This is a genomic window from Pseudoalteromonas sp. T1lg75 (genome assembly GCF_002964705.1).
In the GTDB taxonomy this organism is placed as follows: domain Bacteria; phylum Pseudomonadota; class Gammaproteobacteria; order Enterobacterales; family Alteromonadaceae; genus Pseudoalteromonas.
Genome location: NZ_PQCD01000006.1, coordinates 1 through 56335, shown reverse-complemented (window position 1 = coordinate 56335; position 56335 = coordinate 1). Strand labels below are relative to the sequence as shown.

General features: G+C 50.6%; 58 protein-coding genes (1 of these 58 cut by a window edge). 39 read left to right on the top strand and 19 right to left on the bottom strand.

What is annotated here, in order from left to right; genetic code table 11:
- From tatB to ubiE, 5 genes are all read right to left on the bottom strand, one after another.
- Positions 1-176: the beginning of a Sec-independent protein translocase protein TatB gene (gene tatB / locus C2M36_RS02215; protein ID WP_105189480.1), read on the bottom strand. It extends 220 nt beyond the left edge of the window; 176 of the gene's 396 nt are visible here — the first part of the coding sequence; its start codon is at positions 174-176; the stop codon falls past the left edge of the window.
- A 6-nt stretch (positions 177-182) separates the two neighbouring features.
- Complete coding sequence (tatA, locus tag C2M36_RS02210; protein WP_105253513.1) at positions 183-428, bottom strand: Sec-independent protein translocase subunit TatA; 246 nt, start codon at positions 426-428, stop codon at positions 183-185.
- Between the two features lie 124 nt (positions 429-552).
- Positions 553-2151 carry a ubiquinone biosynthesis regulatory protein kinase UbiB gene (gene ubiB / locus C2M36_RS02205; protein WP_105253512.1) on the bottom strand — a complete coding sequence of 533 codons (1599 nt, stop codon included), beginning with the start codon at positions 2149-2151 and terminating at the stop codon, positions 553-555.
- Positions 2152-2153: 2 nt separating this feature from the next.
- On the bottom strand, positions 2154-2786 hold the full coding sequence (locus C2M36_RS02200) for a ubiquinone biosynthesis accessory factor UbiJ (protein WP_105253511.1): 633 nt from the start codon (positions 2784-2786) through the stop codon (positions 2154-2156).
- Positions 2787-2795: 9 nt separating this feature from the next.
- The gene (gene ubiE / locus C2M36_RS02195) at positions 2796-3551 is read right to left on the bottom strand and encodes a bifunctional demethylmenaquinone methyltransferase/2-methoxy-6-polyprenyl-1,4-benzoquinol methylase UbiE (protein ID WP_105189476.1); all 756 of its coding nucleotides are present in this window, start codon (positions 3549-3551) and stop codon (positions 2796-2798) included.
- 232 nt (positions 3552-3783) lie between these two features.
- Here ubiE and C2M36_RS02190 point away from each other — a divergent pair, with 232 nt between their 5' ends.
- Both C2M36_RS02190 and C2M36_RS02185 read left to right on the top strand, forming a co-directional pair.
- Complete coding sequence (locus C2M36_RS02190) at positions 3784-5562, top strand: DUF885 domain-containing protein (RefSeq protein ID WP_105253510.1); 1779 nt, start codon at positions 3784-3786, stop codon at positions 5560-5562.
- Positions 5563-5627: 65 nt separating this feature from the next.
- Positions 5628-6683: a potassium channel family protein gene (locus C2M36_RS02185; RefSeq protein ID WP_105253509.1), complete on the top strand. Its 1056-nt coding sequence runs from the start codon at positions 5628-5630 to the stop codon at positions 6681-6683.
- Positions 6684-6689: 6 nt separating this feature from the next.
- Here C2M36_RS02185 and C2M36_RS02180 read toward each other — a convergent pair whose 3' ends face one another.
- Complete coding sequence (locus C2M36_RS02180; RefSeq protein ID WP_105253508.1) at positions 6690-7517, bottom strand: alpha/beta hydrolase; 828 nt, start codon at positions 7515-7517, stop codon at positions 6690-6692.
- 153 nt (positions 7518-7670) lie between these two features.
- Here C2M36_RS02180 and C2M36_RS02175 point away from each other — a divergent pair, with 153 nt between their 5' ends.
- Both C2M36_RS02175 and C2M36_RS02170 read left to right on the top strand, forming a co-directional pair.
- Complete coding sequence (locus tag C2M36_RS02175) at positions 7671-8222, top strand: RNA polymerase sigma factor (RefSeq protein WP_105253507.1); 552 nt, start codon at positions 7671-7673, stop codon at positions 8220-8222.
- Entirely contained in the window at positions 8200-8604 is a 405-nt protein-coding gene (locus tag C2M36_RS02170; protein ID WP_199883002.1) for a DUF6768 family protein, read from the top strand. Before C2M36_RS02175 ends, C2M36_RS02170 begins: the two co-directional genes overlap by 23 nt.
- Positions 8605-8729: 125 nt before the next feature.
- On the opposite strand, the gene C2M36_RS02165 is transcribed toward C2M36_RS02170, so the two are convergent.
- The 4 genes from C2M36_RS02165 to speE form a co-directional block, all read right to left on the bottom strand.
- A complete protein-coding gene (locus C2M36_RS02165; RefSeq protein WP_158678840.1) occupies positions 8730-9638 on the bottom strand; it encodes a hypothetical protein in 909 nt (302 codons plus the stop codon).
- A 33-nt stretch (positions 9639-9671) separates the two neighbouring features.
- Positions 9672-10259 (bottom strand): hypothetical protein, encoded by a 588-nt coding sequence (locus C2M36_RS02160; protein ID WP_105253505.1) that lies wholly within the window; start codon positions 10257-10259, stop codon positions 9672-9674.
- A 282-nt stretch (positions 10260-10541) separates the two neighbouring features.
- Complete coding sequence (locus tag C2M36_RS02155; RefSeq protein ID WP_105253523.1) at positions 10542-12575, bottom strand: glycoside hydrolase family 97 protein; 2034 nt, start codon at positions 12573-12575, stop codon at positions 10542-10544.
- 145 nt (positions 12576-12720) lie between these two features.
- Positions 12721-13584, bottom strand: a complete 864-nt coding sequence (speE, locus tag C2M36_RS02150; protein WP_105253504.1) for a polyamine aminopropyltransferase — start codon at positions 13582-13584, stop codon at positions 12721-12723.
- 160 nt (positions 13585-13744) lie between these two features.
- Between speE and speA the strand changes: the two genes are divergently transcribed.
- The 4 genes from speA to C2M36_RS02130 all read left to right on the top strand — a co-directional run bounded on the left by speA (position 13745) and on the right by C2M36_RS02130 (position 18780).
- Positions 13745-15649: a biosynthetic arginine decarboxylase gene (gene speA / locus C2M36_RS02145; RefSeq protein ID WP_105253503.1), complete on the top strand. Its 1905-nt coding sequence runs from the start codon at positions 13745-13747 to the stop codon at positions 15647-15649.
- Positions 15650-15747: 98 nt separating this feature from the next.
- Positions 15748-16641, top strand: a complete 894-nt coding sequence (locus C2M36_RS02140; protein WP_234399075.1) for an acyltransferase — start codon at positions 15748-15750, stop codon at positions 16639-16641.
- Between the two features lie 2 nt (positions 16642-16643).
- Entirely contained in the window at positions 16644-17567 is a 924-nt protein-coding gene (locus C2M36_RS02135; protein ID WP_105253502.1) for an acyltransferase, read from the top strand.
- 19 nt (positions 17568-17586) lie between these two features.
- Entirely contained in the window at positions 17587-18780 is a 1194-nt protein-coding gene (locus C2M36_RS02130; RefSeq protein ID WP_105253501.1) for a mechanosensitive ion channel family protein, read from the top strand.
- 77 nt (positions 18781-18857) lie between these two features.
- On the opposite strand, the gene chrA is transcribed toward C2M36_RS02130, so the two are convergent.
- A complete protein-coding gene (gene chrA, locus C2M36_RS02125; protein ID WP_105253500.1) occupies positions 18858-20012 on the bottom strand; it encodes a chromate efflux transporter in 1155 nt (384 codons plus the stop codon).
- Positions 20013-20094: 82 nt separating this feature from the next.
- Here chrA and C2M36_RS02120 point away from each other — a divergent pair, with 82 nt between their 5' ends.
- On the top strand, positions 20095-20871 hold the full coding sequence (locus C2M36_RS02120; protein WP_234399074.1) for a substrate-binding periplasmic protein: 777 nt from the start codon (positions 20095-20097) through the stop codon (positions 20869-20871).
- Positions 20872-20979: 108 nt separating this feature from the next.
- Positions 20980-21624: an OmpA family protein gene (locus tag C2M36_RS02115; protein WP_105253499.1), complete on the top strand. Its 645-nt coding sequence runs from the start codon at positions 20980-20982 to the stop codon at positions 21622-21624.
- On the opposite strand, the gene C2M36_RS02110 is transcribed toward C2M36_RS02115, so the two are convergent.
- Positions 21621-23399: an ABC transporter transmembrane domain-containing protein gene (locus C2M36_RS02110; RefSeq protein WP_105253498.1), complete on the bottom strand. Its 1779-nt coding sequence runs from the start codon at positions 23397-23399 to the stop codon at positions 21621-21623. The genes C2M36_RS02115 and C2M36_RS02110 overlap by 4 nt on opposite strands.
- A 180-nt stretch (positions 23400-23579) precedes the next feature.
- Here C2M36_RS02110 and C2M36_RS02105 point away from each other — a divergent pair, with 180 nt between their 5' ends.
- From C2M36_RS02105 to C2M36_RS02095, 3 genes are all read left to right on the top strand, one after another.
- Positions 23580-25262, top strand: coding sequence for a hypothetical protein (locus tag C2M36_RS02105; protein ID WP_105253497.1), 1683 nt, complete (start codon positions 23580-23582; stop codon positions 25260-25262).
- Between the two features lie 78 nt (positions 25263-25340).
- Positions 25341-25745 (top strand): DUF3224 domain-containing protein, encoded by a 405-nt coding sequence (locus C2M36_RS02100; protein WP_105253496.1) that lies wholly within the window; start codon positions 25341-25343, stop codon positions 25743-25745.
- Positions 25738-26352, top strand: a complete 615-nt coding sequence (locus tag C2M36_RS02095) for a PH domain-containing protein (protein ID WP_105253495.1) — start codon at positions 25738-25740, stop codon at positions 26350-26352. Before C2M36_RS02100 ends, C2M36_RS02095 begins: the two co-directional genes overlap by 8 nt.
- Here the strand turns inward: C2M36_RS02095 and C2M36_RS02090 are convergent.
- The 3 genes from C2M36_RS02090 to C2M36_RS02080 form a co-directional block, all read right to left on the bottom strand.
- The gene (locus C2M36_RS02090; RefSeq protein ID WP_105253494.1) at positions 26349-28139 is read right to left on the bottom strand and encodes an alkaline phosphatase D family protein; all 1791 of its coding nucleotides are present in this window, start codon (positions 28137-28139) and stop codon (positions 26349-26351) included. The genes C2M36_RS02095 and C2M36_RS02090 overlap by 4 nt on opposite strands.
- 75 nt (positions 28140-28214) lie before the next feature.
- Positions 28215-28559: a rhodanese-like domain-containing protein gene (locus C2M36_RS02085; RefSeq protein ID WP_105253493.1), complete on the bottom strand. Its 345-nt coding sequence runs from the start codon at positions 28557-28559 to the stop codon at positions 28215-28217.
- Position 28560: 1 nt separating this feature from the next.
- Positions 28561-28749, bottom strand: coding sequence for a YgaP family membrane protein (locus tag C2M36_RS02080; protein ID WP_105189454.1), 189 nt, complete (start codon positions 28747-28749; stop codon positions 28561-28563).
- Between the two features lie 148 nt (positions 28750-28897).
- Here C2M36_RS02080 and C2M36_RS02075 point away from each other — a divergent pair, with 148 nt between their 5' ends.
- Genes C2M36_RS02075 through C2M36_RS02065 form a run of 3 tightly spaced genes read left to right on the top strand, consistent with a single transcriptional unit; the run spans position 28898 to position 33503 of the window.
- Positions 28898-29185, top strand: coding sequence for an ArsR/SmtB family transcription factor (locus tag C2M36_RS02075; protein WP_233998397.1), 288 nt, complete (start codon positions 28898-28900; stop codon positions 29183-29185).
- Between the two features lie 3 nt (positions 29186-29188).
- A complete protein-coding gene (locus C2M36_RS02070) occupies positions 29189-32458 on the top strand; it encodes an efflux RND transporter permease subunit (protein ID WP_105253492.1) in 3270 nt (1089 codons plus the stop codon).
- The gene (locus C2M36_RS02065) at positions 32448-33503 is read left to right on the top strand and encodes an efflux RND transporter periplasmic adaptor subunit (protein ID WP_158678839.1); all 1056 of its coding nucleotides are present in this window, start codon (positions 32448-32450) and stop codon (positions 33501-33503) included. The genes C2M36_RS02070 and C2M36_RS02065 overlap by 11 nt, the downstream gene beginning before the upstream one ends.
- On the opposite strand, the gene C2M36_RS02060 is transcribed toward C2M36_RS02065, so the two are convergent.
- Complete coding sequence (locus C2M36_RS02060; RefSeq protein ID WP_105253490.1) at positions 33498-34175, bottom strand: nitroreductase family protein; 678 nt, start codon at positions 34173-34175, stop codon at positions 33498-33500. The two genes, C2M36_RS02065 and C2M36_RS02060, sit on opposite strands and share 6 nt — an antisense overlap.
- A 170-nt stretch (positions 34176-34345) precedes the next feature.
- Here C2M36_RS02060 and C2M36_RS02055 point away from each other — a divergent pair, with 170 nt between their 5' ends.
- Together C2M36_RS02055 and C2M36_RS02050 are read left to right on the top strand one after the other, a co-directional pair.
- Positions 34346-35230 (top strand): ABC transporter ATP-binding protein, encoded by an 885-nt coding sequence (locus C2M36_RS02055; RefSeq protein WP_105253489.1) that lies wholly within the window; start codon positions 34346-34348, stop codon positions 35228-35230.
- A 9-nt stretch (positions 35231-35239) separates the two neighbouring features.
- Positions 35240-38824, top strand: coding sequence for an ABC transporter permease/M1 family aminopeptidase (locus tag C2M36_RS02050; RefSeq protein ID WP_105253488.1), 3585 nt, complete (start codon positions 35240-35242; stop codon positions 38822-38824).
- On the opposite strand, the gene C2M36_RS02045 is transcribed toward C2M36_RS02050, so the two are convergent.
- Positions 38821-39711, bottom strand: a complete 891-nt coding sequence (locus tag C2M36_RS02045) for an endonuclease/exonuclease/phosphatase family protein (protein WP_105253487.1) — start codon at positions 39709-39711, stop codon at positions 38821-38823. The genes C2M36_RS02050 and C2M36_RS02045 overlap by 4 nt on opposite strands.
- Before the next feature lie 34 nt (positions 39712-39745).
- Here C2M36_RS02045 and C2M36_RS02040 point away from each other — a divergent pair, with 34 nt between their 5' ends.
- The gene (locus C2M36_RS02040) at positions 39746-40633 is read left to right on the top strand and encodes an aldo/keto reductase (protein WP_105253486.1); all 888 of its coding nucleotides are present in this window, start codon (positions 39746-39748) and stop codon (positions 40631-40633) included.
- Between the two features lie 76 nt (positions 40634-40709).
- Here C2M36_RS02040 and C2M36_RS02035 read toward each other — a convergent pair whose 3' ends face one another.
- Positions 40710-41390: a TorF family putative porin gene (locus C2M36_RS02035; protein WP_105253485.1), complete on the bottom strand. Its 681-nt coding sequence runs from the start codon at positions 41388-41390 to the stop codon at positions 40710-40712.
- Between the two features lie 940 nt (positions 41391-42330).
- On the opposite strand from C2M36_RS02035, the gene C2M36_RS02030 reads away from it, so the two are divergent.
- Positions 42331-42765 (top strand): hypothetical protein, encoded by a 435-nt coding sequence (locus C2M36_RS02030; protein ID WP_105253484.1) that lies wholly within the window; start codon positions 42331-42333, stop codon positions 42763-42765.
- A 391-nt stretch (positions 42766-43156) separates the two neighbouring features.
- Here C2M36_RS02030 and C2M36_RS02025 read toward each other — a convergent pair whose 3' ends face one another.
- Positions 43157-44323: a hypothetical protein gene (locus C2M36_RS02025; protein ID WP_105253483.1), complete on the bottom strand. Its 1167-nt coding sequence runs from the start codon at positions 44321-44323 to the stop codon at positions 43157-43159.
- Between the two features lie 282 nt (positions 44324-44605).
- Here C2M36_RS02025 and C2M36_RS02020 point away from each other — a divergent pair, with 282 nt between their 5' ends.
- The 19 genes from C2M36_RS02020 to rplQ all read left to right on the top strand — a co-directional run bounded on the left by C2M36_RS02020 (position 44606) and on the right by rplQ (position 56053).
- Positions 44606-45166, top strand: coding sequence for an acyloxyacyl hydrolase (locus tag C2M36_RS02020; protein ID WP_158678838.1), 561 nt, complete (start codon positions 44606-44608; stop codon positions 45164-45166).
- A gap of 125 nt (positions 45167-45291) precedes the next feature.
- Complete coding sequence (locus C2M36_RS02015; RefSeq protein ID WP_105253481.1) at positions 45292-47238, top strand: AsmA family protein; 1947 nt, start codon at positions 45292-45294, stop codon at positions 47236-47238.
- Between the two features lie 330 nt (positions 47239-47568).
- Entirely contained in the window at positions 47569-47937 is a 369-nt protein-coding gene (rplN, locus tag C2M36_RS02010) for a 50S ribosomal protein L14 (protein ID WP_105253480.1), read from the top strand.
- 10 nt (positions 47938-47947) lie between these two features.
- Positions 47948-48262 carry a 50S ribosomal protein L24 gene (gene rplX / locus C2M36_RS02005; RefSeq protein WP_105189440.1) on the top strand — a complete coding sequence of 105 codons (315 nt, stop codon included), beginning with the start codon at positions 47948-47950 and terminating at the stop codon, positions 48260-48262.
- Positions 48263-48277: 15 nt separating this feature from the next.
- Positions 48278-48817 (top strand): 50S ribosomal protein L5, encoded by a 540-nt coding sequence (rplE, locus tag C2M36_RS02000; RefSeq protein ID WP_105189439.1) that lies wholly within the window; start codon positions 48278-48280, stop codon positions 48815-48817.
- A 10-nt stretch (positions 48818-48827) separates the two neighbouring features.
- Positions 48828-49133 (top strand): 30S ribosomal protein S14, encoded by a 306-nt coding sequence (rpsN, locus tag C2M36_RS01995; RefSeq protein ID WP_105189438.1) that lies wholly within the window; start codon positions 48828-48830, stop codon positions 49131-49133.
- A gap of 21 nt (positions 49134-49154) precedes the next feature.
- On the top strand, positions 49155-49547 hold the full coding sequence (rpsH, locus tag C2M36_RS01990) for a 30S ribosomal protein S8 (RefSeq protein ID WP_105189437.1): 393 nt from the start codon (positions 49155-49157) through the stop codon (positions 49545-49547).
- Between the two features lie 12 nt (positions 49548-49559).
- Complete coding sequence (gene rplF, locus C2M36_RS01985; protein ID WP_105253479.1) at positions 49560-50093, top strand: 50S ribosomal protein L6; 534 nt, start codon at positions 49560-49562, stop codon at positions 50091-50093.
- Between the two features lie 9 nt (positions 50094-50102).
- On the top strand, positions 50103-50456 hold the full coding sequence (gene rplR, locus C2M36_RS01980; RefSeq protein ID WP_105189435.1) for a 50S ribosomal protein L18: 354 nt from the start codon (positions 50103-50105) through the stop codon (positions 50454-50456).
- 9 nt (positions 50457-50465) lie between these two features.
- On the top strand, positions 50466-50972 hold the full coding sequence (gene rpsE / locus C2M36_RS01975; RefSeq protein WP_105189434.1) for a 30S ribosomal protein S5: 507 nt from the start codon (positions 50466-50468) through the stop codon (positions 50970-50972).
- Between the two features lie 6 nt (positions 50973-50978).
- Complete coding sequence (rpmD, locus tag C2M36_RS01970; protein ID WP_105189433.1) at positions 50979-51158, top strand: 50S ribosomal protein L30; 180 nt, start codon at positions 50979-50981, stop codon at positions 51156-51158.
- 4 nt (positions 51159-51162) lie between these two features.
- The gene (gene rplO, locus C2M36_RS01965) at positions 51163-51597 is read left to right on the top strand and encodes a 50S ribosomal protein L15 (protein WP_105200319.1); all 435 of its coding nucleotides are present in this window, start codon (positions 51163-51165) and stop codon (positions 51595-51597) included.
- Between the two features lie 11 nt (positions 51598-51608).
- The gene (gene secY / locus C2M36_RS01960) at positions 51609-52937 is read left to right on the top strand and encodes a preprotein translocase subunit SecY (protein ID WP_105189431.1); all 1329 of its coding nucleotides are present in this window, start codon (positions 51609-51611) and stop codon (positions 52935-52937) included.
- Positions 52938-52959: 22 nt separating this feature from the next.
- A complete protein-coding gene (rpmJ, locus tag C2M36_RS01955; RefSeq protein ID WP_002959476.1) occupies positions 52960-53073 on the top strand; it encodes a 50S ribosomal protein L36 in 114 nt (37 codons plus the stop codon).
- Positions 53074-53201: 128 nt separating this feature from the next.
- Positions 53202-53558 carry a 30S ribosomal protein S13 gene (rpsM, locus tag C2M36_RS01950; RefSeq protein WP_105189430.1) on the top strand — a complete coding sequence of 119 codons (357 nt, stop codon included), beginning with the start codon at positions 53202-53204 and terminating at the stop codon, positions 53556-53558.
- A gap of 13 nt (positions 53559-53571) precedes the next feature.
- Positions 53572-53958 (top strand): 30S ribosomal protein S11, encoded by a 387-nt coding sequence (gene rpsK, locus C2M36_RS01945; RefSeq protein WP_022943956.1) that lies wholly within the window; start codon positions 53572-53574, stop codon positions 53956-53958.
- Between the two features lie 21 nt (positions 53959-53979).
- On the top strand, positions 53980-54600 hold the full coding sequence (rpsD, locus tag C2M36_RS01940; RefSeq protein WP_105253478.1) for a 30S ribosomal protein S4: 621 nt from the start codon (positions 53980-53982) through the stop codon (positions 54598-54600).
- 24 nt (positions 54601-54624) lie between these two features.
- Positions 54625-55611: a DNA-directed RNA polymerase subunit alpha gene (locus C2M36_RS01935; protein ID WP_105189428.1), complete on the top strand. Its 987-nt coding sequence runs from the start codon at positions 54625-54627 to the stop codon at positions 55609-55611.
- 40 nt (positions 55612-55651) lie between these two features.
- Entirely contained in the window at positions 55652-56053 is a 402-nt protein-coding gene (gene rplQ / locus C2M36_RS01930) for a 50S ribosomal protein L17 (RefSeq protein WP_105200316.1), read from the top strand.
- The last annotated feature ends 282 nt before the right edge of the window (positions 56054-56335 follow it).

The following is a 56335-nucleotide window of genomic DNA, read 5'->3' as shown; positions in this document are numbered from 1 at the left end:
TTTTGGTGTAGCTCATGAACGCGCAGCTCTTCACTGACTTCGGCGGAAATATGGTTAGCCATGGTCTTAATTTTGCGCACCCAGGTGCTGACGGTACGGATGGCCACCGGCAAACGCTCGGGGCCCAATACGATCAGGCCAACGATGGCCACGACCAACAATTCCCACATGCCCATCGGCGTTTATACCTTGTCTTTATCTTGCGAGGCAGTTTTATCGGCGGCCGAATTAGTCGCCTTGTCTTGCTCGCTGATCTTTTCTTGCGTGGTCGTTTCGTTTTTATCTTCGTCTTTTACGGCTTTCTTGAAGCCCTTCACGGCGCTGCCTAAATCGCTGCCAATGTTACGTAGTTTTTTAGTGCCGAATAACAATACGATAATTGCTAAAACAATCAGTAGCTGTACCCAGCCGACGTTACCGATGCCCATATATGTACTCCAGATATGCGGATAATTGTTCGACGAGTATACCTTGTACTACGTCGAGCTAATAGTATAAATCGTTAAGCGAGGGGTCTGGCGAGCTGAGCTGCTTTGCACAGCTAACCAGCTCCTAACCCTTTCGCCAGCCCAGCCAACAAAGGCCTGCTCCCAAGGTGGCGCCGATCGCGGCGGCAGTATACCAGTGGTTGATGACTAAAATACTACTCACAATCAAGCCACTGCAACCTATTACGGTGAGCAGCAGGGGCTTGAGGTTATTGGCCGGCGGTGGCGCTTGTAGATGTTGACGCTTTAGCGCGTGATAGAGCAAATCTGGGATTTCGGGCATTTTTTCCGCCCAAAACGGCAAATTAGCATACATTTGCTTGGCCACGGCCCAAGGGCCTACTTGTTGTTTGACCCAATCTTCCAAGAAAGGTTTCGCCGTTTGCCACAGGTCCAGCTGCGGGTAGAGCTGGCGACCCAGGCCTTCAACATACAACAGGGTTTTTTGCAGCAACACCAGTTGCGGCTGCACTTCCATATTAAAACGTCGTGCCGTATTGAACAGGTTAACGAGCACATGGCCGAAGGAGATCTCCGCCAGCGGCTTATTAAAAATCGGCTCACACACGGTGCGAATGGCAAACTCAAATTCTTCTATGCTGGTATCGGCAGGCACCCAGCCCGAGTCCACATGCAGCTCCGCTACCTTGCGGTAATCGCGGTTAAAAAAGGCGATAAAGTTCTCAGCCAGGTAGCGTTTATCGTCCTTGTTCAAGGTGCCGACAATGCCGCAGTCTATGCCTATATACTGCGGGTTGTGCGGGTTCTCGTGAGAGACAAAGATATTTCCCGGGTGCATATCGGCATGGAAGAAGCTGTCGCGGAACACCTGGGTAAAGAACACCTCAACGCCACGCTCGGCCAGCAACTTCATATTGGTACCTTGCTTAAGCAGGGCATCGGTGTCGGAGACAGGAATACCGTAAATGCGCTCCATCACCAGCACATTGCTGCGGCTGTAATCGCTGTACACATAGGGAATGTAGAGGGATTCAGAACCTTCAAAGTTGCGTCTGAGAACAATGGCATTGGCGCCCTCACGCATTAAATCCAGCTCATCGAGCAGGGTTTTCTTATACTCTTTGACCACCTCAACGGGGCGTAAACGACGGCCCTCGCGCAGTAATTTGGCCACCACCTTGGCGCATTGTTGCATCAGGGTGAGGTCGGCATCGATCTGCTTTTTGATATCGGGGCGAATGACCTTCACCACCACTTCCTGGTGCTCGCCGCTGCCATCGGCCAGCTTGGCTGTGTGCACCTGGGCAATGGAAGCTGAGGCCAAAGGGGTGGTGTCGAATTCGCTGAATACGACGCTAATATCGTCGATTTCTAACGCCTGTTCGATAATTTTCTGTGCCAGGTCGCCGCTAAACGGCGGCACCTGGTCTTGCAGCAGCGCCAGTTCGTTGGCTATCTCAGGAGGCAAGAGGTCGCGGCGGGTAGACAGCATTTGTCCAAATTTAATCCACACCGGCCCTAGGGTTTGCAGGGCCAGGCGCAGGCGCATGCCTGCGGGTTTGTCGCGATGGCGGTTGCGCAACCAAAAGGCGCTGCTTCTGGCCAGTTTGGCAAACCAGGGCAGTTTATGCTGAGGCAGTAGCTCATCAATGCCGTATTGCAATAAGGTTTTGGTGATGAAATACAGTCGCGCTACGGCCACAATTAACCTCTTGTTTGCTGCATTGGCATGTGCGCCAATAGTTTATCTAGGCGCTGTTCCAGCTGTTGGACATCGCTTTTTAGTTGGCGATTTTGACGGGTGAATTGCGTCAGTTCCAGCGGGTGAATGCTCACTTTGAGTTCGTCTTGTAACAGCGTCAGCAGGATATGGTCAAGCTTGCCTTGGGCCTCTAAAGCCTGAGCCTTGCCCTTGCTGACAGCTTGCCACAGCAGCTGAGCCGGGGCATCGCCGATATATTGCGACCAATGCTCCGGCCAGTCTATGTCCAGCTCGCTAAAGGCCTGACTAAAGGCCTGGGCAAGATGAATATCGCCGTCGATATCGAGTTTATGCTGGCGGATCAGCTGGGTCAGGCGCGACGGGTCTTTGAGCTTCATCAGGGTGTCGGTATCGGCACTGATAAAGCAGTCGCTGTGCTCAGGTTGCGTGTCATGCACTTGCAGCATCAGGCCTTCGCTGGCGTAGACGACGCTGATAAATTGCTGCCAGTCGCGCACATGTACCACCAGGCTTTGCCCCTGGACCTTGGCAAGACGGGCCTGCACCTGTGGGTCGAGGGAGAGTAGCCTGTTGGCGAGTGTTTCTATGGCGGCGATAGCAAAATGCCCGAGCATGGCCGCTCCTTAAAACTTAAAGCCGCGATGCAGGGCAACGATACCGCCGCTCATATTCTGATAGCTGGTCTGCTCAAAGCCGACTTCTTTCATCATGCCTTCCAGGGTCTCTTGATCCGGGTGCATGCGAATAGACTCGGCAAGGTATTTGTAAGACTCGCTGTCGTTTAGCACTACTTGGCCTACCTTGGGCAGGATATTGAAGGAATAGAGATCATACAGCTTGGTCAGCACTTCATGCTCAGGCTTGGAGAACTCCAATACCAGCAGACGGCCGCCGGGCTTAAGCACGCGGTACATAGATGCCAGGGCTTTGCTTTGGTCGGTGACATTACGCAGACCAAAGGCGATGGTGATCACGTCTATGCTGTTATCCGGGAACGGCAGCTCTTCGGCGTTCATCTGCACGTATTCGATGTTGCTGACCAGGCCACGGTCACGCAGCTTGTCACGACCCACCTTGAGCATGGAGTCGTTGATATCACCCAAGATCACTCGGCCGGTATCGCCAACCAGCTGGCTGAATTTAGCGGTCAGGTCGCCGGTACCGCCGGCTAAATCGAGAATAGTCTGGCCCTTGCGTGCGCCCGAGCTGGCGATGGTCACGCGTTTCCATAGACGATGAATGCCAAAAGAGAGCAAATCATTCATTAAATCGTACTTCGCTGCCACCGAGTGGAATACATCGGCAACATGGGCCGCTTTTTCGTTTGCAGCGACCGTTTTATAACCAAAATGCGTGGTTTTTTGCTCAGCTTCTTTCATGGTAATTCAAGCCTAGAGGGGACGTTGGCCATAGTGTACTTGAGGGCCCGTAACAGCTCAAGGATTAAGCCATTTTTACGCCCGCCATGATTTTCGCCAATGTGACCTAATAGCCGTGCAATCGCAGTGGGGTGAATAATAGAAGGGGGATTTGGTCGCATCGACTTTGACACAAATAGCCGCTGGGCTAGAGTAGGGCACTAAAGTGCCTTGCAATAACGAGAATAGAAATATGCAGCCAACCATAAAATTGAAAACCCTGGCCTTGGCCACCGTGCTGGCATTGGGCGTAAGCGCCTGTGCAGCCCCAAGCAAGACATCGGCGCTTAGCGCCGATGAAACCTTCACCCAGGTTGCCGAGCAAATCGTCAAGTACCGCGAAAGCGTGAACCCATACAAGCAAGCAGTCGATGGCTACCTGCTTGCGAACCTGAGCCCCGAGTACCTCAAGGCGCAATACGAGCAGCGCCAAGCATTACTGGCTCAGCTGGATGCCATCGATGCTGAAGCGCTCAGTGATGAAAACAAGATCAATTTACAGATCATCCGCGCCCAGGTGCAAAACAAGCTGGATGAGTATCGCTTCAATACCCACTATATGCCGCTGACCTCGGAATATGGTTTTCACTCCTCGCTGTCGTTTATGGTTGCCCGTGGCGATTACAGCTCAAAAGCAGGCTTTGAAACCTACCTTAAGCGTTTAAGTCAGGTACCGCGCTTCTTTGAACAGAATATCTATTGGATGAACAAGGGTCTGGAAACCGGCTTAACTCAGCCTAAGGCCGTGCTTGCCGGGTATGAAGAGTCCATCAGCGCCTTTTTGGTGGATGATGTCACCGAGTCCGAGTTTTACGCGCCGTTTAAGCGCAATACCGCAGGTATCAGTGACGAAGAGTTTGCCCAGCTACAAAGTCAGGCCAAGGAAGTGATCGGTACCCAAGTGCTACCGGCGTATCAGGGGTATTACGACTTTTTCGTTAACACCTACCGCCCCGGCGCCCGCGATACCATAGGCATCTCTAACGTGCCTAATGGCGAGGCCTTTTATGCCAACCGTGCCAAGCATTACACCACTACGCAGATGACACCAAAAGAAATCCATGAGCTGGGTTTGCAGGAAGTGAAGCGTATTCGCGGCGAGATGCAGGCGATCATTGATGAGCTTGGCTTTGAAGGCAGCTTTGCCGACTTTGTTGAGTTTTTGCGAACCGATCCACAGTTCTACGCCACCACCCCGGAAGAACTGCTGAAGGAAGCGTCTTTTATTGCCAAAAAGATGGACGCTCAGTTGCCCAAACTCTTTAAGGAGTTGCCGCGTAAGCCTTATGGCGTTGCGCCGGTTCCCGCTAACATTGCCCCTAAATACACCACGGGTCGTTATTCCGGCGCCAGTCGCGACGACGAAGCAGGCTTCTACTGGGTCAACACCTATGCCCTGGATAAGCGTCCCTTGTATGTGTTGGAAGCGCTGACCCTGCACGAAGCGGTACCGGGTCATCACCTGCAGATCTCCCTTAATGCCGAGTTGGATTACCTGCCAAGCTACCGTCGCAATGCGTATTTGTCGGCCTTTGGCGAAGGCTGGGGGTTGTACAGTGAATACCTGGGCATTGAAGCAGGCTTCTATCAAGACCCCTACAGCGATTTTGGTCGTCTCACCTATGAAATGTGGCGTGCGGCCCGTTTAGTGGTGGATACCGGTATGCATATGTTCGGTTGGTCACGCCAGCAGGCGCTTGATTTTATGAGCGAAAACACAGCGTTATCACTGCATAATGTGAAAACAGAAACGGATCGTTATATCTCCTGGCCGGCTCAGGCACTGTCGTACAAAATCGGCGAGCTCACCATTAAGCGTTTGCGCGCCAAGGCGGAAAAAGCCCTGGGTCATGATTTTGATGTGCGTGAGTTCCACTATCAGGTCTTGCGTCATGGTTCTATTCCACTTAATGTACTAGAACAGCAAATCGACCAATATATTGCTGAGGCATTAGCGACCAAGAAGAGTTAGAATGCTGAAATAATTATAAAAATTGGGCGCCTACGGCGCCCAAATAGTTAGGGATAAGGCGAATTATGCCGATATTGATTAAGCGCATCTTGCTCACCATTCGCAATCATATCGACCAACTCAGTTGGCAGGCGGTGGTGATCGCAATTTTAGTGCACATGGGGTTAACCTGGTTGCTACTGGCCGTCGCCGGTGAACAAGCCTTGCTGGCGCCGAACACGTTTTTTTACTATTACGTGGTCACCACCTCAACCGTGGGGTATGGCGATTTAAGTCCCACCTCCGATCTGGGCCGTCTGCTGGTGGCCCTGGTTCAAATTCCTTTCGGTTTGGCGTTATTTGGCATGTTGCTGGGTAAGGCCGGGCAAACCATTACACATATAATAAGGCGTGCTATGACAGGTGAAAAAGACGTAACGCATTTTGCCAATCACATTATTATCTTTGGTTGGCACCCAGTGCGCACCCGCAAAATGGTGCGCTACATTCTTGCCGATGACAAACGGGTTCGCAGAGAGATAGTGCTGGCGGTGACCGACGACATTGAGCACCCTTTCTTTTCCGAGCCTCATGTCAGCTTTGTAAAACTGAGCAGCTATACCGATGAAGAGCAGCTTAATCGTGTCGGTATCAGTACCGCCGATCGCATCATCGTAGAAGGGGCAGACGATAACCAAAGCTTTACCACGGCACTGAAGATCAGCAAGTTGGTGAAGGAAAACGCCCATATCTGCGCCTACTTCGATGATGAAAGTAAGGCACAAATGCTCAGTGAACACTGCGCCAACGTTGAATGCAGCTCTAACCGCACCGCCGAGGTGCTGGTGCGCTCCATGGAAGATCCGGGTGCCAGCCGAGTGCAGCAGGAAATTATGTCGAGCCTGCACGGCGACACTCATTTCTCCATGGTGATCCCTAAAGAAGTCAGCCGCTTCACCTATGGCGATATTTTTGAGCTCTTTAAGCGCCAGTACGACGCTACCATCTTAGGCATTGCCCATAACCGCAGCGCCCTGGATATGGATCTTAATCCACCGCTTGATTACGCCATCCAAGGTGGTGATATTATTCACTATATTGCCCCGGAGCGCGTTCTTGCCGCCGAGGTAAAGTGGCCGTAATTGGTATTACCCACCTTCCCTGAGCAGCCAATCCAAGCCTTGGATTGAGGTGCTTGGGAAGGCGGTGGTATGACGAGCCTCCTCTATGATCCTAAGCTTGATTTGGCTGTGACTCGCCGGCAGGCTGTGCAGCTTATCAAACAGGGCCTGTGCGCCTGCCACCATATCTTGCCCCTCGCCATGCGCTGGGGTTTCTAAGCTACCGACACCTATATAGATCTTGGGCGCTGCCTTACTGGGCTTTAGCTCAAAAGCCAGAATAGACTGGTTATCAAACCACACCGATGGACTGCCCAGAATATAGTTGCTGAACATATCCGGTTCTTGCAGCAGTAAAAAGGCGCCGAACAGTCCACCTAAAGAATTCCCCATATAGGTGCGCTGCGTTGCCAGAGCGCGGTAATTTTTTTGTATATGGGTAAATACCTGTTCGCGAATAAAGCGCGCATGTTTCGCTGCTTCGCCGGTGGTCAGCTTCCAGCTCGATTCTTTGGTTGGGGTGTAATCACGAACGCGGCTGCTCTGGCCCTTGTCGCCTTGAGCGTAACCAATGGCAACTAAAATGGCCTCGGGCATGGCCCCTGAATTCATCGGGAAGCGAGTGGCCCCGGAGACCAGTTGAAAACTGTAATGGCCGTCGGTGAGGTAAATAACCGGGTAGTGTTTACTAGGGTGTTTAGCATAGGAAGCTGGCAGCTTAATATACAGGGGGTAGGTGTGCCCGTTATGGCGATCCACTAATTCGATGACCTGGCTGCGGGGGATGGAATACGCATCTTGTTGGCCATAGGCAAGTTCGCAAAAGAGTAATAACAGCAGCGAGAATAACCGCATAAACACACCTAAAATCAATTAATTTGCTTCAATTTTGCACCATACTAGCAGCTATCTAGCAGCTATACTTTGACGGCAGCCATAAATTAATTACCTTGGTAGCCAACCTTTTCCTCTGCTGCTGCGTCTTGTAATAAAGAGTTGATTTTCACTATGACACAAACTACCACGGCTTTGCTGGTGCTGGCCGCGCAAAAAGGAGATACAAGCGCCTTTTCGGCCCTGTGTGAGCGCCACTATCAGGGCAGTTATCGCTTTGCCTTTAAGCTCTGCCAATGTGAGCAGGATGCGGCGGATCTCACTCAGGAGGTATGGAGCAAGGTGGCAAAAGATATTCGCGTTTTGCTTGAACCCAGTGCCTTTAAAGCCTGGTTGTTTCGCGCCGTGTATCGACGTTTTATCGACCTAACGCGACGTCGGCAAAAAGAGCTGCTGATGGCCGAGCCACCGCCGCAACAATGCGGGGATACGGCCAAGGTAGAGAGGCATTTAGACTTACTCGCCCTGATAGCCCAACTGCCAGACGTGGAGCGCCATAGTGTGTATTTGTTTTATTTAGAAGAGTTGCCCATAGCGGATATCGCCACGGTACTTGATACGCCTATAGGCACAATTAAATCGCGCTTACACAGTGCCAGACAGAAATTAAGCCAGTGGGCCCGAGATGAAAGAGGAAACGAGCATGAATCTAGAGCAGCAAATTAAATCGGAGCTGGCGCAGGAGCGCCAGCAATTAGATGGTATTTTAAGTCGGGATGAGGGCTTATTTGCCCGCCTGGGGCAAACCTACCAGGGTTCCATGCGCCGCTGGGTGTGGCTTTCAACCCTGTTGGCCTTGATTGCCACGGCGGCCTTTATTTATTGTGGCTATCGCTTTTACATCGCCACCGAGGTCGGTGACCAGATTTTTTGGGCGGTGTGGTTTATTGTTGGCCTCATGGTGCAAATCGCGGTGAAGTTGTGGATTTTTATGGAAATGAACCGTAATTCCATTATTCGCGAGATTAAACGCACCGAGTACTTACTGCTTGCGGAAACATACAAGGGGCCGACCGCAAATCTCTTTGATGGTGAAGCGAATAAATGATTTTTCTGGTCGAACGGTGCAAATGTAGGAGTTGCATACCTCGGCTTTGACAAGGTGTTGTTAAAGAGGGTGCAACTTAATGAATGTGTAGAGTGTATTTTAGTAGAGTTCTTTCATTGGATTGGTTAGTGAAGTCGAACTCCATACTTTACTAATATAGCCTGGACTGATTTTCTTTCTGAATATAAAGATGTCTTTGAAGATAAATCAAGGTTGCAGTTAGTTGAAATCGGCTTGTTATTTTTTTTTAATAATAACGCCCATGAGTCAAATATAACTTTCGCGAAATTTGAGTAATAATCATGATTTTTTTGTGATTGTCTTTTATATAGATTCTCTACTTGTAAGAGGTATCCCGCATAGTCTTCTTCAGTATAAATACCTTGGCTTATAGTCTCATTGTAAAAATAGGGAGGGTGTTCGGTAAAGCACCTCTGCATTTTTACGGCAATAAACTCATTGGTTAAACGGTCGAGGCCGTCTCTTCTAAAGAGGTTGGGGTGGATACTGTTTACCTCAATATGCGTTGCTTCGTGGGTTATGTGTTGAATTTTCTCAATCACACCTTGAAACAGGTTTGCGTTGCAGTCTAGATAATGCAAGGATTTTATGGGCTGGCCATGGATTACTGGGTTGACAGAGAAATGATTTTTCTCATCAGTTAGGTAGGCAGCGTGATGCTGATTGGTAACAAATCCAGAGTTTCGGCCGGACTGTTTTAGCACCTTAAATATACTTTCCAGTAACTCCTTGGTCTCGGCCAAGCAAGTTAGCTTATTATTAGCAAATAACTCTAGTTTAATGCCTTTGAGCTGCAGTGCAGCCAATTGCTGATAGTCGCTTTCTTCAATAGGTTTTAGCTTGGGTCGTGGTATTTCCTGGGGGGCTTGAATGGAAAAGCTCACCAAGTGCATGGTATTGTCTTTTTGCGTAACAACCGCCAGCGACGAAGCGTTTTCATTGTGGTATTCAGCTTGCAGGTATTCGGCAAGGTTAGCGGGTGTTGAGCACCCGCTAATCAAGAATAACGTCATTATCCCCCAGGCTTTGATGGAAATCATCCGCATCTAGTGGGGCACGATACTGCAATCTGAGATAGGCTCACCAACCTGTCCACAATCGACATTGACATAGATACCTGAGTTGAAAAGCTGCTCATATCCTTTGTAACCTTGAACATTTACCGAGCCTGAGCTACCGCCAGTTATATATGCAAATACAACGAGCTCATAGCCGTCCCAGTCGGGAGAGTTAGCCATAAATTCTGCGACTTTAGCAGGCGAAGTTAATTTGTAACCGGATGTTGCAGGACTTAATTCTACCGAATAAGTGCTTACTTTAGCACCTTGGTTAAATAAGAATAGTGATGCCTCTTTTGATGGGGCAAGTGTGGGACCAGAGGCTTGATATAATAATCTCATTTTTTCTAATTCGGGTCTAATTTCCTTCTCTGAACAAAACTCTCGCGTTCCCCTACATAGGGTTCCTCCCCCTCGAATAACGGTTTCAGTCTTTTGATAAACACCGCCATTTTCAATCGAGGGTGGGCGTATTTCAATGTGCGAACTATCAACATCAAGGTCCAATCTAGCTTGGCAGGCGGAAATTAAAATTGTTAGTGTGATTATTGGTATTAGTTTACTCGCCGTATTCATTTTTTCATTCCTTTGATTATGTTTTAAGTTTACTTTGCATTAAGTTAAATTTTTTTACCATTAATTTTTAATATTATTATTGTTTATTTTGCAATTTTTTAATTTTTATTTTGAATATGCGGAGAGTGCGGTGTTTAGACTGATTTTTAACTCGCACGCTTGGGAACGGAGCTGGTATTTAACTTAAGCTGCTTTATTGGTATTATGATAAGGGTGGTAGTAGGTACATAGCACCCTTTTCTTCGTTTATAATCGCGAATAGCTAAAAAGGCCGAAAAATAATTAGTCCAGGGCCTTAAAGCGAATGGCGGTACCGCCGCTGGGCGCCAGCTTAAGCGTAAGCTGGTCCTTGCGGGTGACCACCTGCTTGCTGATAGCCATGCTGTAGGGGTTATTCACCCATTCGGCATCCTCACCATCGGCATAGATCTGTGCCTCAAAGCGTTTACCCGGCTCTAAGAAGTCAAGCTTAATATCGACTTTGCGGGCCTCGCCATCGGTTATGGCCCCCAGGTACCAGTCGTTACCACTGTAGTGATCGCGTTTGCGCTCCTTACGGGCAAAGACCACGTATTCGCCCATTTCACCGGCAATGGCCTGGCTTTGCTCCCAATCGGTGGGCACATCCTGAATAAACTGGAAGGCATCCGGCTTAGCCAGATAGTTACGGGGTAAATCCGCTGCCATTTGCACCGGGCTGTAGAGCACCACATACAGGGCCAGTTGTTTCGCCAGGGTGGTTTGCGGGCGGTTGGTATCGGCACCTAAGCCGTTAAAGCCCATATCGAAGATCCCCGGCGTGAAGTCCATTGGCCCCGCCAGCATGCGGGTATAGGCCAGCATGGGCGTATGCGCCGGTGGATTGGGTGGCGTGCCCCAGGCGTTGAATTCCTGACCGCGCGACCCTTCACGGGTGATCCAGTTCGGGTAGGTGCGACGCAGGCCGGTGTCTTTAATCGGCTCATGGGTATTGATGCTGAGCTGATACTTGGCCGCCAGCTCGATGTTATAGAGGTACTCGTTGGCCATAAACTGGCCGTCGTGCCACTCGTAGCGGGCGATACCCTGCTCATCGATGCGTTTGATATTGCCGCCGTCGGCAACATAACCGGTTTTGATCTGGCTTACGCCATGTTTCTGATAGAGCTTAAAGGCGTCTTCCATCTGGTTACGATAGTTGCTGACATTGCCCGAGGTTTCGTGATGACCGATCAGTTTCGCACCGACCTTTTTACCGTGCTTGGCGATGGCGGCCAGGTCGAAATCATCATAGCTTTTGGTGAAGCTAAAGACATCGCCATTAAAGAACCAGTCGCCATCCCAGCCTTCGTTCCAGCCTTCAACGAGCACGCCATCGAAGCCATATTTGGCAGCAAAGTCCAGGTATTCAATGGTGTTTTCTGTGGTGGCGCCGTGCTTTTCACCGCTGCCCCAGGTGTTTTCATTGATATGCATGCCCCACCAGATACCCACGTATTTACCCGGCTTCACCCAGGAGACATCGCCGAGTTTATTCGGTTCATTGAGGTTGAGGATCAGGTGCGAGTTGAGTAGCCCGGTGGCCTGCTCGGCAATTTGAATGGTACGCCAGGGGGTGGTGAAACCGTTTTCGGTTTTCACCGCAATGCCGTCTGACCAGGGCGTTAAGTCGGCTTTAAAAATACCCGGACGACGCTGATTTAGGGTCATGCCGGCATAATCGACCAGGGCAGCCTCATGAATACTGATATGGACGCCATTGCCCATTTTCAGGGTAAAGGGCGTATGCACATGGGCCGCCTCGCTGGCGTCGGTGCGTTTATAGACGTACTCGTAACGGTTCCAGCCACGGGCCGGGATCCACAGCGCTTCGTTATTTTGTCCGGCCAGGGCAAATTCGGTAAGTTCATCGGTGATCTGGTAGTCGGGGCGCTCTTTGCCCTCTAATTCATAACGAAAGCCCAGGCCGGTGTTAAAGGCACGTACACGCACCGTATAGCTGCGGCTGGCATCGTTTTCATCGCTAAAGGTGACCGCCAGTTCATTGTGATTATCGCGAATAAGGCGTTGCTCGCCCCAGGGCTGTTGCCAGCTTTGGTCGACGCTTTGGGTTTGCGTGTCGCTGATCACTAGGTCGTCGCGCAGCGGCGCTGCGTCCTTAAAGTAAAAACCCAGCTTGGATGAGTTAATCACCGGCTTACCGGCAAAGGTGACCTGGTAACTTGGGGCACCTTCATCGCTTAAAGAAATTTGGATCTGGCCGTCGGGAGAGCTGACGCTCACGGTTTTTGCCAGCGCTAATGGCGATGCCAAAAGCAAAGGGAGAATTACTCGCATTGACTTGTCCTGGTAATACATAACGCCTAAAGAGAAATCTTAGAGTAAGGTGAACGGGGGGCGATCACATAGAAGTTGCATACGTATTCAAAGGCGGGCGCCTAGGATGACATTAAAAAAGGCGAGTCGAGCTCGCCTTTTTCTTTTATTTCGCTTCGCCTGCGAAGGCTTTGGCCATAAATGGCGGCTCGCTTAGGGCGCCCTGATGGATACCCGGGGTGTAGTATTCGGTTTGTAGTGCTTGTGGATCACAGGCGCGGAAGCCGTCGAAACCCATGCCTTTGCGAGCAAGGGTTACCGACCACAAACCCGACGGGTAAATAGGCTGCGGGAATGGCAAGGTCTGCAAGGCACCAAAGCCGACTTCCTTCATCGCACCGCGCATTTCTAACAGCAATGGCATATGCATCAGCGGGCTCTCGCTTTGCTGTACCAGCACACCGCCGGGGCGCAAGGCTTTCAAACAGCTTTGGTAGAAGGCGTGGTTGAACAGGCCTTCACCCGGGCCGACCGGATCCGTGCCGTCAACAATGACCACATCGATAGACTCGGGCGCGGCTTCGCGCATGTACTTGATGCCGTCATCAAATAACAGGGTGGCGCGTGGGTCCTGGTTCGAGCTGCACAGTTCAGGGAAATACTTCAGCGACATCTCGGTGACCACTTCATCGATATCGATTTGCGTGACCGACTCTACACTGTTGTGCTTAAGTACTTCGCGCAGGGTACCGCAGTCGCCGCCGCCGATGATCACCACGTTTTTCGGATTCGGGTGGCTGAACAGCGCTGGGTGGGCGATCATTTCATGGTAAAAGAAATTCTCGCGAGTACTCACCATGGTGCAGCCGTCAATGATCATCAGGTTGCCAAAGTCGGTGGTTTCATACATGGCAACATGCTGAAAGGGAGACTGTTTTTCTTCAAGTAATTTGTTGATGCGCAGTGAAAAAGCACTGCCATCACGGTCACTGATTTCGGTAAACCAGTGGTTTTTATCTAAACTTGTCATGTGTTAAATAATCACCAATAAATGAGAAGCGCAATTTTGCCAGTGCGCAGGGCAATGCTCAATCAAATTTTAGCTGCATTTATGTGATTTTCTATTCGCTAGTGGCAATAAGAGATATTAAACTAGCGGCAAATTGTTGGTTCAATATTGAGAGTACAGTATGGAAAGGGGTCCCCTGGCAGATCAACCCGAGGGTTATCAGGTCGCTCAGTCCGTTTATAACGTCAGTCATTGGAGCGATGGCTACTTTGATATTAACGCGCAAGGCGAGCTGGTTGCTTATCCCGATGGTGATAAAAGCAAACCCGGTTTGGCGTTAAATGCCTTAGTCGAACGTTTTAAAGAGCAAGGCCTGACCTTGCCCGTATTGGTGCGTTTTACCGATATCTTGCAGCATCGTGCATCGCGTTTGATTTCTGCCTTTAGTCAGGCCAAGACCGCCAAGGACTATCAGGGTGACTATACCTGTGTGTACCCCATCAAAGTAAACCAGCAGCGTTCGGTTGTCTCCAAGTTGTTGGCGCACAACAGTGGCCAGGTCGGCTTAGAGGCCGGCTCCAAGCCCGAGTTGATGGCCATTCTCGGTTTGGCCGAAAAGGACATCACCATAGTCTGTAATGGCTATAAAGACAGCGAATTTATGCGTCTGGCCTTGATCGGCCAGGCTACCGGTCACAAGGTCAATATTGTCATCGAGAAGCTGTCCGAACTTGATGCACTGATCAGAGAAATGGACGCCATGGCCCTGGAAGCGCCAATCGGCATTCGTATTCGCCTTAATTCCGTGGGTAAGGGCAAGTGGCAAAACACCGGTGGCGAACGTGGTAAATTTGGTTTGACCGCCTCTCAGGTGTTGCAGGCCGTAGACACCTTAAAGCAACACAATAAGCTGCATTTAATGGAGCTGGTGCATTTTCATATCGGTTCGCAAATCGCCAATATTCGCGATATCCAACGGGCGCTAACCGAATGTGCCCGCCACTATGCGCAGCTGTGCCAAATGGGTGTGCCATTGAAAACCGTAGATGTGGGCGGCGGCTTAGGCGTCGACTATGAAGGTTCGGGCTCGCGCAGCAGTTGTTCGATGAACTACACGGTTGAAGAGTATGCCAAAAACGTGGTGGCCGCCTTTGCCGAAGTGAGTGATGCCAATGGGCTGGCCCATCCGGCCATTATTACCGAATCGGGCCGGGCTTTAACGGCGCACCATGCGGTATTGATCACCGATGTGGTGGACGTGGAAAAAGCGCCCAATAACGAGGTGACGATCGCCGCCGATGCAGAGCTGCCCAAGGTGGTATTGGAAATGCAGCAAACCTGCGCCGGGGTCAATGCCAGAATGGCCATTGAGAGCTACCACGATGCCATGCATCTGTTCAGCGAGGCTCATGCCCAATATGTTCACGGCATGCTGGGCATAGAGCAGTGGGCACTGGTAGAGCAGTTGTATTTCCGTACCCTGCATAAGGTGCGTGCTTGTTTGAGCGAGTCGGCCCGTGCCCATCGTGAGGTGATCGACGAGCTGAACGAAAAGCTGGCAGACAAGCTGTTTGTAAACTTCTCATTGTTCCAGTCGCTACCGGATGTGTGGGGTATCGGTCAGTTGTTCCCCGTGCTGCCTATCGAACATTTAGACCAGCCGCTGGAGCAGCGCGTGATTATTCAGGATATTACCTGTGATTCGGACGGACAAATTCGTGAGTATGTCGACGGTGCCGGCATTGAGGCCAGCCTGCCCATTCCGCGCTACGAGTTTGGACAGCAATACCATATTGCCATGTTTATGGTTGGCGCTTATCAGGAGATCCTCGGTGACCTGCATAACCTCTTTGGTGACACCGACTCTGTGCATGTGGAATTGCACGGTGATGAGTACCGCCTGACCAATGAAATCAAGGGTGACAGCGTTCAGGACGTATTAAAATTCGTCCATTACGATAGTAAGGCCTTGGCGGCGCGTTATCAGCAGCGAGTGAGCGCATTGGCTATCGATGCAGAGCTCAAGCAAAGCTATCTGGATGAGCTTAATCATGGATTAAGCGGCTATACCTACTTTGAAGACTAGCCCGGGTTTGTTGCCAAGAGGCAACAGAACCCTTTTCCGTTAAAGACAAAAAGCGCTATCATTAGCGCTTGTTTTTTATACCCAATAGGAAAGTTGTTTTGCGTGCAGTGGTTGCTTTAGTTCGGCAAATTTTGAGTATTGGCTTATATACCCTGAACACCTTATTTTGGTTTCTCCCCATAGTTCTGTGTGGTGTGCTAAAACTGATCCCCATTAAGCCCTGGCAAAAGGCCATGAGTGCCTTAGCGAAAACCCTGGCCAGCTTCTGGGTTGCCTGTAATTCCATAAACCAAAAACTGATCACTCCCTATAAACTGACGGTGACCGGCCTAGAACAGTTACGCAAAAAAGACTGGTACCTGTTGGTTGCCAATCACCAAAGCTGGGTCGATATCCTGGTCATGCAGCGCATTTTTCGGGGCCGAATCCCATTTTTGAACTTCTTTTTGAAAAAAGAACTGCTGTATGTGCCATTTTTGGGCCTGGCTTGGTGGGCGCTGGATTTTCCCTTTATGAAACGAACCAGCAAGTCGCAGTTGAAGAAAAACCCTAAATTGCGTGGCAAAGACATAGAAACCACACGCAAGGCCTGTGAAAAGTTTAAGGAAATGCCGGTGTCCATCGTCAACTTTGTTGAGGGGACTCGCTACACAGACGCCAAGCATCAGCGCCAAAACAGCCCATTCAATCATTTGCTTAAGCCCAAGGCTGGTGGTATCGCTTTTGTGTTGCAGGCCATGGGTGAGCAGATCAGTAAAATAGTGAATGTCACCATTCATTACCCGGGCGGTATCCCTACCTTTATGGATTTTGCCGGGGGTAAGGTGAAAGAGGTGGTGGTGCATGTTGAGGTGCGCCCGCTGGACACGCAACTGATCGGTGACTATAGCAACGACAGTGCATTTCGCGTAGAGTTTCAGCAACATCTTAACGCCATCTGGCAAGAAAAAGACTCGACCCTGAAGCAGTTAGTGCAGCAGAATAGGAACTAATTATGCTGAAACGATTATTACCCAAATGGTTAGTAGGGAGTCTGGCCACCTGTTTATTGTTGCTCAATACCTTGGTTTGGGGAGTGATCGTCTCAGTCCTGGGGCTGATTAAATTTATCCTGCCGTTTTATGCCACCACTGTGGTGTTGCATTGGGCTTACACAGGTTGGCGCCTAGGCAATCGTCTGGCGTTGCAACTGGGCTGCGAGCGCTTTAGTGTGCGCTTCGATGGTGAGGTCGACCCCAAGGCCTGGTATCTGCTTATTGCCAATCATCTGAGCTGGCTCGATATTGTTGTGCTCAGCGCCGTGACCGAGCTGCCGGCGCCGAAGTTTTTCCTTAAGGACGAACTAAAATACGTGCCTTTTATCGGCAGCGGTGCCTGGGCCATGGGCATGCCCTTTATGAAACGGGCCAGCAAGGAGCAGATCGCCAAGAACCCCAAGTTAAAAGGCATGGATGTGGAGCGCACCAAGCGCAGTTGTCATAATTTCAAGCAATACCCGTCCTGTATCGTTAATTTTGTTGAGGGCTCACGCTTTACCCCGGGTAAGAAGCAGCGCCAACTTAGTCCGTTTGAGTATTTGCTAAAACCCAAGGCCGGCGGTATCGCCTTTGCCTTGCAGGTTTTAGGGGAGCAGTTTGACGGCTTGCTGGATGCCACACTATGCTATCAATCACAGGGAACCCATATCTGTCGTGATTTTATGCTGGGGCGTCTGACGCAGATAGATTTATTGGTCAATGTGCGCGACATAGCTCCTCAGCTGATCGGTGACTATCAGCAAGACAAGGCGTTTCGCGTGGGGTTCCAACAACAATTAAACGAGATTTGGCAGGCCAAGGATGCGCTTATCGCCCAGCAACAAGCACCCATAGCCACGGCCGACTGCGCCAAAGTAGTCGATAACGCAGGAAAGGTATAGCCTAAGGTGTAACTCAGGTATGACCCAAAGTCATTTACAAAAATTGCTTAAGCCCTTATTCGCCGACACCGAGCGCGCGGAGCTATTAAGTACGATTTCAGCGGCGGGGATTGGTCTGTTGGCCATTATCCTGTTGTACTTCTTTCTCAGTAGTTTAATGCTGCCGGCGCTGCAAAGCGTGATGATGCGCATAGCGCCACAGCGCACCTCGGCCTTGAAGCCGCTATTGATTAAATTGAACCGTCGTTTGGCCGGATTTATTTGCTGTGTCGCCTTTTTGGCTTCCTTTCAAACCGTGGTTCAAATCCCCGAGCTTTACCTGGACATAGTGCACAGCTGCGTGAAGATTCTGCTGATTGTTTACGGTGGCTTTATTGTCAGCAGCCTGGTGAGTATTGGCGGCGCTATTTACAACCAATTCGAATTCTCTCGCGAGGTACCGATTCAGGGTCTAATCCAGCTGGTGAAGCTGATCACCTTTATCATCTGTGCCATTTTAATTTTTGCCCTGCTGCTGGAGCGCTCGCCTACCTATATTATTTCCGGCTTCGGTGCCATTGCCGCGGTAACCATGTTGGTGTTTAAGGACACCATCTTGGGCTTTGTGGCCAGCATCCAGATAGCGGCCAACCGCTTGGTCACCTATGGTGACTGGATTCAGGTAGACAGTTATGGCGCCGATGGCGAGGTGATCGACCTGGGTTTGAATACCGTGAAGGTGCGCAACTGGGATAACACCATCACCACCTTACCCACCTACACTTTGGTCTCCGGCTCGTTTAAAAACTGGCGCGGCATGCAGGAGTCCGGTGGTCGTCGTATCAAGCGCTCGTTAAACATTGATATGAACAGCATCCGCATTGCCGATGAGGAGCTGCAGCAAAGCATCAACGACACATTGCAATTGCCCGACTATATCAATACCTCGTCCTTGCCCGATAAGGTCACTAACCTGGGACTATTCCGCCGCTATGCCGAGGGCTATTTGAAACAGCACGACCGTATCAATAAGGACCTCACCCTGATGGTGCGTGAATTACAGCCCCTGAATCATGGTCTGCCCATTGAATTTTATTGTTTTAGTGCCGACAAACGGTGGATTTCCTATGAGCATATTCAGGCGGAAATTATGGACCACCTGTTGGCGGTATTGCCCATCTTCGCACTCAAGCCTTATCAGAGTGTGAGCGGGCAAATGAATGGCTCCAGCTAAGCGATTGTCTTAAGCATTAAACTAAAAAGCCCGGCTCGCCGGGCTTTTTAGTTGCGCATTTCAAAAACTCAGCCTCATCAGTGCGGCAATTGTTCTAACAGCAGCCCCAATGCCGCAAACGCGGCGATAAGCATCAGCACCGGCGGCTTAAAGCGTTGTAGCAGCCACCATCCCAAGGCAACAAAGGCGATATACCACCACTGGGTTACACCGGCGGGAATAATGGGGTTATAGAGTGCCGCTAGGATAAAACCGACCACGGTCGCATTGATCGCGGTGCTAACGCCGGCCAGCACTGGGTTGCTCATCAGCGCTTGCCAATGGCGGGCACAGCCCAGCACCAACAAAAAGCCCGGGAGAAAAATGGCCAGTGTGGCTATCAAGGCACCTAATAAGGGAGTGGATGGCGTCAGGACCGCACCGAGATAAGTCGCAAAGGTAAACATGGGGCCAGGAATGGCCTGTGCCGCAGCATAACCGGTTAAAAAGCTATCGGCATCGACATCGGTCAAAATGGTATCGAGTAGGGGCAGGACCACATGGCCGCCGCCAAATACCAGGGATCCGGCTTGATAAAACTGGGCGCTTAACTGCCACAGTCCACCTGTGGCGGCGAAACTCACGACAAACAGCAGGGCAAAAAGCAGCAGCGGTAGTTTGCTCAGGCCGCCCGCTTGTTTTGGTGCCTGGGCATTTGCGTCGGCGCTAAAGGGTTGTAACCGCCACGCTCCCCAGCTTGCCGCCAGCACTAAGATCAGCAGTTGGGTATAGAGGCTGGGTAACAGAATCAAGGCACCGGCGCTGAGTAACGCCAGCGCTCGCGTATGCCAGGTGCGGCAGAAGCTCTTGCTCATGGTAAATACCGCATCGGCGACGATCACCACGGCGAACAGTTTCAGCCCGGTGATAAGGCCTCCGGTGGCCCAGGGTAATTGTTGTGCTCCCAGTGCCAGGAGCACCATGATCAACATGGAGGGCAGGGTAAAACCGATAAAGGCGGCAATACCCCCGGCTAATCCGGCACGTTCAACGCCGATGGCAAAGCCCACCTGCGAGCTGCCCGGTCCGGGCAGTAATTGGCTCAGGGAAATAAAATGCCCATACTGCTGTTGCGTCAGCCACTTTTTATTTTCCACAAAGTGACGTTGGAAGTAGCCCAGGTGTGCCGCAGGGCCGCCGAAGCTGGTGCAGCCTAGCAAGAGGAACTGATAAAAGATGGATAACAATTTCATTGTTTCATTATATTTAGAGCTTATGTAGATTATGTGACACTATAGAGGTGTTCTACTTGGTTGCAACAGCATTGAGGTTGTTATGATGCGCGCATGGTTCTGGGTGCCATTAATATTATTACTTTCTACCCCCATGGCCGGTGCGCAAGTGAGCACCATCACCGTCGCCATAGATCATGCTCCCCCATACAGTGACACCGATGGCCCGGAGCCTCGCGGTCTGCTGCTTGATATCCTGGCTCCTATCGCCGCTGAGCTTGGGCTTGAAGTGCGGGTGGTCCCTTGTCCCTTTTCACGCTGTGTGCATATGCTGGAGCAAAATGAGGTCGATATCATGGGCGGCCTTATTCGCACCAAACAGCGCGAGCAAGGGTTGACCTTTGTCACGCCCGCCTACATGGCACTGCACTCGTCCTTTCGCTTTTACTCGTTGCGCGCCAGTGATCTCGACATCACCGACTACGAAGATCTCCATGGCAAACGCATCGCCGTGATGCGCGGGGCGGCGCACTTTGCCCGTTTCGACAAAGATTCGGACATCATCAAGGTACCGGTGACCTCGGAGCAGGTGGCGGTGCAAATGTTGTTGAAGAAGCGGGTGGATTTATTTATCGGTGTTGAAGAGACCGCCGATCACGCCATGAGTATCTTGCAGCAGCCCGTGCACCAACTGATCAAGCAGCCCTATCACTTTCAAGACTCTATTTTTGGGCATATGGCCTACAGCAGAGACTTTGCCAGCAGCATCAGGGCGAAACAAATAACTTCCCTTTATCGTTCTATGGCTGAACAAGGTCGGCTCACGGAGTTGGTTAAGCCTTATGCACTGCCGCCCATCCAAGGTCACTCAGAGCAATAAAATCATTGAAATTAGTGCAATAAGTGCTTTTTGCTGGCACCATTTTAACCGTCAGTTCATGCAAATCTGTTACCATCACGGAATAGGATTAATATAGGAAAATAAATCATGGCTAAACGAGTAAACACTTTGACTCCTGTTGTGGCGCTAACTTCTGTGGCGTTGTTGTTAACGGGCTGTCAGGCAACCAATACGCAAAAAGGGGCAGGGATCGGTGCCGGTGTCGGTGCGGTATTAGGTAAAGCCACAGGCGACCATGACGATAAGCGTATCTTCATTGGTGCCGCAATCGGTGCGCTAGCGGGTGCCGCGGTAGGTAACTACATGGATAACCAAGAGCAGGCTTTTCGTGATGAGCTTGCCGGTTCAGGTGTTGAAGTAGTACGTGAGGGCGACAACATTCGCCTGGTTATGCCTTCAAACATTACCTTTGCCACCGAGCAGTCGTACATCTCAAGCGGTTTTCACGACACCTTGAATGCCATCGCCAGCGTGATGAACAAGTACGAGAAAACTTACCTGAGTGTACAGGGTCACACCGACAGCACGGGCGCCAGCGCATACAACCAGAACCTGTCTGAGCAGCGTGCGCTAAGCGTGAAAAATTACCTGGTGAACAGTCAAATCCTGCCGGCGCGTATCAGCACTCAAGGTTTTGGTGAAAGCCGTCCTATCGCCGACAACAGCACGGCCAATGGCCGCGCCCTAAACCGTCGTGTAGAAATCCAAATCGTACCTAACGTACAAAACTAAGCGGAGGCACTGGGCTGATTAAACTGCAGCTCACACAGCTTCTGATACAGCGGCGATTGTTGCATTAAGCTTGCATGATCGCCGCTGGCAACCACCTTCCCCTGATCCATTACCACAATACGATCGGCGTGCATCACGGTACTTAAGCGATGGGCGATGATCAGCGTTGTGCGCGATTTCATCAGCTCGGTTAAAGCCGCCTGCACATGGTATTCACTTTGCGCGTCGAGGGCGCTGGTGGCCTCGTCGAGTAACAGGATATCCGGATCCTTGAGTATGGCCCTGGCAATGGCGATACGCTGTTTTTGCCCGCCGGATAAACGCACCCCGCGCTCCCCTAAAAAGCTGTGATAGCCATCCGGCAGCTGCTTGATAAATTCATCGGCATAGGCCTGCTTGGCGGCGGCGCTGACCTCGTCCTGCGTAGCTCCTTCCTTGCCGTAGGCGATATTGTGATAAACATCGGCGCTGAATAACACAGGGTGCTGAGCCACCATGGCCATTTGTTCGCGAATATCATGCAGGGTGAGGTCACGGATGTCCGTGCCATGCAGGCGAATGCTGCCGCCACTGACATCGTAAAAACGTTGCAGTAATTCAAATAAGGTGCTTTTACCGGCGCCGGAAGGGCCGACTATGGCCACTGTCTCGCCCTGAGCTATGTCTAAGTTAAAGGCCGATAAGGCGCTTTGCTGCGGGCGCGAGGGATAATGAAAGCTGACGTCGTTAAACTCGATCACTTTAGTCTGGATTTGGGCATCCAACGACTGCGGCTGTGCCGGGTCAATAATATCGCTTTGCACCTCAAGTAATTCGAGCAGGCGTTTGGCCGCGCCGGCGGCCCGTTGCAGCTCACCATAAATTTCCGCCACCGTGCCCACCGCCATGGCCACAACGATGGCGTAAAACACAAAGGCGGCCAGCTCACCGCCGGACATCTGCCCGCTCAGCACATCGACACCGCCGCTGTAGAGCATAAAGCTGATGCCGGAAAAGCTGATAAAGATCACAAAGGCGATAAGAAAAGAGCGTTGCATAATACGTTTTTTGGCCACTGCGAAGGCCTTATCAACCTCGCCATCGAAGGCGGCCAGCTCACTGCCTTGGCGATTAAAGCTGTGCACCGTTTTAATGTTTTGCATCACCTCGCCGGCATAGGTGCTGATATCGGCGATGGCATCCTGTGAGCTGCTGGCCAGGGTGCGTACCCGGCGGCCAAAGAGCTTCATGGGCAGCAGCACCATGGGCACACATAAGAGCACGATCAGGGTGAGTTTTACATTGGTAATAAAGAGCATAATGACGCCGCCAATCAGCATCAGGGTGCTGCGCAGGGCCATGGATAATGACGAGCCGACTATGCTTTGCAGCAAGGTGGTGTCCGTGGTCAGGCGCGACATGATCTCGCCGCTGCGATTTTCTTCAAAATAACTGGGATGCAAAGCAAGAATACGGGCAAACACCGCTTTACGGAGATCGCTGCTGACTCGCTCGCCAAGCCAGGACATCAGGTAAAAGCGGCAAAAGATGCCTACCGCCAGCAGGGTGATTAAGCCAATCAATAACAACACCGAGCCGCGCAGCTGTTCCATGGAGCCGGCGATAAAGCCCTGATCTATCACCTGTTTTAAGCCCTGACCCAGGGACAGGTTTATACCGGCGGTGAGCACCAGGGCAAACAGCGCCGCCGCGACCACCCATTTGTAAGGCAAGAGAAAGCGGAAAATCGGTCGTAAGTGACGCAATGCACTTTTTTCGGTATTGGATGCAGTCATGGCAGTCCCAGGTTGAATTATCCATTTGAGTGTAACAGAGCAAGGTGGCAGTGAATATACGCCCAGGCGACCCGCAATTGTCGCATCAGAGCGGCGTAAGCAAATGTAATAACGCTTTTTATTTTTACGACTAAGCTTTAATGGTTATCAATTTAAAATCAACTAATAAAAAGGAATATAATGAAGCAGATAACCCCTGCATCCCGTGCCCTGTGTGCGTTTGCGGCCGCCCTGTCCCTGACCAGCACAGCGGCGCTGGCCGATTGGCGTAACGACCCCATTTATAATCAGCAATATCAATCCATCAATACCTGTCAGGGCCAGTATCCCAGTTATTGGCAGGACCCGAATTTTCAGCAAATGTGGGCGGGGCAGACATTGACCAATGTACCCAACCAGGCCTATAACGGCCCGGTTTTTCAGCTATCCGATGCCTTTCCCGCTCAGCCGGTTGACGATAAACAAGCGCAGGCTTGGCGGGATAAACGTTTCGATGCTCTGTTTGCCGAGAGTACCAGCGCCAAAGACAAGTATAAGCTGGCACTTGCCTACAGTGAGGCGGTGATGGATTATATTCTCGCCGGCAATGTGCAGCGCCAGGGTCGGGAAGACTTCGATGTGTGTGAAAACCAAGTGCGCCCCTGGTTCCATATGCCGTTTCAAACCTATGATGCCATGTCGGGGCGGGAGTTTACCCATGGCTTAACCCGTGAAGCACCGGTGACCTTCTCGGTGCAGGCGGGTACCGGCACCGATCAGTCCACCATGTGGGCGGTGGCCATTTACAATGCGACCGCCGCTTATACCCTAGGGCAAGTATGGCAAGACGGCGGTGCTCAGGTGCCAAGCGAAAACATTCGTTTTGATGAGGGCGCGGTGATCGCTAAGCCGTTATTTAATACCTCGACCGTGGCGCAGTTGCCGATATTGACCAATATGCCCAGCTGGGACGCCAATATTTCCGATCCGGCCTTTTGCGCCTGTAAGCCCAGCGATAATACGCGTCACGAGTGTACCTTGCAGGAAGAAAGTCAGCAATGTCCGCGCAGTTATGCCCAATGGGGTGATGTCAAACTGCTGCAATTCGATTTTGCTGTCAAAGACAGCCGTGCCCGTGATACCGGTTGGGTGTATGGCACCTTCGTGGCCGATGGCCTGCGTAAAGCGAAAGAGAAAAACCCGTGGCAGCGCATCAGCCTGCTTGGCATGATGTGGGGCAACGACACACCGCCCGCCGGTCACTATGCCATCAGTTACCCTCAGGCCCCCCGTGAAAATGGCTTTCAAGAAGCGGTAATTATTTGGGACAGCGTGGATGAACTGAACAAATACGCCGGTTCAGGACGCATGCGAGCGCCCGGCCATCTGGGCTGCAATCAGCGCCTCAATGGTCCCGCCGATAACAGCAACAGCTCCTGCATGTCCTGCCATGGCACCGCTTCGGTACCGGATAAAAACTTCGATACGCCGCCCTTGTTATCCCAGTTTTCCGGCGATCAAACCCATCAATGTGTGGCGCCGCTGATCAGCAGCACCCGTGCCGGCATAGACAGAGGCGGCGACAGCGCCGAAGTGAAGTACCAGGTGGCGTTTGACACAGTGGATGCGACTTACTTTACCAATGTGGGCGCCGGAGAGCCGTTTAATATGATGGTAGAGAATGAGCAGGGTCAAAAGGTGAACCTGATGCACGACAGCAATGCCCCCAATTATGCCGATGATGATACCAAGCAGTGGCGTTCGCTCGACTACTCACTGCAGATGTCCATCGCCCTGAAACAGTGGCTGCAATGGCAGGCCAACACTCAGCTTGACGCCAAGCAGCGCGCACATATTAAAGAACTGCGACGGAACCTCGAATAAGTATTACAAAGCCCACATTGAACTGTGGGCTTTTTTTATATACTAATAAAAAGAAAACAATCATTAACAGGTTTACTTATGAACGCGATTGGCACCTTTACCGTGACACTCAATCCCCAGGACGCTTATACCACGGGCGTCGATGGCATTAATCTGGGGCGCATGTCGATAGACAAGACCTTTAGCGGCGATCTGCATGGCATTAGTCAGGGGGAGATGCTGAGTGCCATGACAGTGGTGAAAGGCTCCGCTGGCTACGTTGCCATTGAGCAGGTCACCGGCACCCTGGACGGTAGAAAAGGCAGTTTTGTGTTGCAGCACTTCGGCACCATGAATCAGGGCCAGGATAGACTGGTTTTGGAGGTTGTGCCGGACTCAGCCAGCGGCGAGTTGCGTGGCCTGGTTGGGGAGATGCGTATTCGCATAGACCAGGGCGTGCATCATTATGAGTTCGACTACCGTTTGGAGATTAGTGATGAGTAGCGAGACGATTTTAAACACCGCTCAGTTTGACCCCAGAGTAAAGCAATACTGGCTAACGGTCTGGCTGCTGGTGGCCAGTGTGACCCTGTTTGGCATCGTCTTACTGCCCATAGTTGCCGTCCTGGTATGGTGGCTGGGCGGGCGTATTTTGGCGGCCATGTCGGCCACCCTAAGCGAAAAGAAGCTGGTGGTTAAACGGGGCATCTGGGTGCGCGAAGAGAAATCCATTCCGCTGGATAAAATAACCGATGTGGCCATGACCCAAGGTCCCTTGATGCGGGTATTTGGTTTGTATCGCTTAAGTTTTGAAACTGCGGGCCAGTCGGGGCCGGGTGCCTTGGTATCCTTGCTTGGCGTGGTGGATGCACACCTGTTTCGTGAGGCGATTTTAACGCAAAAAGAACGGGCAGCAGAGCAGCAAGGCAATCACAAGGGTGGGCAAAGAGCCGCCCAAGGCGATCAGTCTGAAGGCGAGCAGGCGCTTATGGTACGCCTGCTCGATGCGGTAGAGCGCATAGACGCGCGTTTGGCGCGCCTTGAGCAAGAGCCGAAGGCCACGCCTACGGCATCGTCCGAGACTTCGTCAGGGACTCCGTCAGGGACTTAACTCAGTGGTAGCAGCTGAGGGTTACCTGCCAGCATCTGCAGCTGTTGGCCACGCTCGGCGCTGACCTGGTAGGTGCGTGCCTTAATGGTATCAACGTAATGCCATTGGGCCTGCGCCGCGGTCGCACTGAAGGTCACGGTCAGGAAGCCGCGGTTCACCAGGTTGTTGTAGCTCAGATCATCGATCAGCAGGGCTATCACCTGTTCCATTTGCGCTATGGCTTGCGGGTCTTGCGTATTCAATGACAAATATTCTTCAATACCCGGCGAGGACACCGATGCGGTAGCAAACTCGACTCCGGCGGCCTGATCTCCGGCGATGGGGTTGGCTGCGTCGGTACGCAGGTGTCCCGCCCAGCCATTATGGGTATCACCGGCCAGTACCACCAGGTTTTTCTGTGTCGCCAAGACGGTGCCTAAAATCACTTCCCTTTCATAGGCATAGCCATCCCAGGCATCCAGGTTATAAGGCAATACGGTTTCTACACGAGCACGCTCGGCATCGGTGACGCTGGGATCGCCGGCTAAAATGCGGCCCTTGATCTGTGCCAGCTCGGCAAACAAGGTATTGGCTTGAGCCAGCAAGGGCTCGGTGTCGCCACCTTGAGCCAGGGTGCTTTGCACCGCGGCCAATAACATCATCACCTCGGCGGGCAGATGCATCTTGGTCATCAGCACCTGCTGACCGAGGACTTGCCATTGCTGGTTTGAGTTGGTGATGCCGTCGGTGAGCCAGGTAAGCTGCTCGCCACCGAGCAGGGCTCTGCTCGGGTCGCCAATGGCACTGGCGAAATCGTACTGGCCTGCGGCCGTGGTGAGATCGAAGTCACCGTAACTGAGTTGCTCATCCCGTGCCAAGACGCGGGTATCGAGCATGTACAGAGAAACCAGGTTGCCGAAGTCGAAGCGACGATAGATTTTTTCTTTGTCGGCCACATTGCGTATCGGCATCCATTCAAAATAGGCGCGCAGCGCCTGCATTTTACGCTCTTCGAACGGGCCTTCCGAGTCATCATGGTTTTCGGCACCACTGTGCCAGGTATCATTGCTGATCTCATGGTCGTCCCACACCGTGATAAAGGCGCAATGGCTGTGTGCCGCCTGCAAGTCTGCATCCCGGCGATACAGGGCGTAGCGCTTGCGGTAGTCGCCGAGGGTGAGTATTTCTTCGTTGTTGTCGTTGGCCAGCTCACGGCCAAGGGCGGCTGCGTCTTCACTGGCATAGCCGCCGGCACCATATTCATAGATGTAATCGCCTAAATGCAGAACTGCATCCAGGTTCTCCTGCTTGGCGACTTCGGCATACACATGGAAGTAGCCGGCCGGGTAGTTGGCGCAAGAAAGTACCGCCAGTCTAACCTGATCTATGTCGCCGACGGGCAGGGTTTTACCCTTGCCGATGGCCGAGGTTATGCCATAGGAAATAAAGCGATAGTAGTAGGTGGTATTGGCATCCAGGCCTTGCAGGTCGACCTTAAGGGTAAAGTCGGTATCCGCACTCACCTCGGTTTGGCCATCATGTACCAGGGATTCAAAGTTGGCATCGGTGGCCGCTTGCCATTGTACCTTCACGCTGCTAACCGATGGGTCTTTGGGGGTTACACGAGTCCAGATGATCAGGCTGTCCTCCAGGGGATCGCCGCTGGCAACGCCGTGATCAAAGCTCACCTCTAGGTGTTCTTCGTCATTATCGCCGTCGAATACACAGCCGCTTAAGCCCAAAGATAAAACGGCAGCGCCAAATCCCGCTGCCGAAGCCTTTAAAAAACGTCTACGAGTAAACTGCATTGGTTTGTACCTATTATTTTTTTAATATGCAGAGCTTATCCGACCAGTGTTACTGTTCGGTGACAAGCATGTCAACTAGAAAACGTTGCACACCTCTTCGGCCTTACAGCTGATCACCGTGACATTTTCATAGCCGACGCGAGTGAGCTGCTCGGCGGCCAAGGTGGCGCGGGCGCTACTGGCGCAGTGCAGATAAATGGGACGAGCGGCATCTTTTTCAATTTCCATCAGCTTCATTTCCAACACGCCACGGGGAATATTGATGGCTCCGGTGGCCGCCTTGGTGGCGTGCTCGGCCGGCTCACGCACGTCAATTAAAAGACCGTGGTTTTCGGCCAGCTCCGCCTTGGCTTGTTGCGCATCAACACGGCGCTGCTTGGGGACTATGGTTTTTAGTAAGTCTGGGATTGGGGTGAGCATATTATTCCTCCATGCCTAATTTGCGTAGTAGAGCCATCATTGGGCACCAGCCGGAGAACGCCGATTGGATCAGGTTAACGGCGATAAACGCGGTAAACCACAGCCACATAGGGCCGCCCAGGTAAGTTAACAATAGCGACAATAAAATCATGATGCCAGCGATTAGTCGCAGTGCGGCGGGTATTTTCATGGTGAGCCCCTTGTTGGTAATTTGGTCAATTTAATTATATTAGTAAATGCTAAATTAGCAATAGTTAATATTAGACTTTGCTAATGTTAACTTCTATACTAGTTTTCATACTTCAATTCTCTACCCTCAGGAGAACTCAGTGGACCTGATGAAAATGGCGGACAATGCCGAGCAGGCTCAAGCCTTATTAAAACTGCTGGCCAATAAAAATCGGCTGATGATTCTTTGCTGCCTGCAACAAGGTGAACTCAGCGTCTCCCAGCTTAATGAAAGTGTGCCCTTAAGCCAGTCCGCCTTGTCGCAGCACTTGGCGGTACTGAGGCAGGAGCATATTGTCAGCACTCGGCGCGAAAGTCAGACCATTTACTACCGCTTGTGCAACGACCAGGTGCGGGCCGTGCTCAATACCCTGTACACGCTCTTTTGTGAGGAGTAGGCCATGCGTTGGTTAGATCAGGGCGTGAGGACCAGCCTGGGCGGGCCTTTGCCGCTATTTATCTTTATTATCGCCTTGGTGGCAGGCGCCTTTGCACTGCAGCAAACGCCCCGCGAAGAAGAGCCGCAAATTGTCGTGCCCATGTTCGATATCCTGGTTGATGTCAGCAATATCGAGGCGCCCGAGGTCGAACGCCTGGTCACCGTGGAGCTGGAAAAGCTGCTGGCGCAGATCAAGGGGGTCGAGCATATCTATTCGGCCACCCAAAATGGTGGTCTGGTCAGCACCTTACGTTTCGAGGTGGGTCACTCCCGCGAGCAGGCCCTGATCGACACCTATGCCAAGCTTTATGCCTATCAGGACACCATGCCGGCGGTGGTACGCCAATGGCAGATTAAACCTATCGAAGTGGATGACGTGGCCATCGTCATGCTGGGGCTATACAGCACTGCGCCGCAGCTCTACGACGATTATCAACTGACCCGCATGGCGCAAGAGCTGGCCACCCGATTGCAGCGGCTCGAAGACACCAGTGAAGTTAAGGTGATCACCGGGCGTACCCGCACCGCCAATATCTATCTCGACAGCGCCGCCCTGAATGCCCATAAAACGACGATTGCGGATGTACTTTATGCCTTGAGCGTTGCCAATCAATTACGGGACGTGGGCACGGTCAAGGACGCTCAGGGGCACTGGCGCCTGCAAGTGCAAGGGGGCGATGCCTTGCGCTCCCTCGAGCAGCTTAAGTCCCTAGTGGTCAATGTGGTCAATGGTCAGGCGGTGCGCCTTGATAGCGTTGCCAGCGTAATCGATGGGCCTGGTGAAGCCCGGCATTATCAATGGCTGCAAACCCAGGATGGCCAGCCCCAGTTACCCATGGTCACCCTAAGCGTGGCCAAACAGGCCGGTGCCAATGCGGTGGCTGTGGCCCGCGATGTTCATGAGCTAATGCAGCAGTTGCAAGATGAACTCTTGCCCCCCGAGGTCAAGGTGGTAACGCTGCGAGACTATGGCCAAACCGCCAATGAAAAGGTGAATAACCTGGGGGCCAGCCTGGTATTTGCCATAGTCACCGTGGTGTTATTTATCGGCGTTTTCCTGGGCTGGCGCCCGGCCATAGTGATCGCCTTAGCGCTGCCCATTTGTTACGGCCTGACCTTAAGTTTTGACTGGGCGTTCGGTTACACCATCAACCGGGTGACCCTGTTTGCCTTGATCTTGGCCTTAGGTTTGTTGGTGGATGACCCGATCACCGGCATCGACAACATCAGCCGTTACTTTAGCCATAAAGGCAGTGTGCAGGACAGAATCGTCGCGGCCATGGCGGAAATTCGCACCCCCTTATTGATGTCGACCCTGACCATTATGGTGGCCTTTTTCCCACTCGCCTTTATTACCGGGATGATGGGGCCCTATATGGCACCCATGGCCTTTAACGTGCCGATAAGCGTGGCGCTCTCTACCCTGGTGGCGTTTTTTGTGACCCCCTGGCTGGCGATGAAAATCCTGAAACCCAAGGGCGATGAGGTGGCCGAACAAGCCCAGGCCGCCAATCTCTATACCCGGATGCTGGACTACTTTTTACTGCGTCGCAGCCGCGCCAAGATCATGCTGCTGGTGGTACTGGTCTTGTTTGTGCTCAGCTCCTGTTTGCCACTGCTACGTGCGGTGCCGTTAAAACTATTGCCCTACGACAATAAGAGCGAAGTTCAGGTATTAGTGGATATGCCCGAGGGCACGTCGCTGGAGGATACCGCGGCGCTGCTGAGCAAGGTGCAGGCACTGAGCTGGCAGTTGAACGAGGTGCAAACCATAGCCGCTTATGCCGGTCAGCCATCAAGCATGGACTTTAATGGCATGGTGCGAGGTTATTATCGCCGTGATGGCGAACACCTGGGAGAGTTACGCATCCTGTTGCGCCACAAAACCGAGCGTCAGCATCAATCCCATGCGGTGGTGCTGCGCTTACGTCAGCAGTTGGCACCATTGGCCAATAACGGCATCAGTATCAAGGTGATTGAAGTGCCGCCCGGGCCGCCTGTACTCAGTACCCTGGTCGCCGAAGTGTATGCCGAGCCTTTTGTCACCGAGCAACAGCATCGTCTTGGCGCCGAGTTAATAGCTCAGCGTTTGCGCCAGGAACCCCATGTGGTGGAGGTGGATAGTACCTTGGAGCGTCAGCAGCAACAGCTGCGTTTTGTCACCGACAAAACCAAGGCGGCGCTGTCGGCCTTGAGTACAACCGATGTGGTCGATGCCTTAACGGTGGCGGTGCAGGGCAAGGAGGTCGGTGCTCTGTATGTGACCGAAGAAGCAAAAATGTTGCCCATTCGCGTCTCGCTTCCCTATGCCCAGCGCGACCAGGCTCATTTACTGGCCTTGCAGGTGAAGGGGCAAAGGCAAATTAGCCAGACCAGTAATGATCTTGGTCTGGTAAGTGCACCGCAACCCCTGGTGCCTTTATCCGAGGTCGGTGAGTTTCAGCTGCAACCGCGCCCGCAGGCGATAATGCGCAAGGATTTAAACCGGGTGATCTATGTTACCGCCGAGCTCAACGGACGTACCCCGGCGGAAGTGATCGCCGACGTCAGTGCCGATCAGGGCAGCGAAGATGTGGACACAGTACCATGGCAGCAACGTAGTTTCTTTAGCCCCGGAGGTACCGCATCCTGGCAGTTGCCCCCGGGCGTGGATGTCTCCTTTAGCGGGGAAGGCGAGTGGCGAATTACCATGGATGTCTTTCGCGATATGGGTATTGCCTTTGCCTTTGCCCTGGCGGCCATTTTGGTGCTCTTGCGTGTGCAAACCCGCTCCATGAGTTTGTCCCTGATCATCATGTCGGCCATTCCCTTGACGGTGATCGGCATTATGCCCGGCTTCTGGCTGCTGAATCAGTTTGGCGAGCGTCAGGTCGCCGGTGCCCCTGAGCCGGTGTTATTCACCGCTACGGCCATGATAGGCATGATAGCGCTGGCCGGTATAGTGGTGCGTAACTCACTCATTTTGGTTGAGTTTATTAACCAGGCTCGGGCCCAGGGCATGGCTATTAAGGAGGCATTAGTGACCGCCGGACGAGTGCGTATGCGCCCGGTGTTGTTGACCGCGGGCACCACCTTGTTGGGCAACATAGTGATTGTTTTTGACCCCGTGTTTAGCGGTCTCGCCATCGCCATTATTTTCGGCATTATTGCCTCCACTTTATTTACCTTATTGGTGGTGCCACTAGTGTACTACCTGGTTTTTGCTGATGAGGAACACACGCATGCAACCTAAGTTAGTGATTGTCCTTGTGGTCGGCTTCTTAGTCGCTGCGATTATTTGGTTTTCCGGGGTGCTGGATCAACATCTGGCGCCGGGAACAAAACAGGCGCCCGCGCCCTATAGCGGGCCAACTCAGCGCGTTGGTAGTGAACCTGTGGTCGCTTATGAGGCCGTACCCGGGCAGGTGATTGCCCAGCAAAATACCAAGGTGGCGGCACGGGTAATGGCACAAATTGAGCAAATTACCGTGCGTGCCGGCGATATGGTGGAGCAGGGCCAGGTATTGATCCGTCTCGACGAGCAAGAACTGACCACTCAGTTGCAACAGGCCAAGGCACAGGTGCAGGCGCTGCAGGCGTCGTTTACCCAGGCGCAAAAGCAATTGCAGCGTGCCAAGGAGCTTTTTGCCCAGGGACTTATTGCGCAAAGTGATATCGATGCGGCCACCGCCAATCATGATAATTTATCCGCCAGCTTGCAGCAGGCGAGGCAGCGCCAGCAACAGGCACAAGTAGCCCTGAGTTATGCCACCATTACCGCGCCCATTTCCGGGCGCGTGGTAGAGCGCTTTGCTGAGCCGGGCGACACCGCCACACCGGGGCGCGATTTGCTGGCCATCTATAATCCGCAGCAACTCCAGCTGGAATTTGCGGTGCGTGAGCGCCAGGCGGTCAATCTGCGCTTGGGCGATATGCGTCAGGTGGAGGTCCCGGCCTTGGGTGTCAGCGAGGCCACAGAGCTGGTGGAAATCGTGCCCGCCGCCGACAGCGCCTCGCGCTCGCTGCTGGTGCGCATGGCGGCCCCTGAAAATGCGCAGTTGCTCCCCGGTCTTTACGCCCAGTTACAGCTGCCCTTGCCTCAGCATGAGGCGGTGATGATCTCGCCGCAGTATGTGCACAGCTACGGCCAGCTCGATATGGTCTTAGTTGTGGAGAATCAGCAGCTGGTACGTCGCTATGTGCGTCTTGGACGAGTGATTGGCGAGCAGGTTGAGGTACTCAGCGGCCTGCGCCCAGGCGATGAAATCGCCGTGGAGGCACAGCCCAACCAGCTATAAAAAGGTAGCTATTTCGTCGAGCGACTTTTTCTGCAATGCATGTTCAGGAATGGTCGCATCCTCGCCCGGGTAGCCGGCAATAATCAGCATGTAGGGGCGTTCATTGTCTCTATCGCGTCCGCAAATATCGGTAAGAAAGCTCATGGGCTTGGGTGTATGGGTGAGGGTGGCAAGTCCGCTTCGATGTAAGGCCTGAATTAAAAAGCCGGTGGCTAGGCCCACCGATTCGTGCACATAGTAGTTGGTGCCCTTGTCCTCGCTGTGTATCCCGCCTTTCTTTTGACTGAATACCGCAATCAGCCAGGGTGCATGTTCTAAATAGGGCTTTTGTGGATCCGTTCCCAATGGTTTGAGGGCATCAAGCCACTCCTGGCCGGCCCTGCCTTCGTAGAAAGAACGTTCCAATTGCTCGGCTTGTTCGCGGATCTGCTTTTTGATCTGCGCCGACTCAATGGCAACGAAGTGCCAGGGTTGGTGATTGGCACCGCTGGGCGCGGTCCCCGCGGCTTTGATGCAGGTGGCGATTAGCTCTTTGGCCACCGGGCGGTCACTGAAGCTGCGAATACTGTGGCGGCGTTTTGAGGTTGCCAGAAATTCGTCGGCACGGGCCTGCATTTCAGTTTCAGGAAACTCAATAAAGTCGGTTAAGGGCCGATGTTCATGGGGTTGCATGGGCGCTCCTTTAAATAAGTAATTATTTTTTATACCGATTTAAAAAAGTGGCGGCAAGTGTGTTTGTCATAATTGTTTACATTATTAATATTTACTTCACCTTTGTACCTAATTGGCCCTGTGATATAACTTTAGGTTGATAATTATAAAGCTAATTTAAGGACAATCAGGTGCTAACAATTCAAGGTCTTACCAAAACCTACAGCAATGGTGTACAGGCTTTAAAGGGCGTGGACTTAGATATCCCCAAGGGAATGTTCGGTCTTTTGGGCCCTAATGGCGCGGGTAAATCGTCACTAATGCGAACCATTGCGACATTGCAAAGCGCCGACAGTGGCAGCATCACCTTCGATGGTATCGACGTGCTTAATCAGCCTCAGGAAATTCGTCGCCGTTTGGGTTATCTGCCCCAGGATTTTGGTGTGTACCCACGTATTAGCGCCTATGAGCTGCTCGATCACCTAGCCATTCTCAAAGGCTTAGATCAGGCCAAGGAGCGTAAAGAGGTGGTGGAAGGTCTGCTTGCCCATACCAATTTGTATCAGCACAAGTCCAAGTCGGTGAGCGGTTTTTCCGGCGGTATGCGCCAGCGCTTTGGCATTGCCCAGGCGCTGCTAGGCGACCCGGATCTGTTGATTGTCGATGAACCCACCGCCGGCCTTGACCCGGAGGAACGTAACCGCTTCCATAACCTCTTGGTAAGCCTGGGTGAGCAAAAGGTGGTGATCCTCTCCACCCATATCGTTGATGATGTCAGTGAGCTGTGCCCGAACATGGCGGTACTGGCCGGTGGCGAAATCCTGCTTAAGGGCAACCCCATCGACCTGACGCAACAGCTTAACGGCCGTATCTGGCGTAAAGAAGTGGTCACCCAGCAAGAAGCACAAGAGCTCGAACAGAACCTGCCGGTTATTTCCAAGCGTTTGTTTGCTGGTAACACCATATTGCATGTGTTTGCCGAGCAAGCCCCGGAAGGCTTTGAGACCGTGGCCAGCAACCTGGAAGACGTGTACTTCTCGACCTTACATCAGCAACGCCTGGCAGCATCGGCCTAAGGAGGGGTTATGTTGTTAAAAATGCTCACCTTTGAGCTGCGCTATTTTGTGCGCCAGCCATCATTCTATGTGTCCAGCCTGTTGTTCTTTTTGCTGGCGTTTTTCGCCACCGTTTCCGATAAGGTGCAAATAGGCGGCAGCAATGTGAACGCCAACAGTCCCTATACCATCTTGATGATGATGGTGGTGCTGCTGATCTTTGCCCTGTTTGCCGTAGTGAACTTTGTCGCCTCCTCAACCATACGCAACGACAGCGAACAGATGGCCGAGCTGGTGTACAGCAAACCCATAGCCCAGCGCAGTTATCATCTCGGCCGCTTCTTAGGGGCTTTTTGTGTCACCTTGCTGGTGTTTGCCTTTGTGCCGCTAGGGATCTTTCTCGGTACCTGGTTCGGCTCTTTGATGGGCTGGTTAGACCCTGAGTTACTGGCCCCCAACAAGCTGCAATATTACCTGCAGCCCTTTGTGATCCTGGCGGTGCCCACCCTCCTGGTGATGGCGGTAAGCTGTCATGTGGCGGCACTGCGTTTTCGTACCATGATGGCCGTGTATATCGCCGCCGTGGTGCTCTTTATCGGTTATAACGTGGTGTCGGTGTTTTTCGAGCAACCGGAATTCCGCTTATGGGCGGCGCTGTTCGACCCCTTCGGTTTTGGCGCCTTTATGGATGCCACTCGCTACTGGACGGTTGCGGAGAAAGACACACAAACCTTGGCCTTGGAAGGCAACGTACTTTATAACCGCCTGATTTGGTTAAGCGTTGCCGTGGTGCTCTTTGTCACCATGGGCCTAAAGGGCGGTTATCAGAGCGGTGGTAAGGATAAAAAGCCGCAGCAGGCTTCCGCTTCCATGCTTAAACGCGCGCAGCAGGCGCTCAGCAACAAGATTGCCGTGCGCCCGGCGCAGATCAGCACTAAAAGTCAGTTCTTACTACGTACCCGTTTCGAAATAGTACAGGTGGTCTTTAGCGCGCCCTTTATGATTCTCGCGGCGCTGACTCTGTTTATGTTGATTTCGCCCTTATTGGTGCCGGGTCAATGGTATGGCACCTCAAACTGGCCGCTGACCCAGGCGATGATCCCGCTGATCAAGGGGGTGATGGGCATGTTTATGATCATCATCCTGGTGTATTACAGTGCCGAGGTGGTGTGGCGTGAGCGCAATTCTAACTTCGGCGACATTATCGACTCTTACCCCACCCATAACCTGGTGTTTTGGGCGTCAAAGCTGTTGGCTATTACCACGGTATTGGTGCTGCTCTACGGTGCCGGTATGCTCTTTACCATTACCTATCAGTTGGTGAAGGGGCAGTTTAATATCGAACTGAGCCAGTATTTGTTCCGCCTTGGTTACCTGACCATGGTGCCCTTGGTGATGACCACCATATTGGCGTTTTTCTTCCAGGTGATCAGCCCGAATAAATACGTGGGCATGCTGCTGTTTATCATCTATTACGCCGTGAACATGGTGCTCAGCAACTACGGCTTTAGCCATAATATGTATCGTTTTGCCTCTTCGCCAGCGGCACCTTACTCGGATTTGAATACCTATGGTCACTTCTTAACCGCAGTGCACTGGTACAACTTATACTGGCTGGGCTTGACCCTGGTCCTAGCGGCTCTGGGCTATGGCCTGTGGCATCGTGGTCCGCAGCAGACGCTTCTATCGCGCCTGCGTTTGCTGGGTTATCACTTAGGTAATAAGGGTAAGTTGGTCGCGACCTGTGGTCTGGTGATCTTTGTCGCCAGCGGCAGCTGGATTTATCACAACACCCGGGTGTTGAACGATTACCTAACCGAAGATCAGCTAGATGACCTGCGCGCCCAGTACGAGCAACAGCTGGTGCAGTATAAGGATGCCCCCATTCCCGTTATTACCAAGGTGGATGTGACCGCGGATATTTACCCGCATGAGCGCCGCATGGTAGCCAAGGCCGAGGTGGAGTTTACCAATACCAGTGAGCAGTCCATCAGCCGTTTCCTGGTCTTTAAACCGAGATATGCATCGCAGTGGCAACTGAGCCTCGATGGCGGGCGCTTAGGTGAGGAAATAAGCGGTTTATATTCGTGGTGGTATGAGTTTGATACCCCGTTACAGCCAGGTGAAACGCGCACGGGTGAAATGTCCGTGGTGCGTGAACATCAGGGTTTTAAGGACAGTCGCTTTGATACCCAGCTGGTAGAAAACGGCACCTTTATCGATAACTATGCACTCTTCCCGGTATTTGGCTATCAAACCGATAACCAGCTAACCGATCGCAACGAACGTCGTAAGCGCGGCTTGCCAGAACTGGAGCGCGCCCATGACCTTAAAGACAGCCGCTATTACCAGCAAAGCTTCTTTGGTCAGGGTGTGGGCTTTATCGAATTTAGCGCCACCATTAGCACGAGCCTGGATCAGTTCGCCATCGCGCCCGGTTACCTGCAACATGAAGAGGTAGACGAGGAACGTGGACGCCGTACCTTCCGTTATGAGATGGATGCACCCATGGTGCACTTCTACAACATTATGTCGGCCCAGCTAGAGGTGAAGAAGGAGCAGTATAAGGGCATAGATATCGAGGTGTACTATCACCGTGACCATGCCTGGAATATAGATACCATGATCCAGGCCACCAAGGACTCCATCGACTACTTTACTCAGGCCTTTGGCCCTTACCAGCATAAGCAGTTACGTATTTTGGAGTTCCCCGGCTATCGCTCGTTCGCGCAAAGCTTTGCCAATACCGTGCCTTATTCGGAGAATATCGGCTTTATTACCGACCTGCGCGACCCGGATGACATTAATGCGCCTTATTATGTGACCGCTCACGAAGTGGCGCACCAGTGGTGGGGTCATCAGGTGGGTGCCGCGAATGTACAGGGCTCGGCGGTAATTTCCGAAACCCTGTCGCAATACAGCGCCATTCAGGTGCTGCGTGAAAAGTATGGCGAGCAAAAGCTGCGTAAGTTCTTAAAGTTTGAGCTGGATCGCTACCTGCAAGGGCGAACCCGTGAAGCCCATGAGGAGATGCCGCTGTATCGCTCTGAAAATCAGCAATACCTGCATTATTTAAAAGGTTCTGTGGTGATGATGGCCGTGGCCGATCGCATTGGCGTAGAGCGCACCAATGAGGCGTTGAAGGCATTTTTACAGGCCTTTAAATATAAAGACGATCCCTATCCGACCACCTTGGATTTGTTGTCTTACCTCAAAGCGGATGCCGACGAACAGGAACAGGCCTTTATCGATGATCAGTTTAAGCGCATTACCCTGTTTGAGCTGGGCGTGGAAAAGGTGGAAGTGGCCGAGCAGGCCGATGCCGATGGCAAGTTTAAGGTCACGCTAACGGTAACGGCTAAGAAGGCATTCGCCGATGGCAAGGGCAATGAAACCGAGCAGCCCATGGCGCAGCTGGTGGACATTGGCTTGTTTAGCGACGACCCGGAGAAGTTGAGTGCCGAGGACGCGGTGATCTATCTGCAAAAGCATCAGCTCACCAGCGGTGAAAATACCCTGGAGCTGTATGTGGACAAGAAGCCCAGCTATGCCGGGGTTGACCCCCTGGTGAAGCTGGTCGACAGAGACAGCGCCAATAACATCAAGAAACTCTAATGCTGTTTATCACCGCCGGGTTCCTCGGTGGTGATATGCACAGATACCAATAGTGGGTTGTGATCCGAACTCGTGCGCTCCAGCGTTTGCGCCGAGGTGAGGGTCACGCCTCTTATCCAGATATGATCTAAGGGTAAACCGAACACGGTTGTGCGGTGATCCGGCGTGAAACTCACGCGCCGCATGCCTAAATCAGACAGTGTGCGATGCACTAACTGCCAGCGCTCATCGTTCCAGGTGTTTAAGTCGCCAGCAAAAATTACCGGCCCCTGGTGCAGTTTTACCAATTTGGCTAAACGGCTGAGTTGTTCCCGATATTCCGCAATACCCAGAGTAAAGTTGATGCCGTGCATATTGAGAACCAGTAATGAGGTGCCGTTGGCTACGGCATAACGGCTTACACTCGACGCTTTAGGCGTTCTGAGCCAAGGCTCGCGTTGATAAAAGCGGCAGTGAAACTGGGGCGCCCAATCACTGAGCAGGGTCAGCCCCGTTTGTTGTCGGTAGCTTCTGTATCCCGGTGAAAAACGAGCATAAGGCTTGAGGGCATCAAACATGGGATCGTCATAGGCCTCTTGCAATAACAGCACGTTTGCCTGTTTTGCCAGCTGTTGCAAGTCGGGAAGCAGCTGCGGATGACTCGCCTTATAAATGTTCCAACTCAGCACCTTGATGTCTGCGGGGATGACCTGCTGCGCTAAAGTAGGAGGCTGTGCCGATGGCTGTGCCAGTAGCTGGGCACAATGCGCTGGCGAATTAGCACTAACAGCCGTGTTGTTAACCTGCTCCGGCAGCACGGCTTGTTGCCATTGTAAATAGAGAAGCAGGAGTAATAGATACAAGCTAGGCAAAGTAGGTACGCCCTTGAAACGCGGTGGACAGGCCATGTTATAGTGGCAAAAATTTTCTAGGATGCAAAGTATGACCTCCCGACTCCTCTCTCCCTTGGTAATGGGCTTTTGGCGTATGCTGGATTGGCAGCGCAGCGAGCAGGAAAACCTCTCTTTTTTGCAGCAATGCATCGATTTAGGGATCACAGACACGGATCACGCCGACATTTATGGCCATTACCAGTGTGAAGTCGCCTTCGGCAAGGTGTTGAAATTACAACCGGCCATCAGAGAGCAGATCAAGATAATTACCAAGTGCGGCATCGTGCTGCAACAGGGTGAAAAAGCGGTTCCGGGGCAGGTTAATCATTACAACTCTAGCCGCGAACACATAGTGGCCAGTGCCCAGCAGTCTTTGCGTAATTTCGGTACCGACCGTCTTGATTGTTTATTGATCCATCGTCCAGATTATTTAATGGCTGCCGATGAAGTAGCCGAGGCCTTTACACAACTCAAGCAGCAAGGAGATGTGCTGCACTTTGGTGTGTCTAACTTCACGACCAGTCAGTTTGCCTTGTTACAGTCTCGTCTAGATTTCCCCCTGATCACCAATCAGGTCGAACTTTCACCCTATAATATGCAGGCCCTGGATAATGGCACCTTGGATCAGTGTCAGCAATTGCGCCAAAATCCTATGCTTTGGTCGCCATTGGCGGGTGGGCGCTTGTTCGCAGAGGATGATGCAAAGGCTCTCAGGCTACAAGCGTGTTTAGCGACTATTGGTGAGGAAGTGGGGGCGACTAGCCTAGATCAGGTGGTGTATGCCTGGTTGCTTACACATCCTAGTAATCCGGCGGTGGTTTTGGGTACCGGCAATATTGATCGTGTACGAAGTGCGGTGGATGCACAAAAGTTAAGTCTTACCCGAGAACAGTGGTACCGTATCTGGGAAGCCTCGACAGGGCATGCGGTGCCCTAGCTCCTTATGGTGCAGCAAAGATAAAGGGCCTTACGGCCCCGGTTTGCAGCAACAATAAGAGGGTATGACTTTAAGCTTAAAGCTCAAAGTCTAAGCTGTATGAAACATACGCTTTTAAATCGTCATCCGCGTCCAGGTCGGTTTGCAGCAGGCCAAAGGTAAAACCCGACTTGCTGATACTGACGCCATAATCTATGTAACTGTCGTCTTCACCGTACCATTCCTCCACGGTATCGCCGCTGGAATGGCCGAAGTGAAGCGCCAGTTCGGTATCTTTTAAAATGGTAAAGCTGGCGTTGAGCTCAAGGTAGAGCATGTCTTCTTCGTCGGTGGCATCGCCTTCGGCATTGACCAGGTAACTGGCACCGGCGCTGAGCCATTGCCAGCTCACCGATCCATAGATCTCACCAAAACCAATATCTCCCTCGGCATCCGGATAGGCGTAATAGATATAGCCGACATCGTAGCCTATGTCGTCGACCGAACCGGCGAAGCCTGCGTACAAGTCCATTTCATAGCTGGTGCTGGCGGCATCGCCGAAATCGATATTAGACAGCCAGGTGCCGGCATAAAAGCCGGTGTCGGAGGCGTAGTCGATGCCACCGGATACCGCTGCCCCATCATCCGACTGGGTAATACCGCGCCAATAATAGTTAGAACTGGCGGCGACGTTGGCGGTGACTTCCGCCTGGCTGGCCAGCGGGGTGAGGGACAGTGCCAACAAAGCCAGCACCGACGCGTATTTCTTTTTGTTCATTTTCTCATTCCTGTAGTAACGCTGTGTTGAATACTTAGTTAGCAAGGCTTGTGCCAATAACGGAATATTTTTTAAAAGTTACTATTTTTCAGATGTTTGTTGGTTTTTAGAACTGTGTTGGTCGGTGGGCGGGGAAGTGCAGATGCACTCAGGTGGTGCATATATTATGCTTTTGCACTCATTTTAACCAATAGTGATGCATAGAGGTTCTAGTTTGGTTTTGTGTTGCTGGTGGTATTGGTTGTTAAATTAAGATCGTGTCGCGGTGGGTGAGCGCGTTAAGAAAATAGTCCGGTGGACTATTTTTAGCAAGCGAACGCCTTGAGCCAGTGAAAGGCCGGGGACGGCGCCCAAAGAGGGAGTGATTAATTTGGATGCAAGTAATTCGTCCATGAAGCTGGGTTCCTGTTCGTGAAGAAGTTACGGCATACATGCCTCCACCTCCTTGCGCTGCGAAGCGGTGCTTCGGTCACTCGTCGCCCCCGCTTATCGCAGATCTCTTTGCCTTCAGGCGGCGAGAGTGAAATTATTCACTCTCTTGTTTCCGCTTTCAGCCATGCCTCGCTGTCTTAGCCACGCTTCGCAGCAAAAGCCGAGATCGAAAGCGCGAATTTTATCGGGATTTAGCTGATACATCTGTGTTTCAATTTAGGTTAACGCAAACTGTAAGTTCGATTAGAGCGAATAGCTGATGCTCATCCTTCAACCGAAATCACAGTGTATACATCCATAATCGTTGAGTTTCTCCCATAGTCAGGAAAACGACCCAATGGGTCGTTTTTGTCGTGTCCACGTTTAGAGCAATGTAGCGTAACTTCAATGCTGGTATGCACTTACTAAATCTGTTATCAATGGTCATAGGACAAAAACGAGACAGATTGCGGCAGAAAAACGACCCAATCGCTCGATATTAAATTGTTATGTACAAAGGGATAGTGCGGTGAAAATCAAACTTGTGGTAGCTATTTTAACTCTGTTTTTTTCACAAATAGCTTCAGCTTGCAGATGCGATGGACTTAGTCCAGAAGACGCAATTGACTCGTCAAAAGCCATAATGATTGTTTACGTTGTTGAGACTAAGGTTAAAGAAATCCCTGATAATATATTTGGTTCTGGTGGTCAAGTGACATTGCTTGAAGCTAAATTTAAAACATTAGAAACTCTAAAAGCATCTAGAGAGCCAATTAATACAATTAGATCTATTGGCTCTTGTGGTATGCCAATAATGGCAGGTAAAAAATACTATGTCAGCATTCCGAATGAGGGTTCAATTGAGAATTTGATTTCTGTTTGTACAGGCTCATTCCAAATTTGGGAATCCGATAAAAAGAAACTCAAAGAGTTGCGCCATATTGTACATAACAAGACAAATTAAAAGTGCGGACAAAAATCAGTTGGCTTTGTTCGTACCTCACAAATTTTAGCCAACTAATTTTTGCCGTTTATTTGCGGCGTTCACCGTCCGCTAATGGTACTTAGCGTCCTATCGGAAATCTCAAAATTCACAGGCATCGATTTCCCGTTTTGATTCGCGCTGGAGAAATCGGCTTTTGTTGTGGAGTGTGCTTGAGACAGCGAGATAGGGATATCGAGCTAGGTTTACCGAGGTAGGACACCTCGTTAAACCATGTTGAAAGCAAAGCGGAACGTTTAACAAAACCCTGAGTTCGTAAGCATTAGCGAATCACGGGTTCGCGGAGTTTCCAAAGAGGGAGTCGAATCACTCCCTCTTTGGTTGTCGTCGCCAACGCGACAATTACTAACTGTTACCCAAAAATAGCCCGCATCAAGCTAATGGTATCCGCCACACTGCGACCTTTTTCCACTTCACTGATAATAGAATCACGCTTTGCGCGAATATGCTCGGGCATGCCTTCTTCGGCCAGGGCGCGGTCAACCAGCAGGGCCGCCGACTCTTTTGAGCGCTTTCTCGCCGTGCTGTTGGCGCTGGCCGGGCTCGCCTTAGGCTTGTGTAACAGCTTAAAGTAGTTGGATTGCTCCATGGCGTTTTTATCGAAGTAGTAGAACAGGCACGGAAGCAGGGCCTTAATATCGACCAGGCGCTGTTCCTGCTCATTATCCCCTTGCGCCATGGCGAACCAGGGCTGACGGGCCAGGGTGCTAACGATATCTTGCCAGTAGCGTTCGAAATCGCGGTTATTCAACCTGGTCACATTCAATGCTGCGCATAGGGTATCACTTTTGGCATTGGTAATGGGCGTGAACACATCGGGACGGCGCATGGCCAATAGGCGGGTGGCCGGAGCGAGGGTTGGCTTGTCGTCGCTGCCAGTAAAAAGTTGCAGATAAGCAAGCACAAAGGCCTGGTAATGCTCAAGGCTGACTTCGTCGGTAAGTGGGATATGCGCCAGGGCTGCCTCGACCGCCTGCGGTTGATCATCAAGAATTTGCGCAAAGGCCTTGTTGTTTTTGGTGCCGGCGAAGAACTCCACATCAAAGCGATAAACCGCAGGGTCATGAGCGGCGGTGTGCTTGCCGACAAAGGTAAGGCGATCTTCCTTACTCATTTCCTGTAACGGCGTCTCTTTAATGCTGGCGATATGCTCGGCTAAACTTAGGTGCTCATCTAACAGTACGCGTTCCTTATGCTGCTCCAGATATGCACAGATCACCGGCCAAGGGGCGATGCGCAGGGTTTTTAGCTGTAAAAAGCTAATCGCGTCCTTTAGCTGGGCTTGTAGTTTTTTGACCGTGGGCAGTTGCGTTGGCTCTAGTAAATCGAAGTTGAGGCGCTCGGTGACCACATCAAGCAGCTCGTAGGCCCAGCCGAGAAAGTCTTCAGGGTGGTTCTCTACTTTTACCGCCATCAGGTTAAGACTGATGTCCGCCGCCTGTTTGAGGATATTCTGATAAATCTGACTTTCTTGTTCTGCCAGCGCCATTTTTGATGGCGAGATAAGCAACTTCTTCATGCTAGGTACTACAGCTCCGCTTGATACATTACAGCCCGTCAATAACGGGGCTGTGCATCATACTGAGATTGAGTTTTGTTGCAATATTGACATTTGTGTAATTATTTCGACCTTGTTCGTTGGTGACTGAACATGAGTAACGAAGGAATGGAGCCCTGATTTTTTATACTATTCAATGAAAGGCTATCGGTTGATGTTTTTTCTTTGTGTTTCCTGTAGATAGCAACTGCGCTATGCTTGTTCATTGAATAACTATTTTAATACATGGTGTGCAGAAGCCTTATGCTCATGGCCGCGGTTAACAACTTTCTGGCAAAGCTAGCCTCAACTCTTTTCTTATCCACGTTTGCTTTATTAACCCAAGTTTATAGTCCGCAGGCAGTTGCCGATGAGTTGGCGGTTTACTTGGGTTATACCCTAGGTGCGAATGATGATGATCGCATAAGGGCCATTTCATACAGCTTAGATACCGAGCCATCTTTTACCTGGTTTGACGGCGTTGCTGTCACTTATGGCGAGTTTAATGGCTTAGATAAGTATTATGGTTGGAATGAGTTTGATGATGTCCCCTATTTTTCAGCAGGTGCTTATTGGCATCTGTGGCAAGGGCAGCAAACGCGGTTAACTTTTGAATTCTCCCCAACCTATATAGATGGTAATTATTATTACGCTCACTACGTAGGCAGTCGCTGGCATTTTACATCCAGTCTCAGTTACACCTACTTCATTGCTCAGAGTAATGTGTTTACGGCACTGCGCTACCAGCATACCTCTAACGGTGGGATTGAGCCGCCGAACCCAGGGGTTGATGGTATTGGCTTGCAACTAGGGTATCGCTGGTAAGTAGAATACCCGCAGCTATCATCATATATTCATCCATCTTGACTACAATTACACTTTTATAGCCAATAGGTTATGCTAAAAGGCGATAAACCAAATAGTGTTTTCTAAAAAGGACGAGGTTAAGCATGAAAACCCTTGCCAAGGTATTAGGTATTATTATTGTTGTGATCATCGGCTTGTTGATCGCGATTCCATTTTTTATCCCCGTCGATGCCATTTTCACTAAGGTGTCCGAAGAGGTGGAGAAAACCACTGGCCGTACTCTGACCATAGCCGGCGATAAAGACTTAGCGATTTTCCCGTCGCTGCGCCTGGAGCTCAATGATGTCAGCTTCAGTAATATGGCCGACGGCTCGCGCGCCAATATGGCGACCATGAAGCAGCTTGATGTGCATATCCCCTGGAGCTCACTCTTCTCCGGTGAGGTGAAGTTGGATAAATTCGTTATTCGCGAGCCGGATATCTTGCTGGAGACCAATGCACAAGGCAAGGGCAACTGGCAGTTGTTCGACAAGGTGGCCGAGCAGCAACCAGAGCAAACGAAGTCTGGGCAGATTACGCTTCCCGAAAGCTTTGATGTCGAACTTGGTGAGGTGGCCATCTATGGCGGTCAATTTACCTACCTTGATGGTCAAACCGGCGCCAAGCAGCAAATATCTGATCTGGAACTGGCGGTATTGTTGGAATCATTGCGTAAACCGCTTGAGCTGAAGGGCGGCATTACCTATATGACGCAACGCTTTAACCTGGATGTGGTGGTCGATAACCCCATTAAGGCCATTGAAGGGCGGCCATTTGCGGTAACCAAATCGGTTGACTCTAAACTGGTTAATGTTGAATTCAAGGGACAAATCGCCGAGCAGGGTCAAAATATTAGCGGTACCTTGCACCTTGATGGTGATTCGGTCAAAGACATCGCCAAGTGGCAGGGCGTTGACCTTAATGCCAAGGATAAAGCCTTTAATGCCTTTAGCGTCGATGGCGCCATGCAATTGCAAGGACAATCCTTCACCATTAATAAACTTGTGGCCAAGCTGGATGAGCTTGCCATTGAAGGGATGAGCACCATTAACCTGGGTGAGCGTTTGGCGGTCAATGCCAATGTAGATCTGGGCATGCTGGACTTAAACCCTTATCTTCCCGAGCCGACAGAGACTCCTGCCGAAAAGCCGGCCGATGATGCCAAGGGCGATGCCAAGGCCGAGCCCATTGTTTGGGATGATACCAAGATGGACCTATCGGCATTAAACAGCCTGGATGCCAACGTGGTTGTGCGCTCAAGCGGCTTAAAGGCGCGGGATATTACCCTAGGTGAAAACCAGTTCACGCTGAAACTGCAAAATGCCGTGGCGAATTTAAGCATGGATAAGTTCGTGGCCTATGAAGGTCAGGGTAAGGGCACTGTAATGCTTAACGCCAAGCAGGCGCCCTATCAGCTCAATACTAACTTTAGCCTGGCCGGTATCGATGCCGAGCCATTACTGACCGATGCGGCCAAGTTCGATAAGCTGATGGGTAAGGGCTCTCTTGATTGGCAGTTGAGCACACGCGGTCAAAGTCAAAAAGACTTTGTGAATGCCCTAGCCGGTAAACTGAGCTTTAATTTTGCCGACGGTGCGGTTAAAGGCGCCAATGTGGCCGAGCTGGTGCGTAAAGCCAAGGAATTGATCAAGGGTAATACCGCAGCGCTGGCCGATGGTTTAAATACCGGCTATGACGAGTCGCAAAAAACCGACTTTACCGCCCTCACCGGCAGCATGACGTTTACCAATGGTGTGGGAACCAACTCGGACTTGTCTTTGCAGAGCCCGCTTATTCGTATCACGGGTGAAGGTGAGGTGGACTTACCGGCGACCAAGGTGAATTATCGTTTGGTTACCGGTATTGTAGATTCCATCGAAGGCCAGGGTACCACGGACGAGAGCACCGGCTTTAAAATTCCGATGCGTATCAAGGGCCCCTTCCATGATGTCGGCATTAAGCTAGACGTGGCCGACGCGGCCAAAGAAGAAGCCAAAGAAAAAGTTAAAGACAAGGTAAAAGATAAACTCAAAGGCTTGTTTGGTGGTTAATTGACCCCATATCAATATTCAGCAACAGGGCGCATTAAGCGCCCTGTTTGTTTTGTAACCAATTGAACCTTGGTGCAATTCGATGACAACAACAAGAAAGTGGCCGGTATAAGGGTCTTTTCCGCAGGTGAATATGCGTGTAGATACAGCCCCTTGGCCGGGAAATTAATTAAAAATTAGCCTACCTTTTGTGCGTCATTACTGATACAATTGCCCGCCCTCAGACGTCGTGTGACCTTAAAGTTGCCTGATATTTGAGCGGAAACGATATTTAATGCCTTAATTTTTAAAGAAATTTAGGCTGTTTGTAACTACACCGGAGCATCTAAAATGATCCAAATGCAAACTCAGCTGGACGTTGCTGATAACAGCGGCGCTCGCAAAGTGCAGTGTATTAAAGTCCTTGGCGGTTCACACCGTCGTTACGCATCGGTTGGTGACATCATTAAAGTTGCTGTGAAGGAAGCGATTCCACGCGGCAAAGTTAAAAAAGGTGATGTTAAAAACGCTGTTGTTGTGCGTACCAAAAAAGGCGTTCGTCGTCCAGACGGTTCTTTGATCCGTTTCGATAGCAATGCTGCAGTTATCCTTAACGATAACCTACAGCCAATCGGAACTCGTATCTTCGGCCCTGTGACTCGTGAACTTCGTACTGAAAAGTTCATGAAGATCGTTTCACTAGCACCAGAAGTACTATAAGGAGTCGATCATGGCAGCAAAAATCCGTCGTGATGACGAAGTAATCGTACTAGCCGGTAAAGACAAAGGTAAGCGCGGTAAAGTGCTTTCAGTTGTAACTGAAACTGGTCGAGTATTTGTTGAAGGCGTAAACCTTATCAAGAAGCACCAAAAGCCTGTTCCTCAGTTGAACCAAGCTGGCGGTATTGTTGAGAAAGAAGCGTCTATCGACGTATCAAACGTTGCGATCTACAACTCGGAAACGGGTAAAGCAGATCGTGTGGGTTTCAAGTTTGAAGATGGCAAGAAAGTGCGTATCTTCAAATCTACTGGTAAAACTATTTAATAGTTGGAGTAGAAGATGGCGAAACTGCATGAAGTATATAAAGACAAAGTAGTAGCAGAACTTCAACAGAAGTTTGGTTACAGCTCTGTCATGCAAGTCCCTCAGATCGAAAAGATCACATTAAACATGGGTGTGGGCGAAGCCCTAGCTGACAAGAAAATTCTAGAAAACGCTGTTGCTGATCTAGAAGCAATCTCTGGTCAGAAGCCTCTAATCACTAAAGCTCGCAAGTCAGTTGCAGGCTTTAAGATTCGTGAAGGTTACCCAATTGGTTGTAAAGTAACCCTACGTGGCGAGCGTATGTGGGACTTTTTTGAGCGTTTGGTTTCAATCGCTATCCCGCGTATTCGCGATTTCCGTGGTGTAAGCGCTAAGTCTTTTGACGGTCGCGGTAACTACAGCATGGGCGTACGTGAGCAAATCATCTTCCCAGAAATTGATTATGATAAAGTAGATCGCGTTCGTGGTCTTGATATCACTATCACAACTTCTGCGAAAACGAATGATGAAGGCCGTGCGTTGTTAGAAGCGTTTAACTTCCCATTCAAGAAATAAGGGTAGGGTTATGGCAAAGAATTCAATGAAAGCGCGCGAAGCAAAGCGCACTAAGTTAGTAGCACAGTACGCTGAAAAGCGTGCAGCTCTTAAAGCTATCATCAGCGATGTTAATTCATCAGATGAAGAGCGTTGGGACGCGGTTCTGAAGCTTCAGAGTCTACCGCGTGATTCTAGCCCTGCACGTCAACGTAATCGTTGTAACATCACGGGCCGCCCACATGGTTATCTTCGTAAGTTCGGCCTAAGCCGTATCAAGTTACGCGAAGCTGCTATGCGCGGTGAAGTTCCTGGCCTTAAAAAGGCTAGTTGGTAATAGAATCACGGGAGTAAGACAATGAGCTTGCAAGATCCTATTGCGGATTTGTTCACACGTATCCGTAACGGCCAGACTGCGAAGAAGGTTTCTGTTTCAATGCCATCTTCAAAGCTGAAAGTAGCAGTTGCTAAAGTGCTAACTGACGAAGGTTATGTATCTGGTTACTCTGTAACTGAAGGTGCTAAGCCTGAGCTTGCTATCGAACTTAAGTACTTCGAAGGCAAAGCTGTAATCGAAAACATCCAGCGTGTTAGCCGCCCTGGTCTACGCATCTATAAGAAGCGTGACGAATTACCAAAGGTAATGGGTGGTCTAGGTATCGCTATCGTATCAACTTCTAAAGGCCTAATGACTGACCGTGCCGCACGTAGTGCTGGCGTTGGCGGTGAAATCATTGGCTTTGTAGCGTAATCGGAGGGGACTATGTCGCGTATAGCAAAGGCACCTATTAATGTTCCTGCCGGTGTAGAAATCACGCTAAAAGGCCAGGACATCACAGTTAAAGGTAAGAACGGTGAACTTAGCCGTACGATCCACGAGGCTGTTGAAGTTTCATTCGAAGAAAACGTAATCAAAACGACCCCAGTTGAAGGCGTTGCTAACGCTTGGGCTCAAGCTGGTACTGCTCGTGCACTTATCAACAACATGATTGTTGGTGTGAACGACGGTTACGAGAAGAAGCTACAGCTTGTAGGTGTTGGTTACCGTGCTGCGGTAAAGGGTAACGTACTAGATCTAACTCTAGGTTTCTCACACCCAGTAAACTTCGAGATCCCAGCGGGCGTCACTATTGAAGCTCCAAGTCAAACTGAGATCGTTGTTAAGGGCGCAGACAAGCAGCTAGTTGGTCAAACTGCTGCGAACATTCGTTCATACCGTGAGCCAGAGCCTTATAAAGGTAAAGGTGTACGTTATGCTGACGAACACGTGCGTCGTAAAGAGGCTAAGAAGAAGTAAGGTAAGACGATGGATAAGAAAACAGCTCGTCTACGTCGTGCTAAGCGCACCCGTAGAAATTTTATTGAACAAGGCAAAACTCGTCTTGTTATCCACCGCACGCCACGTCACATTTACGCTCAGGTAATTAGCGCTGAGGGTACTGTACTGGCTGCTGCTTCTACTGTTGAAAAAGCAATTGCTGAAACAGTTAAAGGCACAGGCAACATCGAAGCTGCGCAAGCAGTGGGTAAAGCAGTTGCCGAACGTGCGGCTGAAAAAGGCGTTAGCGCAAGCATCGCTTTTGACCGCAGTGGCTTTAAATATCACGGCCGTGTGAAGGCGCTTGCTGATGCAGCGCGTGAAGCCGGTTTGCAATTCTAGGAGTAGACAATGGCTAACGTAGAAGCAAAGCAACAACAGCCTGATTTGGCTGAAAAGCTAATCGCGGTAAACCGTGTGTCTAAAGTGGTTAAAGGTGGTCGTATCTTTAGCTTCACTGCACTAACAGTAGTTGGTGACGGCGCAGGTAAAGTAGGTTTTGGTTATGGTAAAGCACGTGAAGTTCCTGCTGCTATTCAAAAAGCAATGGAAAAAGCACGTCGCAACATGATCAACGTAGACCTTAAAGGTAATACACTTCAGCACCCTATCAAGGGTCGTCACGCTGGTTCTAAAGTGTACATGCAGCCTGCATCTGAAGGTACAGGTATCATCGCCGGTGGTGCGATGCGTGCAGTACTAGAAGTAGCTGGTGTACAGAACGTATTATCAAAGGCTTACGGTTCGACTAACCCGATCAACGTTGTACGCGCAACAATCGCTGCTCTTGAGAACATGAAGTCTCCAGAAGCAGTTGCTGCGAAACGTGGTCTTAGCGTTGATGAGATTTTGGGGTAAGACACCATGGCAAACACAGTAAAAGTAACTCAAGTACGTAGCTCTATCGGTCGTTTACCGAAGCATAAAGCTACATTACGTGGCCTTGGTTTACGTCGCATCAACCACACTGTAGAGCTAGAAGATACGCCTTCAGTACGTGGTATGATCAACCAAGTTTCTTACATGGTTAAGGTTGAGGGGTAATTCGATGAACTTGAATACACTTTCTCCTGCTGCGGGTTCTAAAACACCTAAGAAACGTCTTGGTCGTGGTATTGGTTCTGGTCTAGGTAAAACTGGTGGCCGTGGTCACAAAGGTCAGAAATCACGTTCAGGCGGTAAAGTACGCGTTGGTTTTGAAGGCGGTCAAATGCCTATGCAACGTCGTCTACCTAAGTTTGGTTTCACTTCACGTAAGTCGCTTGCGTCTACTGAAGTAAATCTATTCGAAATCGCTAAAGTTGAAGGCGATGTGGTAGATCTAAACGCGTTACAAGCAGCTGGTCTGGTTAAGAAGAACATCCAGTTCGTTAAAGTAGTTAAATCTGGCGAAGTTTCTCGCGCGGTTACCGTTAAAGGTCTTAAAGTGACTCAAGGTGCTCGTGCGGCGATTGAAGCTGCCGGAGGCAAGGTAGAAGAGTAAGGAAGTACTTTATGGCTAAACCAGGTCAAAATATGCAAAGTGCACAAAGTGGGCTTGCGGAGTTGAAGCGTCGTTTACTATTTGTTCTCGGAGCTATCATCATTTACCGTCTAGGTTCATTCGTGCCGATCCCTGGGATTGACGCCGCTGTACTTGCCGAATTCTTCGAGCAACAAAAGGGCACCATTGTTGAGATGTTCAACATGTTCAGTGGTGGTGCGCTTGAGCGTGCTTCAGTGCTTGCACTGGGTATTATGCCGTACATCTCGGCCTCGATTATCATGCAACTATTAACGCACATACATCCTGCGATGATAGAGCTGAAAAAAGAGGGTGAGGCTGGGCGTAAGAAAATTAGCCAGTACACGCGTTATGGTACGCTCGTGCTTGCTACATTCCAATCAATCGGTATTGCCACCGGCTTACCGAACATGATGGAAGGGTTAGTTGTTAACCCTGGCTTTGGTTTCTATTTCACCGCTGTGGTGAGCTTAGTAACCGGCTGTATGTTCCTCATGTGGTTGGGCGAACAAATTACAGAACGTGGTATCGGTAACGGTATCTCAGTACTGATTTTTGTTGGTATCGTAGCTAACCTGCCGTCTGCTATTGGTTCGACAGCCGAAATGGCGCGCCAAGGTGAATTGAACATTTTGGTACTTGTATTGATTGCGGTAATCGTCTTTGCCGTTACTTACTTGGTGGTATTCTTCGAACGTGGTCAACGTCGTATCGTCGTTAACTACGCGAAGCGCCAACAAGGTCGTCAAGTGTACGCTGCTCAAAGCACTCATTTGCCGTTAAAAGTGAACATGGCTGGGGTTATTCCACCAATCTTTGCTAGTAGTATCATTCTGTTCCCTGGTACAATTGCAAGCTGGTTCGGCCAGGGTGAAGGTCCTGTAGCTGACGTGTTACAAGCTATCTCAACAGCGTTGACCCCAGGTCAGCCTCTGTATGCGATGGTCTTGGCAGCGGCTATTATCTTTTTCTGCTTTTTCTATACTGCGTTGGTGTTCAACCCGCGTGAAACTGCAGATAACCTGAAAAAGTCTGGTGCATTTATTCCAGGTATTCGTCCAGGTGAGCAGACATCGAAATACATTGATAAAGTAATGACACGCCTGACATTGGCAGGTGCCTTGTATATTACCTTTATCTGTCTGGTGCCCGAGTTTATGACCATGGCATGGCAAACGCCATTCTACTTCGGCGGTACATCAATTTTGATTATCGTTGTTGTGATCATGGACTTTATGGCACAAGTACAGACCCATCTGATGTCACATCAGTATGATTCTGTGCTGAAAAAAGCAAACCTTAAAGGCTACGGCCGCTAAGGTTGGTTTACGGAGTTGAGTAATGAAAGTACGTGCTTCCGTTAAGAAAATCTGCCGTAACTGCAAAGTAATCAAGCGTGCTGGTGTAGTACGTGTGATCTGCAGTGAGCCTAAGCACAAGCAAAGGCAAGGCTAATTAAACAGTCATGCAGGCTGAGTATCCTACTCGGCCTGTGTTTTTCATATTGGTTTGGTTATCGCTTGAGTATCCTTACGGGCTTTTCAAGAAGATGATTACCAAACTTTAAAATAGGAGATGTGTTAGTGGCCCGTATAGCTGGCATTAACGTTCCTGATCATAAACATGCGGTTATTGGTTTAACTTCAATTTATGGTGTAGGTAAAACTCGCGCTAAGGCGATCTTAGCTGCGACTGGTATCGCCGAGACCACAAAAATCGGTGAACTTTCTGACGAAACACTTGACGTACTTCGTGAAGAAGTTGGCAAGTACACTGTAGAAGGTGATCTTCGTCGTGAAGTTACTTTGAACATCAAGCGTCTTATGGACCTTGGTTGCTTCCGTGGCTTACGTCACCGTCGTTCGCTACCACTACGTGGTCAGCGTACTAAGACTAACGCGCGTACTCGTAAGGGTCCTCGCAAGCCTATCAAGAAATAAGGTGGGGTAAGTTATGGCTAAAGCACCAATTCGTCGTAAGAAGGTAAAAAAACAAGTTGCTGATGGTATGGCTCACGTTCATGCTTCTTTCAACAACACTATTGTTACTATTACAGACCGTCAAGGTAATGCACTTTCATGGGCAACTGCCGGTGGTTCAGGTTTCCGTGGTTCACGTAAATCTACTCCATTCGCTGCTCAGGTAGCTGCAGAGCGTGCAGGTACTGCTGCTCAAGAATACGGTTTAAAGAACCTAGAAGTTTTCATTAAAGGTCCAGGTCCAGGCCGTGAGTCTGCTGTACGTGCATTGAACGCTGCTGGTTTCCGTATCACCAACATCACTGACGTGACGCCAATCCCTCATAATGGTTGTCGTCCACCGAAGAAACGTCGCGTATAACAATAGGTTAGGAGAAAGAACATGGCAAGATATTTGGGCCCTAAGCTCAAGCTAAGTCGTCGTGAAGGTACTGACCTGTTCCTTAAGAGCGGCGTACGAGCTATCGACTCTAAGTGTAAGCTAGAGAACGCACCAGGTCAGCACGGCGCCCGTAAAGGTCGTCTATCTGACTACGGTCTACAGCTACGTGAAAAGCAAAAGGTTCGTCGTATGTACGGCATCCTTGAGAAGCAATTCCGTAACTACTACAAAGAAGCTGCTCGCCTTAAAGGCAACACAGGTGAAAACCTACTTCAGCTTCTAGAGCAACGTCTAGACAATGTTGTATATCGCATGGGTTTTGCAAGCACACGTGCTGAAGCACGTCAGCTAGTAAGCCACAAAGCGATTATGGTTAATGGTCGTGTTGTTAACATTCCTTCTTTCAACGTTACTCCTGAAGATCAGGTAGAAATCCGTGAGAAGTCGAAGAAACAAGCGCGTATCGTAGCAGCTCTAGAATTGGCTGAGCAACGTGAAAAGCCAACTTGGGTTGAAGTTGACGGTAAGAAAATGGAAGGTACTTTCAAGCGCCTACCTGAGCGTTCTGATCTGTCTGCGGACATTAACGAACAACTAATCGTCGAACTTTACTCGAAGTAAAGTTAAGAGTTAAGAGAGGATAAAATGCAGGGTTCTGTAACCGAATTCCTAAAACCAAGGTTAGTCGATATCGACGCTATCAACCCAACTCGTTCAAAAGTGGTTCTTGAGCCGCTTGAGCGTGGTTTTGGTCACACTCTAGGAAACGCACTACGTCGTATTCTGTTGTCATCTATGCCTGGATGTGCAGTTACCGAGGTAGAAATTGATGGCGTTTTACATGAGTACAGCGCGAAAGAAGGCGTACAAGAAGACATCATTGAAATCCTGCTAAACCTGAAAGGGTTGGCAGTAAATATCGAAGGCAAAGATGAAGTTTTTCTGACCCTGACTAAATCTGGTGTAGGCCCTGTGACTGCGGCAGATATTCAGCACGATGGCGACGTAACAATCGCTAACCCTGATCACGTAATTTGTCACCTAACGACAAATAACAGCGAGATCAGCATGCGTATTCGTGTTGAGCGTGGTCGTGGTTATGTACCAGCGTCTAGCCGCGTATCCTCTGAAGACGATGAGCGTCCAATCGGCCGTCTGTTGCTTGATGCATCATTCAGTCCGGTTGAGCGTATTGCGTACTCGGTTGAATCAGCACGTGTTGAACAACGTACTGACTTAGACAAGCTAATCATTGATATGGAAACGAACGGCACCTTAGATCCTGAAGAAGCGATCCGCCGTGCGTCGACTATTCTTGCTGAGCAACTAGAAGCATTCGTAGACTTACGTGATGTTTCTGAGCCAGAAGAGAAAGAAGAGAAGCCAGAATTCGATCCTATTCTGCTTCGTCCAGTTGATGATCTTGAGCTAACAGTTCGTTCAGCAAACTGCTTGAAAGCCGAGCAAATTCAATATATCGGTGATTTAGTACAGCGTACCGAAGTTGAGCTTCTTAAGACACCTAACTTAGGTAAGAAGTCTCTAACTGAGATCAAAGACGTGCTTGCATCACGTGGTCTTTCTCTAGGCATGCGCCTAGAAAACTGGCCGCCAGCAAGCCTAGCTGAGTAATCTAGATCACTATATTTAGTTTAGTTAGAAGGATAGGGTCATGCGCCATCGTAAGAGTGGTCGTCAATTAAACCGTAACAGCAGCCATCGCAAAGCGATGTTCAGCAATATGGCTGGTTCTTTGGTGAAGCACGAAATCATCAAAACAACATTGCCTAAAGCGAAAGAGCTGCGCCGTGTAATTGAACCTTTAATCACACTGGCTAAGACTGATAGCGTTGCAAACCGTCGTTTAGCGTTTGCTCGCACGCGTGATAAAGAAGTTGTTGGTAAGTTGTTCAGCGAGATTGGTCCTCGCTACGAAAGCCGTCCTGGTGGCTACACTCGTATTTTGAAGTGTGGTTTCCGTGCTGGCGACAACGCACCAATGGCTTACATTGAACTAGTAGATCGCCCAGTTGCGACTGAAGAAGTTCAAGAAGACGCGCAGTCTGCAGAGTAAGTCTTATAAAAGACATAAAAAGCCGAGCTTATGCTCGGCTTTTTCTTTATATAGCCAAAATAAAACGTTTCTCTCTTCTATATAAAGCTATATAGCTACCTTCTAACCTCTATATAACAAGCTAAATGTAACCAAATGGATCTAAAACAGATCTTTAACTGTTAAATACAGCTACTTTCGTTTTATTTTTGCGCAAACGATCTATTTTTCGCAATTTTCTTTAAAAAAGGGCTTGCGTCGAAATCGAATCTCCCTATAATGCGACCCCACTGAGACGGCAGG

Excerpts from the sequence above, each read along its gene's own strand:
- C2M36_RS02105 (WP_105253497.1), top strand. The coding sequence starts at position 23,580 with ATGAAGCAGATAACCCCTGCATCCCGTGCCCTGTGTGCGTTTGCGGCC.
- C2M36_RS02070 (WP_105253492.1), top strand. The coding sequence starts at position 29,189 with ATGCGTTGGTTAGATCAGGGCGTGAGGACCAGCCTGGGCGGGCCTTTG.
- C2M36_RS02200 (WP_105253511.1), bottom strand. The coding sequence starts at position 2,786 with ATGCTCGGGCATTTTGCTATCGCCGCCATAGAAACACTCGCCAACAGG.
- rpsK (WP_022943956.1), top strand. The coding sequence starts at position 53,572 with ATGGCTAAAGCACCAATTCGTCGTAAGAAGGTAAAAAAACAAGTTGCT.
- rpmD (WP_105189433.1), top strand. The coding sequence starts at position 50,979 with ATGGCAAACACAGTAAAAGTAACTCAAGTACGTAGCTCTATCGGTCGT.
- C2M36_RS02075 (WP_233998397.1), top strand. The coding sequence starts at position 28,898 with ATGAAAATGGCGGACAATGCCGAGCAGGCTCAAGCCTTATTAAAACTG.
- rplE (WP_105189439.1), top strand. The coding sequence starts at position 48,278 with ATGGCGAAACTGCATGAAGTATATAAAGACAAAGTAGTAGCAGAACTT.
- speE (WP_105253504.1), bottom strand. The coding sequence starts at position 13,584 with ATGACAAGTTTAGATAAAAACCACTGGTTTACCGAAATCAGTGACCGT.
- C2M36_RS02040 (WP_105253486.1), top strand. The coding sequence starts at position 39,746 with ATGACCTCCCGACTCCTCTCTCCCTTGGTAATGGGCTTTTGGCGTATG.
- chrA (WP_105253500.1), bottom strand. The coding sequence starts at position 20,012 with ATGAAATTGTTATCCATCTTTTATCAGTTCCTCTTGCTAGGCTGCACC.
- rplF (WP_105253479.1), top strand. The coding sequence starts at position 49,560 with ATGTCGCGTATAGCAAAGGCACCTATTAATGTTCCTGCCGGTGTAGAA.
- rpsE (WP_105189434.1), top strand. The coding sequence starts at position 50,466 with ATGGCTAACGTAGAAGCAAAGCAACAACAGCCTGATTTGGCTGAAAAG.
- secY (WP_105189431.1), top strand. The coding sequence starts at position 51,609 with ATGGCTAAACCAGGTCAAAATATGCAAAGTGCACAAAGTGGGCTTGCG.
- ubiE (WP_105189476.1), bottom strand. The coding sequence starts at position 3,551 with ATGAAAGAAGCTGAGCAAAAAACCACGCATTTTGGTTATAAAACGGTC.
- C2M36_RS02085 (WP_105253493.1), bottom strand. The coding sequence starts at position 28,559 with ATGCTCACCCCAATCCCAGACTTACTAAAAACCATAGTCCCCAAGCAG.
- C2M36_RS02015 (WP_105253481.1), top strand. The coding sequence starts at position 45,292 with ATGAAAACCCTTGCCAAGGTATTAGGTATTATTATTGTTGTGATCATC.
- C2M36_RS02100 (WP_105253496.1), top strand. The coding sequence starts at position 25,341 with ATGAACGCGATTGGCACCTTTACCGTGACACTCAATCCCCAGGACGCT.
- C2M36_RS02170 (WP_199883002.1), top strand. The coding sequence starts at position 8,200 with ATGAATCTAGAGCAGCAAATTAAATCGGAGCTGGCGCAGGAGCGCCAG.
- C2M36_RS02095 (WP_105253495.1), top strand. The coding sequence starts at position 25,738 with ATGAGTAGCGAGACGATTTTAAACACCGCTCAGTTTGACCCCAGAGTA.
- C2M36_RS02190 (WP_105253510.1), top strand. The coding sequence starts at position 3,784 with ATGCAGCCAACCATAAAATTGAAAACCCTGGCCTTGGCCACCGTGCTG.
- C2M36_RS02065 (WP_158678839.1), top strand. The coding sequence starts at position 32,448 with ATGCAACCTAAGTTAGTGATTGTCCTTGTGGTCGGCTTCTTAGTCGCT.
- C2M36_RS02155 (WP_105253523.1), bottom strand. The coding sequence starts at position 12,575 with ATGCGAGTAATTCTCCCTTTGCTTTTGGCATCGCCATTAGCGCTGGCA.
- C2M36_RS02115 (WP_105253499.1), top strand. The coding sequence starts at position 20,980 with ATGGCTAAACGAGTAAACACTTTGACTCCTGTTGTGGCGCTAACTTCT.
- tatA (WP_105253513.1), bottom strand. The coding sequence starts at position 428 with ATGGGCATCGGTAACGTCGGCTGGGTACAGCTACTGATTGTTTTAGCA.
- C2M36_RS02120 (WP_234399074.1), top strand. The coding sequence starts at position 20,095 with ATGATGCGCGCATGGTTCTGGGTGCCATTAATATTATTACTTTCTACC.
- rpsH (WP_105189437.1), top strand. The coding sequence starts at position 49,155 with ATGAGCTTGCAAGATCCTATTGCGGATTTGTTCACACGTATCCGTAAC.
- C2M36_RS02160 (WP_105253505.1), bottom strand. The coding sequence starts at position 10,259 with ATGAATACGGCGAGTAAACTAATACCAATAATCACACTAACAATTTTA.
- rpsN (WP_105189438.1), top strand. The coding sequence starts at position 48,828 with ATGGCAAAGAATTCAATGAAAGCGCGCGAAGCAAAGCGCACTAAGTTA.
- rplX (WP_105189440.1), top strand. The coding sequence starts at position 47,948 with ATGGCAGCAAAAATCCGTCGTGATGACGAAGTAATCGTACTAGCCGGT.
- C2M36_RS02090 (WP_105253494.1), bottom strand. The coding sequence starts at position 28,139 with ATGCAGTTTACTCGTAGACGTTTTTTAAAGGCTTCGGCAGCGGGATTT.
- C2M36_RS02130 (WP_105253501.1), top strand. The coding sequence starts at position 17,587 with ATGACCCAAAGTCATTTACAAAAATTGCTTAAGCCCTTATTCGCCGAC.
- C2M36_RS02175 (WP_105253507.1), top strand. The coding sequence starts at position 7,671 with ATGACACAAACTACCACGGCTTTGCTGGTGCTGGCCGCGCAAAAAGGA.
- C2M36_RS02165 (WP_158678840.1), bottom strand. The coding sequence starts at position 9,638 with ATGACGTTATTCTTGATTAGCGGGTGCTCAACACCCGCTAACCTTGCC.
- C2M36_RS02020 (WP_158678838.1), top strand. The coding sequence starts at position 44,606 with ATGCTCATGGCCGCGGTTAACAACTTTCTGGCAAAGCTAGCCTCAACT.
- C2M36_RS02050 (WP_105253488.1), top strand. The coding sequence starts at position 35,240 with ATGTTGTTAAAAATGCTCACCTTTGAGCTGCGCTATTTTGTGCGCCAG.
- C2M36_RS02045 (WP_105253487.1), bottom strand. The coding sequence starts at position 39,711 with ATGGCCTGTCCACCGCGTTTCAAGGGCGTACCTACTTTGCCTAGCTTG.
- rplQ (WP_105200316.1), top strand. The coding sequence starts at position 55,652 with ATGCGCCATCGTAAGAGTGGTCGTCAATTAAACCGTAACAGCAGCCAT.
- C2M36_RS02035 (WP_105253485.1), bottom strand. The coding sequence starts at position 41,390 with ATGAACAAAAAGAAATACGCGTCGGTGCTGGCTTTGTTGGCACTGTCC.
- C2M36_RS02110 (WP_105253498.1), bottom strand. The coding sequence starts at position 23,399 with ATGACTGCATCCAATACCGAAAAAAGTGCATTGCGTCACTTACGACCG.
- rpmJ (WP_002959476.1), top strand. The coding sequence starts at position 52,960 with ATGAAAGTACGTGCTTCCGTTAAGAAAATCTGCCGTAACTGCAAAGTA.
- C2M36_RS01935 (WP_105189428.1), top strand. The coding sequence starts at position 54,625 with ATGCAGGGTTCTGTAACCGAATTCCTAAAACCAAGGTTAGTCGATATC.
- C2M36_RS02180 (WP_105253508.1), bottom strand. The coding sequence starts at position 7,517 with ATGCGGTTATTCTCGCTGCTGTTATTACTCTTTTGCGAACTTGCCTAT.
- rpsD (WP_105253478.1), top strand. The coding sequence starts at position 53,980 with ATGGCAAGATATTTGGGCCCTAAGCTCAAGCTAAGTCGTCGTGAAGGT.
- C2M36_RS02135 (WP_105253502.1), top strand. The coding sequence starts at position 16,644 with ATGCTGAAACGATTATTACCCAAATGGTTAGTAGGGAGTCTGGCCACC.
- C2M36_RS02060 (WP_105253490.1), bottom strand. The coding sequence starts at position 34,175 with ATGCAACCCCATGAACATCGGCCCTTAACCGACTTTATTGAGTTTCCT.
- C2M36_RS02080 (WP_105189454.1), bottom strand. The coding sequence starts at position 28,749 with ATGAAAATACCCGCCGCACTGCGACTAATCGCTGGCATCATGATTTTA.
- rplO (WP_105200319.1), top strand. The coding sequence starts at position 51,163 with ATGAACTTGAATACACTTTCTCCTGCTGCGGGTTCTAAAACACCTAAG.
- C2M36_RS02025 (WP_105253483.1), bottom strand. The coding sequence starts at position 44,323 with ATGAAGAAGTTGCTTATCTCGCCATCAAAAATGGCGCTGGCAGAACAA.
- rplN (WP_105253480.1), top strand. The coding sequence starts at position 47,569 with ATGATCCAAATGCAAACTCAGCTGGACGTTGCTGATAACAGCGGCGCT.
- speA (WP_105253503.1), top strand. The coding sequence starts at position 13,745 with ATGGAAAGGGGTCCCCTGGCAGATCAACCCGAGGGTTATCAGGTCGCT.
- C2M36_RS02185 (WP_105253509.1), top strand. The coding sequence starts at position 5,628 with ATGCCGATATTGATTAAGCGCATCTTGCTCACCATTCGCAATCATATC.
- rplR (WP_105189435.1), top strand. The coding sequence starts at position 50,103 with ATGGATAAGAAAACAGCTCGTCTACGTCGTGCTAAGCGCACCCGTAGA.